42 protein-coding genes and 2 pseudogenes (1 of these 44 running past the window's edge) are annotated in these 57,671 nt (G+C 74.5%); 27 read left to right on the plus strand and 17 right to left on the minus strand.

Annotated features, from left to right (window positions below; translation table 11 throughout):
* Nucleotides 1–153 precede the first annotated feature (153 nt).
* The 7 genes and pseudogenes from ACFXHB_RS11345 to ACFXHB_RS11375 all read left to right on the plus strand — a co-directional run.
* Nucleotides 154–4,437 (plus strand): annotated as a pseudogene (locus ACFXHB_RS11345) (alpha/beta fold hydrolase); the annotation flags it as partial.
* Nucleotides 4,438–4,561: 124 nt separating this feature from the next.
* The gene (locus ACFXHB_RS11350; RefSeq protein WP_380573727.1) at nt 4,562–5,248 is read left to right on the plus strand and encodes a class I SAM-dependent methyltransferase; all 687 of its coding nucleotides are present in this window, start codon (nt 4,562–4,564) and stop codon (nt 5,246–5,248) included.
* A gap of 65 nt (nt 5,249–5,313) precedes the next feature.
* Nucleotides 5,314–5,826 carry an SRPBCC family protein gene (locus ACFXHB_RS11355; protein WP_380573728.1) on the plus strand — a complete coding sequence of 171 codons (513 nt, stop codon included), beginning with the start codon at nt 5,314–5,316 and terminating at the stop codon, nt 5,824–5,826.
* Between the two features lie 121 nt (nt 5,827–5,947).
* A complete protein-coding gene (asnB, locus tag ACFXHB_RS11360) occupies nt 5,948–7,789 on the plus strand; it encodes an asparagine synthase (glutamine-hydrolyzing) (protein ID WP_380573729.1) in 1,842 nt (613 codons plus the stop codon).
* A 10-nt stretch (nt 7,790–7,799) separates the two neighbouring features.
* The gene (gene ubiG, locus ACFXHB_RS11365) at nt 7,800–8,573 is read left to right on the plus strand and encodes a bifunctional 2-polyprenyl-6-hydroxyphenol methylase/3-demethylubiquinol 3-O-methyltransferase UbiG (RefSeq protein ID WP_380573730.1); all 774 of its coding nucleotides are present in this window, start codon (nt 7,800–7,802) and stop codon (nt 8,571–8,573) included.
* A gap of 2 nt (nt 8,574–8,575) precedes the next feature.
* Nucleotides 8,576–10,342, plus strand: a complete 1,767-nt coding sequence (locus ACFXHB_RS11370) for an FAD-dependent monooxygenase (RefSeq protein WP_380573731.1) — start codon at nt 8,576–8,578, stop codon at nt 10,340–10,342.
* Nucleotides 10,343–10,619: 277 nt separating this feature from the next.
* Nucleotides 10,620–11,417, plus strand: a complete 798-nt coding sequence (locus ACFXHB_RS11375) for a thioesterase II family protein (protein ID WP_380573732.1) — start codon at nt 10,620–10,622, stop codon at nt 11,415–11,417.
* Nucleotides 11,418–11,426: 9 nt separating this feature from the next.
* Here ACFXHB_RS11375 and ACFXHB_RS11380 read toward each other — a convergent pair whose 3' ends face one another.
* The 3 genes from ACFXHB_RS11380 to ACFXHB_RS11390 all read right to left on the minus strand — a co-directional run bounded on the left by ACFXHB_RS11380 (nt 11,427) and on the right by ACFXHB_RS11390 (nt 15,353).
* Entirely contained in the window at nt 11,427–12,485 is a 1,059-nt protein-coding gene (locus ACFXHB_RS11380; RefSeq protein ID WP_380573734.1) for an FAD-dependent monooxygenase, read from the minus strand.
* A 128-nt stretch (nt 12,486–12,613) separates the two neighbouring features.
* Nucleotides 12,614–13,711: a transposase gene (locus ACFXHB_RS11385; protein ID WP_380573736.1), complete on the minus strand. Its 1,098-nt coding sequence runs from the start codon at nt 13,709–13,711 to the stop codon at nt 12,614–12,616.
* A 406-nt stretch (nt 13,712–14,117) separates the two neighbouring features.
* Nucleotides 14,118–15,353: an MFS transporter gene (locus ACFXHB_RS11390; RefSeq protein ID WP_380573737.1), complete on the minus strand. Its 1,236-nt coding sequence runs from the start codon at nt 15,351–15,353 to the stop codon at nt 14,118–14,120.
* Nucleotides 15,354–15,521: 168 nt separating this feature from the next.
* Between ACFXHB_RS11390 and ACFXHB_RS11395 the strand changes: the two genes are divergently transcribed.
* The 7 genes from ACFXHB_RS11395 (at nt 15,522) to ACFXHB_RS11425 (ending at nt 22,440) form a co-directional block, all read left to right on the plus strand.
* Nucleotides 15,522–15,980: a MarR family transcriptional regulator gene (locus ACFXHB_RS11395; protein ID WP_380573739.1), complete on the plus strand. Its 459-nt coding sequence runs from the start codon at nt 15,522–15,524 to the stop codon at nt 15,978–15,980.
* A 302-nt stretch (nt 15,981–16,282) separates the two neighbouring features.
* Nucleotides 16,283–17,503: a sedoheptulose 7-phosphate cyclase gene (locus ACFXHB_RS11400; protein ID WP_380573741.1), complete on the plus strand. Its 1,221-nt coding sequence runs from the start codon at nt 16,283–16,285 to the stop codon at nt 17,501–17,503.
* Entirely contained in the window at nt 17,500–18,531 is a 1,032-nt protein-coding gene (locus ACFXHB_RS11405; protein ID WP_380573742.1) for an ROK family protein, read from the plus strand. The genes ACFXHB_RS11400 and ACFXHB_RS11405 overlap by 4 nt, the downstream gene beginning before the upstream one ends.
* The gene (locus ACFXHB_RS11410; protein WP_380573743.1) at nt 18,528–19,673 is read left to right on the plus strand and encodes an alcohol dehydrogenase catalytic domain-containing protein; all 1,146 of its coding nucleotides are present in this window, start codon (nt 18,528–18,530) and stop codon (nt 19,671–19,673) included. The genes ACFXHB_RS11405 and ACFXHB_RS11410 overlap by 4 nt, the downstream gene beginning before the upstream one ends.
* 92 nt (nt 19,674–19,765) lie before the next feature.
* Entirely contained in the window at nt 19,766–20,554 is a 789-nt protein-coding gene (locus tag ACFXHB_RS11415) for an SDR family NAD(P)-dependent oxidoreductase (protein ID WP_380573744.1), read from the plus strand.
* Nucleotides 20,551–21,354, plus strand: a complete 804-nt coding sequence (locus ACFXHB_RS11420; RefSeq protein ID WP_380573746.1) for a sugar phosphate isomerase/epimerase family protein — start codon at nt 20,551–20,553, stop codon at nt 21,352–21,354. The genes ACFXHB_RS11415 and ACFXHB_RS11420 overlap by 4 nt, the downstream gene beginning before the upstream one ends.
* Before the next feature lie 9 nt (nt 21,355–21,363).
* A complete protein-coding gene (locus ACFXHB_RS11425) occupies nt 21,364–22,440 on the plus strand; it encodes an alcohol dehydrogenase catalytic domain-containing protein (protein ID WP_380573747.1) in 1,077 nt (358 codons plus the stop codon).
* A gap of 123 nt (nt 22,441–22,563) precedes the next feature.
* On the opposite strand, the gene ACFXHB_RS11430 is transcribed toward ACFXHB_RS11425, so the two are convergent.
* Nucleotides 22,564–24,414, minus strand: coding sequence for a S8 family serine peptidase (locus ACFXHB_RS11430; protein WP_380573748.1), 1,851 nt, complete (start codon nt 24,412–24,414; stop codon nt 22,564–22,566).
* Nucleotides 24,415–24,690: 276 nt separating this feature from the next.
* Here ACFXHB_RS11430 and ACFXHB_RS11435 point away from each other — a divergent pair, with 276 nt between their 5' ends.
* A complete protein-coding gene (locus ACFXHB_RS11435; RefSeq protein ID WP_380573749.1) occupies nt 24,691–25,518 on the plus strand; it encodes a lipase family protein in 828 nt (275 codons plus the stop codon).
* 85 nt (nt 25,519–25,603) lie between these two features.
* Here ACFXHB_RS11435 and ACFXHB_RS11440 read toward each other — a convergent pair whose 3' ends face one another.
* Both ACFXHB_RS11440 and ACFXHB_RS11445 read right to left on the minus strand, forming a co-directional pair.
* Complete coding sequence (locus tag ACFXHB_RS11440; RefSeq protein ID WP_380573750.1) at nt 25,604–26,356, minus strand: thioesterase II family protein; 753 nt, start codon at nt 26,354–26,356, stop codon at nt 25,604–25,606.
* A gap of 139 nt (nt 26,357–26,495) precedes the next feature.
* Nucleotides 26,496–27,101, minus strand: a complete 606-nt coding sequence (locus ACFXHB_RS11445) for an AAA family ATPase (protein WP_380573751.1) — start codon at nt 27,099–27,101, stop codon at nt 26,496–26,498.
* A 447-nt stretch (nt 27,102–27,548) separates the two neighbouring features.
* On the opposite strand from ACFXHB_RS11445, the gene ACFXHB_RS11450 reads away from it, so the two are divergent.
* From ACFXHB_RS11450 to ACFXHB_RS11465, 4 genes are all read left to right on the plus strand, one after another.
* On the plus strand, nt 27,549–27,734 hold the full coding sequence (locus tag ACFXHB_RS11450) for a hypothetical protein (protein WP_380573752.1): 186 nt from the start codon (nt 27,549–27,551) through the stop codon (nt 27,732–27,734).
* A 96-nt stretch (nt 27,735–27,830) separates the two neighbouring features.
* Nucleotides 27,831–28,889 (plus strand): TIGR04222 domain-containing membrane protein, encoded by a 1,059-nt coding sequence (locus tag ACFXHB_RS11455; protein ID WP_380573753.1) that lies wholly within the window; start codon nt 27,831–27,833, stop codon nt 28,887–28,889.
* 230 nt (nt 28,890–29,119) lie between these two features.
* The gene (locus ACFXHB_RS11460) at nt 29,120–29,929 is read left to right on the plus strand and encodes an aldolase (protein WP_380573755.1); all 810 of its coding nucleotides are present in this window, start codon (nt 29,120–29,122) and stop codon (nt 29,927–29,929) included.
* A gap of 1 nt (nt 29,930) precedes the next feature.
* Nucleotides 29,931–30,818 (plus strand): dihydrodipicolinate synthase family protein, encoded by an 888-nt coding sequence (locus tag ACFXHB_RS11465; protein WP_380573756.1) that lies wholly within the window; start codon nt 29,931–29,933, stop codon nt 30,816–30,818.
* 7 nt (nt 30,819–30,825) lie between these two features.
* On the opposite strand, the gene ACFXHB_RS11470 is transcribed toward ACFXHB_RS11465, so the two are convergent.
* From ACFXHB_RS11470 to ACFXHB_RS11485, 4 genes are all read right to left on the minus strand, one after another.
* Entirely contained in the window at nt 30,826–31,401 is a 576-nt protein-coding gene (locus tag ACFXHB_RS11470) for a helix-turn-helix domain-containing protein (protein ID WP_380573757.1), read from the minus strand.
* A gap of 92 nt (nt 31,402–31,493) precedes the next feature.
* Nucleotides 31,494–32,483, minus strand: coding sequence for an ABC transporter ATP-binding protein (locus tag ACFXHB_RS11475; protein WP_380573758.1), 990 nt, complete (start codon nt 32,481–32,483; stop codon nt 31,494–31,496).
* 127 nt (nt 32,484–32,610) lie between these two features.
* A complete protein-coding gene (locus tag ACFXHB_RS11480; protein ID WP_380573759.1) occupies nt 32,611–35,487 on the minus strand; it encodes a hypothetical protein in 2,877 nt (958 codons plus the stop codon).
* Entirely contained in the window at nt 35,484–38,789 is a 3,306-nt protein-coding gene (locus ACFXHB_RS11485; RefSeq protein ID WP_380573760.1) for an FtsX-like permease family protein, read from the minus strand. Before ACFXHB_RS11485 ends, ACFXHB_RS11480 begins: the two co-directional genes overlap by 4 nt.
* Before the next feature lie 354 nt (nt 38,790–39,143).
* On the opposite strand from ACFXHB_RS11485, the gene ACFXHB_RS11490 reads away from it, so the two are divergent.
* A complete protein-coding gene (locus ACFXHB_RS11490; protein ID WP_380573761.1) occupies nt 39,144–39,854 on the plus strand; it encodes an ABC transporter ATP-binding protein in 711 nt (236 codons plus the stop codon).
* A 155-nt stretch (nt 39,855–40,009) separates the two neighbouring features.
* Here ACFXHB_RS11490 and ACFXHB_RS11495 read toward each other — a convergent pair whose 3' ends face one another.
* Nucleotides 40,010–40,285: a hypothetical protein gene (locus ACFXHB_RS11495; protein ID WP_380573762.1), complete on the minus strand. Its 276-nt coding sequence runs from the start codon at nt 40,283–40,285 to the stop codon at nt 40,010–40,012.
* 357 nt (nt 40,286–40,642) lie between these two features.
* Between ACFXHB_RS11495 and ACFXHB_RS11500 the strand changes: the two genes are divergently transcribed.
* Nucleotides 40,643–41,101 (plus strand): LysE family translocator, encoded by a 459-nt coding sequence (locus ACFXHB_RS11500; protein WP_380573764.1) that lies wholly within the window; start codon nt 40,643–40,645, stop codon nt 41,099–41,101.
* A 139-nt stretch (nt 41,102–41,240) separates the two neighbouring features.
* On the opposite strand, the pseudogene ACFXHB_RS11505 reads toward ACFXHB_RS11500, so the two are convergent.
* A pseudogene (locus tag ACFXHB_RS11505) lies at nt 41,241–41,495 on the minus strand (dienelactone hydrolase family protein); the annotation flags it as partial.
* Between the two features lie 308 nt (nt 41,496–41,803).
* Nucleotides 41,804–42,283, minus strand: coding sequence for a MarR family winged helix-turn-helix transcriptional regulator (locus tag ACFXHB_RS11510; protein WP_380573863.1), 480 nt, complete (start codon nt 42,281–42,283; stop codon nt 41,804–41,806).
* A gap of 112 nt (nt 42,284–42,395) precedes the next feature.
* Between ACFXHB_RS11510 and ACFXHB_RS11515 the strand changes: the two genes are divergently transcribed.
* Nucleotides 42,396–43,913: an MFS transporter gene (locus ACFXHB_RS11515; RefSeq protein ID WP_380573765.1), complete on the plus strand. Its 1,518-nt coding sequence runs from the start codon at nt 42,396–42,398 to the stop codon at nt 43,911–43,913.
* A gap of 218 nt (nt 43,914–44,131) precedes the next feature.
* Here the strand turns inward: ACFXHB_RS11515 and ACFXHB_RS11520 are convergent, their stop codons facing one another.
* Complete coding sequence (locus ACFXHB_RS11520) at nt 44,132–44,641, minus strand: GtrA family protein (RefSeq protein ID WP_380573766.1); 510 nt, start codon at nt 44,639–44,641, stop codon at nt 44,132–44,134.
* Nucleotides 44,642–45,659: 1,018 nt separating this feature from the next.
* On the opposite strand from ACFXHB_RS11520, the gene ACFXHB_RS11525 reads away from it, so the two are divergent.
* Both ACFXHB_RS11525 and ACFXHB_RS11530 read left to right on the plus strand, forming a co-directional pair.
* Nucleotides 45,660–49,541 carry a Pls/PosA family non-ribosomal peptide synthetase gene (locus ACFXHB_RS11525; protein ID WP_380573767.1) on the plus strand — a complete coding sequence of 1,294 codons (3,882 nt, stop codon included), beginning with the start codon at nt 45,660–45,662 and terminating at the stop codon, nt 49,539–49,541.
* Nucleotides 49,542–49,618: 77 nt separating this feature from the next.
* On the plus strand, nt 49,619–50,950 hold the full coding sequence (locus tag ACFXHB_RS11530) for a M1 family metallopeptidase (RefSeq protein ID WP_380573768.1): 1,332 nt from the start codon (nt 49,619–49,621) through the stop codon (nt 50,948–50,950).
* Between the two features lie 67 nt (nt 50,951–51,017).
* Here the strand turns inward: ACFXHB_RS11530 and ACFXHB_RS11535 are convergent, their stop codons facing one another.
* A complete protein-coding gene (locus ACFXHB_RS11535) occupies nt 51,018–51,854 on the minus strand; it encodes an NPP1 family protein (RefSeq protein WP_380573769.1) in 837 nt (278 codons plus the stop codon).
* A gap of 339 nt (nt 51,855–52,193) precedes the next feature.
* On the minus strand, nt 52,194–53,867 hold the full coding sequence (locus ACFXHB_RS11540; RefSeq protein ID WP_380573771.1) for a carbohydrate binding domain-containing protein: 1,674 nt from the start codon (nt 53,865–53,867) through the stop codon (nt 52,194–52,196).
* Between the two features lie 476 nt (nt 53,868–54,343).
* On the opposite strand from ACFXHB_RS11540, the gene ACFXHB_RS11545 reads away from it, so the two are divergent.
* A complete protein-coding gene (locus ACFXHB_RS11545) occupies nt 54,344–55,723 on the plus strand; it encodes a serine hydrolase domain-containing protein (protein WP_380573772.1) in 1,380 nt (459 codons plus the stop codon).
* A gap of 61 nt (nt 55,724–55,784) precedes the next feature.
* Here ACFXHB_RS11545 and ACFXHB_RS11550 read toward each other — a convergent pair whose 3' ends face one another.
* Entirely contained in the window at nt 55,785–56,282 is a 498-nt protein-coding gene (locus ACFXHB_RS11550) for a hypothetical protein (protein ID WP_380573773.1), read from the minus strand.
* 227 nt (nt 56,283–56,509) lie between these two features.
* Between ACFXHB_RS11550 and ACFXHB_RS11555 the strand changes: the two genes are divergently transcribed.
* Together ACFXHB_RS11555 and ACFXHB_RS11560 are read left to right on the plus strand one after the other, a co-directional pair.
* Entirely contained in the window at nt 56,510–57,487 is a 978-nt protein-coding gene (locus tag ACFXHB_RS11555; RefSeq protein WP_380573774.1) for a GNAT family N-acetyltransferase, read from the plus strand.
* Nucleotides 57,484–57,671, plus strand: the 5' end (the start) of a protein-coding gene (locus ACFXHB_RS11560; RefSeq protein WP_380573775.1) for a lysophospholipid acyltransferase family protein. The gene runs 637 nt beyond the window's last position; only the first 188 of its 825 coding nucleotides appear in the window; it begins with the start codon at nt 57,484–57,486; the stop codon falls past the right edge of the window. Before ACFXHB_RS11555 ends, ACFXHB_RS11560 begins: the two co-directional genes overlap by 4 nt.

Below are 57,671 nucleotides of genomic sequence, written 5' to 3' on the forward strand. Positions count from 1 at the left end.
GCCGCCCACCTCCACACCCACGGCCACCCCATCGACTGGACCCCCCTCCTCCACCCCGGCCACCACCCCGACCTCCCCACCTACCCCTTCCAGCGTCGCCGCTACTGGGTGGACACTGCGGGCACGAGCGCCCCGGTCGACGCACCGGAGGACGGCGCGGCGGCCTCGGCGGGGACGGAGCTGCGTCGACGGCTGGACGGGCTGTCCGGGCCCGACCGCGAGCAGCTGCTGCTCGACCTGGTGCGGTCCCACGCGACCGCCGTCCTGGGCCTCGGCGATCCGATCGCGTCCGGGCGCTCCTTCCACGAGCTGGGCTTCGTCTCGCTCACCGCCGTGGAACTGCGCAACCGGCTGAACGCCGCCACCGGCCTGCGGCTCGCGGCCGCCGTCGCCTTCGACCACCCGACCCCCGAGGCCCTGAGCGGCCACCTGCACGGTCGGCTGCTCGACACCGCCGTCGAACCCGCCGACGCGGTACCCGGGCCGGCGTCGGCCGTCGGCGACGACGAGCCGATCGCCGTCGTCGCCATGGCCTGCCGGTTCCCCGGCGAGGTCCGCAGCCCCGAACAGCTCTGGGAGCTGGTCGCGGACGGCCGGGACGCGATCACGCCGTTCCCCGTCAACCGGGGCTGGGACCTCGACAACCTCTACGACCCCGACCCGGACCGTCCCGGCCGCTCCTACACCCGCGAGGGCGGCTTCCTGCACGACGCGGACGGCTTCGACGCCGCGTTCTTCGGCATCGGCCCGCGCGAGGCACTCGCCATGGACCCGCAGCAGCGGCTGCTGCTGGAGACCTCCTGGGAGGCCTTCGAACGGGCCGGCATCACCGCGGACAGTCTGCGCGGCAGCCGCACCGGCGTGTTCGCCGGCAGCAGCGGCCAGGACTACCACCTGCTGGCGCAGGGCGCGGCGGAAGGCCTGGAGGGCTACCTGCTGACCGGCAACGCGGCCAGCGTCATCTCCGGCCGGCTCGCCTACACCTACGGCCTGGAGGGACCGGCCGTCACGGTGGACACCGCCTGCTCGTCCTCGCTGGTCGCCCTGCACCTGGCCTGCCAGTCGCTGCGGTCGGGCGAGAGCACGCTCGCCCTCGCGGGTGCCGTCACCGTGCTCTCCACCCCGCAGGCGTTCATCGGCTTCAGCCGGCAGCGGGGCCTGGCCCCGGACGGGCGCTGCAAGCCCTTCGCCGCCGCCGCCGACGGCACCGCCTGGGGCGAGGGGGCGGGGGTGCTGCTGCTGGAGCGGCTGTCCGACGCCCGCCGCAACGGCCACCCGGTGCTCGCCGTGGTCCGCGGCTCGGCCACCAACCAGGACGGCGCCAGCAACGGGCTGTCCGCGCCGAACGGACCGTCCCAGCAGCGGGTCATCCGGCAGGCGTTGGCCAACGCCCGGCTGACCGCGCACGAGGTGGACGCGGTCGAGGCACACGGGACGGGAACGCCGCTCGGGGACCCGATCGAGGCCGAGGCGCTGATCGCCACGTACGGGCGGGACCGGCCGGCCGAACAGCCGCTCAGGCTGGGCTCGGTGAAGTCGAACATCGGCCACACCGCGGCCGCCGCCGGAATGGCCGGCGTGATCAAGATGGTGATGGCGATGGAGCGCGGCGTCCTGCCGCCCACGCTCCACACCGACGCCCCCACCCCGCACGTGGACTGGGAGGCGGGAGGGATCGCCCTGCTCACCGAGTCGGTGGCCTGGCCGGAGCACGGCCGCCCCCGCCGCGTCGGCGTCTCCGCCTTCGGCATCAGCGGCACCAACGCCCACGTCGTGCTCGAACAGGCCCCGGCGGAGCCCGCGGCCGCCCACGACGACGCCGCCCCGCCGACGCCCGGGCCCTCGGCCCAGGCCCCGACGGCCGAGCAGCGGCCGCTCCTCCTCTGGCCGGTCTCGGCCCGCGGCGAGGCAGCGTTGCGCGGCCAGGCGGAGCGCCTGCGCGCCCACCTCGACGAGGCGCCCGGCCTCGATCCCGCCGCCGTCGGCCGCGCGCTGGCACTCACCCGGTCCGCCCTGCCGCGCCGCGCCGTCCTGCTCGGCCGCGACCTCGCCGAGCTGGCCGCCGGCCTGCCCGCGCTCGCGGCCGGAACGGCGGCGCCGGGGCTGGTCCGGGGCACGGCGGCGGCCGGCCGGGTCGGCTTCCTGTTCCCCGGCCAGGGCAGCCAGCTGCCCGGCATGGGCCGCGGCCTCCACGCGGCGCACCCCGTCTTCGCCCGAGCCCTGGACGAGCTGTGCGAGCTGCTGGACCACCAGCTCGCGGAGCCCGGGCGCCCCGCGCTGCGCGACGTCCTGTTCGCCCCCGAGGGCAGCCCCGCGGCCGCCCTGCTGGACGAGACGGTGTTCACCCAGGCCGGACTCTTCGCCGTCGGCCTGGCGACGTTCCGTCTGCTCGAATCCTGGGGCGTGACGCCCGACTACGTCGGTGGCCACTCGATCGGCGAACTGGCGGCGGCCTGCGCGGCCGGCGTGCTGACCCCGCAGGACGCCTGCCGGCTGGTCGCCGCTCGCGGCCGGCTGATGCAGGCCACCCCGGCCGGGGGCGCGATGGTGGCCGTCGAGGCGGCCGAGGACGAGGTGCTGCCGCTGCTGGTCGGCCGGGAGGAGCAGCTGGGCCTCGCCGCCGTCAACGGGCCCCGTGCCGTCGTGCTGTCCGGGCTGGCCGAGGCCGTCGACGAGGTCGCGGCCGTGCTCGCCGCACGCGGCCGCCGGACCAAGCGGCTGCGGGTCACCCGGGCGTTCCACTCGCCGCTGATGGACGGTGTGCTGGCGCGCTTCCACGCGGTGGCGGGTGAGCTGACGTACCGCGCGCCGCGGATCCGGCTGCTGTCCAACCTGACCGGCGAGCGCGCCACCGCCGAGCAGACCGGCACACCGGAGTACTGGGTGCGGCACATCCGGGAGACGGTGCGGTTCCACGACGGCGTGCGCCGGATGGCGGCGGACGGCGTGACCACCTTCCTCGAACTCGGCCCCGGCGGCGTGCTGTCCGCCCTGACCCGGGGGGCGTTGGCCGACCAGGTGCCCGCCCCGGCGGCGGTGCCGCTGCTGCGGCGCGGCCGGCCGGAGCCGGAGAGCGCGCTGACGGCGCTCGCCCACGCCCACGTCCGCGGGGTCCCGGTCGACTGGGAGGCCGTGCTCGGCCGCGCCGGGGCGGGCACCGTCGCCCTGCCCACCTACGCGTTCCAGCACCGGCGCTTCTGGCCCGACGCCGCCGCCCCGGCCGCCCCGGCGGAGCGGCCCGCCACCGCGCCGGAGGAGCCCGACGCCGCCCCGGCCACCGGCCGAGCGGTCGAGGAGGACGCCCCCGCCCGGCTGCGGGAGCGGCTCGCGGCCCTCGGTCCGGCCGAACGCGACTCCGTTCTGCGGGAGTTGGTCGCCGGCCAGGTCGCCGCCGCGCTCGGTCACACCTCTGCCGACGAGCTGGACACCGAGCTGAGCCTGCCGGAGCTGGGCTTCGACTCGCTGGCCGCCACTGAGCTGAGCACCGCGTTGCTGGCCGCCACCGGCCTCACCCTGCCCCCCACGGCGGTCTTCGAGCACCCGACGCTCGACGCGCTCACCGCCCGGCTGCGGGCCGAGCTGGACGCCGCGCCCACCTCACCGGACACCCCGGCGGACGGCCTGCTGGCCTCGCTGGCGCCGCGCGCCGCCGAACTCGGCCGGTTCGCCGAGTTCGGCGAACTCCTCACGGCCGTCTCCCGGTTCCGGGAGACCTTCGACACCCCGCCGGGCCCCGCCGCCCGCCCCGCTCCGGTCCGGCTCGCCCAGGGCCCGGCAGCCCCGCGGTTCTTCTGCTTCCCGTCCTTCGCGACCCGCTCCGGCGCCCACCAGTACGCCCGGCTGGCCGCCGCCGCGCGCGGCGGCCACGAGCTGTGGGCGCTGCCCGCCCCCGGTTTCGTCGCCGGGGAACCGCTGCCCGCCGACCTCGACGCGCTGGTACGCCTGCACGCCGAGGACGTCGAACGGCTGGCCGCCGGAGAGCCGTTCGCGCTCCTGGGCCACTCCGCCGGCGGCTGGATCGCGCACGCGGTGGCGGCTCACCTGGAGAAGCTCGGCACCTCCCCCGCGGCGCTCGTCCTGCTGGACAGCTACCGGCCCGGCAGCGCGACGCTCCCCCGCATCCAGGCGGAGATCGCCCGTCAGCTGGCGGACGGCCGCCTCGCACCGGAGCAGTTGCTGGACGACGCCTGCCTCACCGCGACGGGTGGCTACGCCCGGCTCTTCGCCGCCTGGGAGCCGGCGCCGCTGGCCACCCCGACGCTCCAGCTCCGCGCGGCCCGGCCCCTGCCCGGGTTCCCGGCCGACGGCTGGCAGGCCTCCTGGCCGGTGCCGCACACCGAGGCCGAGGTGCCGGGCGACCACTTCACCATGACCGGCGAGCACGGCCCCGCCACCATGCGGGCCGTCCTCGACCACCTCGCCGGGGCGTCCACCTGACCGTCCCGGCCGCACCGCACAACACCGCACCACCCAGCACCGCACGGCCCAGCACCACACCGAGCCGGACCGCACCGAGCCGGACCGCACCGCGTATCCGTTCCCGACCGAGGGTGAGCAGACCATGAGCAACGACCACGACCCGCAGCACGGCTCCGTGGACCAGGCCGTCCTGGACGGCCAGGCCGCCTACCACCGCCGTGCGCTGCACTTCTACGACCTGCTGGTGTTCCGGGGCAGCGCGCCGCTGTTCTGGCGCTGCTCGCCGAGGAACTTCCTGCAGATGTACAACAGCTGCGTCGGCGCGAAGCACCTGGAGATCGGCGTCGGCACCGGCTACCTGGTGTCGAACACCAGGTTCCCGGTCTCGAACCCGCACATCACGCTGGCCGACCTCAACCCCGCCACGCTCGACTTCACCGCGGAGCGGCTCGCGCACTTCCGGACCACCAAGGTGGTCGCCAACGCCCTGGAGCCGCTGCCGGTGGCCGCGGAGAGCCAGGACTCGGCCGCCCTCAGCTTCCTGCTGCACTGCGTCCCCGGCAGCCTGCGCGAGAAGGGCGTGGCCATCCGGCACGCGGCGGCGACGGTCAAGCCCGGCGGCACGGTGTTCGGCAGCACGATCCTCTCCCAGGGCGTCCCGGTCACCGGCGCCGGCCGCTGGCTGATGAACGACCTCAACAAGAAGGGCGTCTTCCACAACGACCAGGACGACCTGGAGGACCTGCGCGACCAGCTCAAGCAGAACTTCGACGACTTCGACCTGGTCGTCCGCGGCTGCGTCGGCCTCTTCCGGGCCCGCAAGGCCTGACGCCCACCCGCTCTCCCGCCCCACCCCCGCACCACCCAGAACCGTTCCGGAAAGGACCCGACGCCATGGCCACACGCTGGTATCCGATCGAGGAGGCCGACGACTCGCTGTTCGCCACGGCCCCGCTGTACCACGCCCGTTCCGTCGAGGTGCCGTTCTCCGCGGAGGAGACCTGGGCGGCCCTGACCGGCGACGGCGTGTCCAGCTGGACCAAGGGGATGCGCCGGCTCACCTGGACGTCGCCCCGGCCGTTCGGCGTCGGCACCACCCGGGAGATCGAGATGGAGAGCGACCTCGTCCTGCGCGAGCGCTTCTACCGCTGGGAGGAGGGCACCCGCAAGACCTTCACCGCGACCGAGGGGACCCGCCCGATCTTCCGCCACCTGGTGGAGGACTACGTGGTCGAGCCGACCGAGACCGGCGCCCGGTTCAGCTGGCGCTGGGCGGCCGAGCTGAACCGCCCGTGGTCGTTCCTGGCGGGCCCGCTGGACCGCTTCTTCTTCGCCCCCACCGGCCGCTCGCACATCGACGGCCTGCCCGCCTACATGGCCGGGCTGCACCGGTCCGCGGGCGACTGACCCCTCCGCCCCTTCCTCCGGCACCACCGAACCCGAGAAGCCCGGAACCCCCGAAAGCCCCGGAACCCCCGAGAAGCCCGGAACCCCCGGACCGCCGAACCCCGAACGAAAGAAGACCCGTATGTGCGGGATCGCCGGCTGGATCTCCTTCCAGCTCGACCTCGAACGTGAACTCCCCGCCCTGAGCGCGATGACCGACACCATGATCTGCCGCGGTCCGGACGCCGGCGGCACCTGGCTGTCCCGCCACGCCGCGCTGGGCCACCGCCGGCTCTCCATCATCGACCTCGCCGGCGGCGTGCAGCCGATGGTGGTCGAGACGCCGGACGGTCCGGTCGTGATGACGTACAGCGGCGAGGCGTACAACTTCACCGAGCTGCGGGACGAACTCCGCCGCCGGGGGCACGAGTTCCGCACCTCCAGCGACACCGAGGTGGTGCTCCGCGGCTACCTGGAGTGGGGGCAGGGAGTCGCCGACCGGCTCAACGGCATGTACGCGCTGGGCATTTGGGACGGCCGCGTGGAGAAGCTGGTGCTGCTGCGGGACCGCCTGGGCATCAAGCCGCTCTACTACTACCCCACCGCGGACGGCGTGCTGTTCGGGTCGGAGGCGAAGACCCTGCTCGCCCACCCGTCGGTGGACCCGGTGGTGGACGCCGACGGCCTGCGCGAGATGTTCGGCTTCGTCAAGGCCCCCGGCCGCGCGGTCTGGTCGGGCATGCACGAGGTGAAGCCCGGCACCATGGTCACCTTCGACCGCTCCGGGCTGCGCGAGCACGTGTACTGGCGCCTGGAGGCGGCCGAGCACCGCGACGACACCGAGACCACCGTCCGGCACGTCCGCGAGCTGCTGGAGGACAGCGTCGCCCGGCAGTTGGTGGCCGACGTGCCGCAGTGCGTGCTGCTCTCCGGCGGCCTCGACTCCAGCGCCCTGACGGCCCTGGCCGGCCGCCGGCTCGCCGCCGAGGGCGAGCGGGTGCGCACCTTCACCGTCGACTTCGACCAGTCGGACGCGTTCCGGCCGGACGACCTGCGCGGCTCGCAGGACGCCCCGTTCGCCCGTGAGGTGGTCGAGCACGTCGGCACGCTGCACCACGACATCCGGCTCGACCACCAGGCGCTGGCCGACCCGGCGGTGCGCCGGGCGACGGTGACCGCCCGGGACCTCCCGTTCGGCTTCGGCGAGGCGGACAACTCGCTGTACCTGCTGTTCAAGGCGATCCGCGAGCACTCGACGGTCGCGCTCTCCGGCGAGTCCTCCGACGAGATCTTCGGCGGCTACCCGTGGTTCCACCTGCCGCCCGTGCAGGAGGTCCCGATGTTCCCGTGGGTGACCGCCTCCGGCCTCGGCCCGCGCAAGCACCCCACCAAGCTGATCGACCCCGAGCTGCTGCTGAAGACGCTGGACGTCCCCGGCTACTGGGCGCAGCGCTGGACCGAGTCGGTGGCCGCGATACCGGTGGTACCGGGCGAGGACGCGCACGAGCGGCGGATGCGCGAGTTCTGCCACGTGCACCTGACCAGCCTGCTGGGCCTGCTGCTGGACCGCAAGGACCGGATGAGCATGGCGGTCGGCCTGGAGGTGCGGGTGCCGTTCTGCGACCACCGCCTGGTCGAGTACGTGTACAACACGCCCTGGGCGATGAAGACCTTCGACGGCCGGGAGAAGAGCCTGCTGCGCGCCGCGGTGCGGGACATCCTGCCGAGCTCGGTGGTGGAGCGGCGCAAGGCGCTCTACCCGCACACCCAGCAGCTCGCCTACGTCGGCGCGTTGCAGCGCCAGGTGGGCGAGCTGCTGTCCGGGGACCACGCGGCGGTGGAGCTCTTCGACCGCGCCGCACTCGCCGGGGCCGCCGGCGCACCGCCGGAGGCCGTCGACCGGGACGAGCGGGAGGCGTTCGAACGCGTCCTCGACCTGGCCGTCTGGCTCGACCTCTACCGCCCGACCGTCAAGACCTCCTGAGGAGCCCGCCATGCCCGTCGACAACGACGTCTACAACACCCATTCCTGGTGGGACGACGACCAGCCGTTCGCCACGCTGGAGGCGTTCACCCCCGCCCGGTTCGACTACTTCCACGACGTGCTGACCAACCGGCTGCGGCTGGACCTCAAGGGCCTGCGGGTGCTCGACGTGGGGTGCGGCGGCGGTCTGCTCGCCGAGCACTTCGCCAAGGCCGGCTGCACGGTGACCGGGATGGACCCGTCCGGCCCGTCGCTGGCGGCGGCCGGCGAGCACGCCCGCGCGTCCGGCCTGGAGATCGAGTACCAGCAGGGCTTCGCCGAGGAACTGCCCTTCCCGGACGCCACGTTCGACTTCGTCTACTGCTGCGACACCCTGGAGCACGTCACGTCGGTGGACCGGTCGGTCTCCGAGGCCGTCCGGGTGCTCAAGCCCGGCGGCCACTACCTGTACGACACGATCAACCGGACCTTCCGGTCCAAGCTCGCGATGATCAAGATGGCGCAGGACTGGAAGTCCGTCAGCTTCGCGCCCAAGGACCTGCACGACTGGGCCAGCTTCATCAAGCCGGCCGAGCTGCACGCCGTCTTCCGCAAGTACGGCCTGGCCAATCAGGACCTCGTCGGATTCGCCTCCACCCGGCCGCAGTTGGAGCTGTTCAAGGCGATGCGCCGACGTGCCCGGGGCGAGATCAGCTACGGCGAGCTGGGGCGGCAGTTCCAGCTCGGCGTTCACAAGGACACGTCGGTGATCTACGCCGGCTACGCACGGAAGGCGGCGAACTGACCATGGCGACCCCCACCCCCGACGTCCGGGTGCCGGTACTGATCGTCGGCGCCGGCCCGGCCGGCCTCACCGCCTCGCTGGCGCTCTCCCGCTACGGCGTACCGCACCTGCTGGTCGGCAAGTACCCGGGCACCGCGCACACCCCGCGCGCCCACCTGCTGAACCAGCGCACCGGCGAGATCCTGCGCGACCTCGGCGTCGAGCACGAGGTGCTGGCCGAGGCGACGCCGAGTCCGCTGCTGGCCAACCACGTCTTCATGTCGACCTTCGCCGGCCCCGAGGTGAGCCGGCTGGACGCGTACGGCAACGGCCCGGACCGGATCGGCGACTACCTCGCGGCCAGCCCGAGCACGATGTGCAACCTCGCGCAGCACCGGCTGGAGCCGCTGCTGGTCGAGCAGGTCCGGCAGGCCGGGGTCGGCGAACTCCGGTTCGGCCAGGAGTTCCTGAGCCTGGAGCAGGACGAGGACGGGGTCACCGCGGTGATCGCCGACCGGCAGTCCGGCCTGGAGTACAGCGTCCGGGCCGACTACGTGATCGGCGCCGACGGCGCCAAGAGCCGGGTGATGGAGCAGGCCGGGCTCACCGTGGAGGGCGCCACCGGGCTGGCCAAGGTGGCCTCGGTCTGGTTCGAGGCGGACCTCACGGCCTACTGCGCCGACCGCCCCGCGATCCTCTACATGGGCGCCGTCCCCGGCAACCCGCCGGAGGACGGCCGGGTGTTCGTCAGCATCCGCCCCTGGACCGAGTGGGTCTACCTGCGCTTCCTCGACCACGGCGTCGAGTTCGACCGGGACGACCACGAGGAGATCCTCGCGCACATCCGCGAGAGCATCGGCGACCCGTCCGTCGAGGTCCGGATCAAGAACGTCTCGCCGTGGGAGGTCAACGCGGTCGTCGCCCCCCGTTACGGGAACGGCCGGGTGTTCTGCGTCGGCGACGCGGTGCACCAGATGCCGCCGACCAACGGGCTCGGGCTCAACTCGGCGGTCGCGGACTCCTTCAACCTCGCCTGGAAGCTGAAGCTCGTCCTCGACGGCACGGCCTCCGCCGCCCTGCTGGACACCTACCAGACCGAGCGGCTGCCGGTCGGCGGGCAGATCGTCGACCGCGCGGTGCGCAGCATGCTCGACTTCCTCGGCATCCCGGCGGCGCTGGGCTTCGCCGCGGGGCAGAGCCCGGCCGAGCAGTGGGAGCTGCTGCGCGGCCTCGCCGACGACACCGAGGAGGCGGCCGCCCGGCGCGCCGCGCTGGCCGCCGCCACCGACCGGATCAACTACCAGGTCAACGCGCACGGCGTCGAGATCGGCTACCGCTACCGCGACGGCGCCCGGGTGGACGACGGCACCGCCGAGCCGGTCGACGACCGGGACCCGGAGCTGTACTACCGGGCCACCACCTGGCCGGGCGCGCGTCTGCCGCACGCCTGGCTGGAGGACGGCGGGCGCCGCCGCTCCACCCTGGACGTGGTCGGCCGGGGCCGCTTCGTGCTGCTCACCGGTCGTGGCGGGGACGGCTGGCACGACGCGGCCCGCGAGGCCGCCCGGCTCACCGGGGTGCCCGTCACGGTCCGCACGATCGGCGCCGCCGAGGGCCTGCGCGACCCGTACGGGGCGTGGGAGCGGCAGCGCGAGGTCGACGCGGACGGTGGCGTCCTGGTCCGCCCGGACGGGCATGTCGCCTGGCGCGCCCGGACGGCCTCCTCGGCCGGCGACCTGCCCAAGGTGCTGGCGACCCTGCTCCAGTCGCCCGCCGCACCGACGGCCTGACCTCCGCCGGGCGGCCCCCCCCCCCGCGGGGCCCCCCCGCCCCCCGGCGGCACCCCCCCCCCCCTCACCCCACCCCCAACCACCCCGGCCACCCCCCAGGGCCCGGCCGGCGCCGCCGGCGCGCTCCCGCCCCCGGGTGGTGGCCCCCCCCCCCCAGCCGCCCCCCCCCCCCCCCCCCCCCCCCCCCCGGCCCCCCCCCCCCCCGCCGGCCCCCCCCCGGCCCCCGGTCGTCACCCGACCGACCGTCACCCGACCACTCACCACCGAGGACACCCCCATGGCCGTGACCGACCCCGGCACCGGCGACGCCCGCTGGATGCGCCGCTTCCACCCGGCGCCGGCCGACGCCCCCAGGCTGGTCCTGCTCCCGCACGCCGGCGGATCCGCCAGCTTCTTCCGCCCGCTCGCGACCGCGCTGGCCGAGCGCTTCGACGTGCTGACCGCCCAGTACCCGGGGCGCCAGGACCGCCGCGCCGAGCCGCCGATCGAGGACCTCACCGAGTACGCCGACCGGATCCACCGGGCGCTGCCCTCCGACGGACGCCCGCTCGCCCTCTACGGCCACAGCATGGGCGCGCTGCTCGCCTTCGAGGTGGCCCGCCGGCTGGAGGCGGCCGGCCGGGCACCGCTCGCCGTGGTCGTCTCGGGCCGCCGGGCCCCGTCCGTGCACCGGGAGGACACCGTCCACCTGCGGGACGACTCCGGGCTGATCGCCGAGCTGCGCGAGCTGAGCGCCACCCACAGCAGCCTGCTCGCCGACGAGGAGGTCGTCCGGATGATCCTCCCGGCGCTGCGCGGCGACTACACCGCCGTGGAGCGCTGGACCTGCCCGGCCGACTCCGTGCTGACCGCCCCGCTGCTGGCGCTGACCGGCGACGCCGACCGCTGGACCGGTGTCGACGACACGGCGGCCTGGGCCGCGCACACCACCGGCGCCTTCCGGTGGGAGGTGCTCGACGGCGGCCACTTCTTCGTCGTCGACCACTGGCAGCGGCTGTCCGGCCTTGTCTCCGGCTTCGTCCTCGACGCCCTCGGTGCGGTCGAGGCCCCTGCCGCCCTGGGGACGCCGGCCTGACGCCGCGCGCTAGCGGCATCCGGCCCCGCACCCCACCTGGACGCCGGGAGCCCGCTCACCGTGCCGGGTGCCGTAGTCGGCGAGCCACCGCCGTACGTCCCCGCCCGCGGCGTCCCACGAGCGGCCGAGGCCGACGGCGTCGTCCAGGGCTTGGTGCACGCCCGACACCTCCAGCGGGCGCGCCGGTTCCGCGGCCTCCCCCACCAGCGCGACCCGGCCGGACACCCGGGCCGCCGCGGCCCGCCGGGTGGGGACCGTCCAGGCGCGCCAGTGCCGGCCCATCGTGAGGACGTTGCGGGCGGCGTAGCCGATGTCCGGGAAGGCCCCGAGCACGTGTTCCAGGTCCACCCGGGCGCCGGCGAGGTCCCCGCCGGCGTGCCGGTGGCGGGTGGCGGAGAGGCTCAGGTACCGGGCGTCGGGCAACGGGTAGTGCGAGACGTGCCAGTGCGCGGCCACCCAGCAGGTGGCCGCGCCGTCCTGCCAGCGGCCGGGCACCAGCTCCATCGGGACGACGGTGCGGTAGACCGCGACCCGCTCCGCCGGTTCGCCGCCGTCGCGGGACGCGTCCTCGCCGGAGAGGTCCTCGCGGGCGGCGGAGCGGGCGCCGTCCGTGAGGACCAGGGCGTCCCCCGTGACGCTGCGCCCGTCGGCGAGCGCCACCACCACCGACTCGCCGTGCTCGGTGTAGCCGATCACCCGGCTGTCCGCCCGCAGTTGGACGGCGTCCAGCTCCCAGCAGGCTTCGAGCAGCGGCTCGTACACGTCCAGCCGGTGGGCCGTCGCGTGGACCGCGCGGACCGCGCCGGGCAGCGGCACCGAGGTGACCGGCTCCCCGGTCGACCCGTTCATGACCCGGAGCTCGTCGATCGCCAGCGACCGGTCGCGCACGGCCTCGCCGACTCCGAGCCGGTCCAGGAGCCGGAAGGCGGGCGGCGCCAGCCGGACGCCCGCCCCGCTCTCGGTGAAGACCGGCCGTTGTTCCAGGACGAGGACGTGATGCCCCCTCGATCCCAGCGCGACCGCCGTGGCCAGACCGCTGATGCCACCGCCGGCAACCAGAATTCGCATAAGTCCGATGATGGCTCGCGCGGGGTGGCACGGGCGATCCGGTCACGGTGCCTTTGTCAGGACCTCCCGGACAGCTGACACATGGCGAAGAAGAATGTTTGAACCGCGCAGCATCCGATTCGTACCGTTCACAGCTGATGGCCCATCCGCTCCATGGAGACCATGCAGTGGGTCCACGGACGCACCCGGGCCCTCGCGGCGGCGAGCACCTGGGCCACGTGCGCGGCCGCCGCCAGCGTCATGTGCCGGTGCCAGCCGTCGGCCCCGCGCCCCTCGTAGTCGTCGAGCGCCCCCACGTGCGACGCGGACCCGGCCTGGTCCCGCTCGACGCGCCGGGTGAACTGGGCGAGCCGCAGCAGTACGCCCAGCGGTGTCGCCGTCAGATTGGTCAGCCAGCACCGGACCGGCTGCTCCTGCCCGCCGTCCCACTGCCCCACCAGCAGCAGCGGGTGACCGCCCCACTCGACCAGCACGCCACCGACCAGGCTGCGGCGCAGCGCACCCGTCGCCGGGTCCGTCCACTCCGCGGGCCGGCGGACCATCCGGTTGAGCCGCAGCACCCGGGCCGCGGGCGACGGGCGGGAGCCGCGCCCCGGCCCGAGGTCCAGCACCGGCAGGCTGCCGGGCACGGCGGCCAGCAGCGGGGCACCCTCCCGCGCGTACCGGTCGAACACCGGCCGCAGGTCCGCCCCCGGGAGGTCCAGGACGACCGGGCGGGGCCCGATCGTGCTCCGGTCGCACACCCGGCTCGCCGCCACCACGCAGTCGGCGGCCTCGTCGCCGGCCCGCAGCAGGTGCCACCGCACGGGCACGGTGACGTCACTGGCCACCCCCCACACGCCGACGGCCTGCCGGCCCCTCCTGGGGACCGGACGGGCGTGCACCACCCAGCCGGTGAACCGCAGTTCGTCGTCGGCGTGGCGTTGCAGGGCCCGGCTGACCGGCTCCCAGTCCCAGGTCGAGGAGGCGATGAAGTGGTGCAGGCTCTGCGCCAGTTCGGGGCCGCCGACCTGCGCGGCGATGTTCCGGATCGACTTGCGGCCCTCCGCCGCGATCAACCCGCGCAGGTACAGGGCGCCCTTGGCCCGCTGGTCACTGCGGGGCAACGCGGCGAAGAGCACCTCGGACAGCTCGTCCAGGACGGTGCTGCTCCGCGGGCCGGTCCGCACGGGCGGTCGCGGCCCGACCGGCCTCCCGGTCGGCAGGGCGTGCGGGACGGGGCGCATGGGAAATCCCCCCACTGATGGCGTCGTTGTGACGGATCCGGCGTGAAGCGCGCGCCGTCGGCCGTCCCGTGCGCGCCCGAGGAGTCGGCCGGGCGGCGGACCGTCGTCGGTGCGGCGCCGCCCGGCCGGCTCCTCGGGCACCTGAGGGTCGTGTCCGTACCAGCGGTGAACGGTCGCGCGGGCCGGCCTATTCCGTTGTTCCGACGCCGTCGGCGGGTGGTCGCTCCGGCCCTCCGGCGGACGGTCACCGCGGCCCTCGGGCGGGACCGGTGACGAGGAGCCGGCCGCGGGGGCCGCCCGGGACCCACCGGCGCTTCGCGGGCCGGGCCGGGCCCGTGCTCGCCCCACCCGCCCCCCGGCGGCCGGAGCGGCCGCGCGGGCCGGGCCCGGCCGGCCGTCGGCGCGACTACGCCGTCTTCTGGGCGAGCGCGGCTTCGGCGGCGTCGGCGGCGCCGGGCGCGGGGAGCGGCGCCGGGGACCGGCGGCGGCCGCGGGCCCACATCGCCAGTGAGAGGAGCAGGGCGATCGCGGTGGCGAGGGCGGCGGTCAGGGTCACCGCCCGGCTGTCGTAGCCGAGGTCGATGGTCGCGCCGCCGAGCCAAGCGCCGAGCCCGTTGCCCAGGTTGAACGCCGACACGTTGGCCGACAGCGCGAGGGCCGGCGCGGCGGCGGCCACCGCGAGGATCCGCGCCTGGAGCGCCGGGATGATGGAGAACCCGGCGGCGCCGAACAGGAAGAGCGCGACGACGGCGGGGATCTGGTGGGGCGCGGCGACCCAGAAGAGCAGCAGTGCGGCCAGCAGCGCGGTCTGGGCGCGCAGCACACCGCGCATCACGTCGGCGTCCGCGGCGCGGCCGCCGAGGATGTTGCCCAGGACCGAGCCGATGCCGAAGACGATCAGCAGGATGCCGACCATGGCGGGCGCGAAGTGGCCGATGTCGCGGAGCAGCGGCGCCAGGTAGGTCGAGGTGGTGAAGACCGCGCCCTGGGCCAGCACGGTGATCAGCATGGAGAGTTGGAGGCTTCCCTGGCGGAACACCTTCATCTGGTCGCGCAGCGAGGTGCTCCCCTCGGCCGACGAGCCGCTCTCCGTGGACAGGGTGCCCGGGACGAACACGGAGATGAGCAGGAGGCAGAGCACCGCGAAGACCGTCACGTACACGAAGGTGGACCGCCAGCCGAAGTGCTGCCCGATGAAGGTGCCGATCGGGGAGCCGAGCACATTGGCGAAGTTGAAGCCCAGCGCGATCTTGGCCATCGCGGTCGCCTGCTTGTCCGGCGGGGACATCAGGGCGGCGACGTGCCAGGCCACGGCGGCGAAGGTGCCGTGGCTGAGCGACGTGAAGACGCGCGCTCCCATCAGCATCGGGTAGCTGGGGGCCAGCGCGGCGACGATGTTGCCGGCGATGAAGACGCCCATCAGGCCGAGCAGCAGGGTCTTGCGGGACCACTTGGTGGTCAGCAGGGTGATGATCGGACCGCCGATGGTCACCCCGAGCGCGTAGCCGGTGACCAGCAGACCGGCCGTCGGGATGGACACGTCCAGGCTGGCCGACATCTCGGGCAGGATCCCCGCGATGACGACCTCGGCCGTGCCCACGCAGAAGACCCCGAGCATCAGGGCCAGGAGGGGGAGTGGCATGGCGACCCAAGCCTTTCGTAGGAAGCCAGTGGAATCAAGATGCATGCGATTGCATGTAGATAATGGACGAAGGCACCGAAGCGGTCAACTGCGCAAGGAGTTACGCTGAGCAATGGTTACGGACGTGCACGTGGAACGTTTCGAAGGACTCAGTGAGGGGCCGCGTCGATGGAGACTTGGGGACCGGGGAGCGAGCGGGACGAGATCGCCGTCTGGCGACGGCTCACCCGCCTGACGGAGCAGGTCAACGCGACCGCGGGCCGGCGGTTGACCCGCGGCCACGGGGTCTCCATGAACGAACTCCTGCTGCTGCTCTCCCTGACGGAGCGGCGGGACGGCACGCTGCGGATGTCCGACCTCGTGAAGGCCCTGGGCGCCAATCAGCCGGCCGTCAGCCGCATGGTCGCCCGCCTGGAGGACGCCGAGTGGGTCACCCGGCGCAGCGCCGCCGACGACAAGCGCGGGGTGGACGTCCAGGTCACCGAGGCCGGCCGGCAGGTGGCCGACGCGGCGCAGCGGACCCTGCGCAAGGCCCTGACCGAGGCGCTCGACACGGCCGCGCTGGACGACTCGACCGCCTCGCTGGTGGCCCGGCTGCGGTACGCGCCCGCGGTCCCGATGGACTGAACGCCCCGCCCGCCCCACCCGGCGGCCCCGCCCGAAGGTCTCCCACCGGCGGACGGGGCCGCCGCGCCGTTCCCCGGTTCCCCGGCGGCCCCGTCGGCACGCCCCGATTTCACGGCCTCGGAACACCCAAGAAATATGAATCTGTATACATCTAATGTGAGCCCTGTCACGTTGCGATGCATGCGCACGGCGCACTAGCGTTCGACCCTGACGGGCGGACCGGCGGACTCTCCACCGCGCCCCTGCGATGCCCTTCCGCGCCGCGCGTTCCCCAGCTCGATGGCCCTCACGGAGGTCTTGTCATGTCTGGTACCGCAATGCCCCGCCCCGTCGGCCTGAACCCGGTGGCCGACCTGCCCAAACCACCCGGACTGCACTGGCACGTCCGGGCCGAGCAGCCCGTCTCCTACAGCGTCAGCATGGTGCGCGGGCTGCTGGATCCCGACAACCCCGCCCTCGCCCGCGCCTGCGGCGGCCAGGGACGTCCGCTCCGCTGCCTCCTGGCGATCGACCCCGTCGTCGACCGCCTCTACCACGACCGGTTCCAGGAGTACTTCGACCGCTGGCGGATCGACGCGACCTGGCAGGTCGTCCAGGGCGACGAGGACGCGAAGTCCCTGGAACAGGCCGTCCACGTCACCGAGGCGATGTCCCGGATGGGCATCCTGCGCCGCGCCGAGAAGGTGGTCGCCGTCGGCGGCGGAGTGGTCCTGGACATCGTCGGCTTCGCCGCGAGCATGTACCGCCGCGGCGTGCCCTACGTCCGCGTGCCGACCACGCTGGTCGGCCAGATCGACGCCGGGATCGGCGTGAAGACCGGGATCAACCACGGCCACCACAAGAACCGCCTCGGCGCCTACTTCGCACCGGACGTCGCCCTGATCGACCCGGCGTTCCTGCGCACCGTCGAGCCCCGCCACGTGGCCAACGGCATCGCCGAGATCGTCAAGATGGCGCTGGTCAAGGACGCCGTCCTGTTCGACCTCCTGGAGGCGACGGTCGGCTCCATCACCCCCGACACCCTGGCCGGCTGCGGCTCGGCGGTGAGCGAGCTGCTGTCCCGCGCGATCTCCGGCATGCTCGACGAGCTGGAGCCCAACCTCTGGGAGCAGGTGCTGGAGCGGTCCGTCGACTACGGCCACACCTTCAGCCCGTCGCTGGAGCTGCGCGCCGACCCGCCGCTGCTGCACGGCGAGGCCGTCGCCGTCGACATGGCGATCTGCCTGGCCCTCGCCCACCTGCGCGGCCACCTCGCGAGGAGCGACACGGACCGGGCGTTGAGACTCCTCCAGGGCTTCCGGCTCCCCGTCTCGCACCCGATCTTCACCCAGGAGCTCCTGGAGGAGGCGCTCGCCGACGCCGTCAAGCACCGCGACGGGTTCCAGCGCGTCCCCCTCACCCGGGGCATCGGCTCCGTCGTCTTCGCCGACGACCTGACCCCGGAAGAACTCGGCCGGGCCCTGGAGTTCGTCGGCGCCTGGACGAGGGCCGCGACCGGCGAGCTCGTCGGCGCGGCGGTATGAGCACCGCCATCACCGTGTTCGACGTCGGCGGAACGCACATCCGGCAGGCACGGTGGCTGCGCCCGGGCGAGCTGAGCGCCCGCACCTCGCGCCCCTCCCCCAGCTTCAGGCGCTTCCCCGGCGCCACCGTCGCCGAACTCCAGGACATGATGGTCCGGGACCTGTGCGACGCCGTGCCCCGGACGCCGGACGCCGTCGTCGGCCTCTCCTTCGGAGCCGCGCTCGACCACCGCTCCGGCATCGTCTACGCCTCGGCGCCGCTCTGGGGCGGCCACAGCGAGCCGTACGACCTGCGGGCGGCGCTGGCCGCCCGGCGCTCCGACGTCCGGTGGCACATCGTCAACGACGTCACGGCCGCGCTCCTGCACGCCGCCTCGGCCGCCGACCGCGACGCACACCGCAAGGTGCTGCTGGCCACCGTCAGCTCGGGCATCGCCTGCCGGGTCATCGACCAGCGCCGGCGCCGGATCCCGGTGGACGGCTGCGGGTTGCAGGGCGAGATCGGCCACCTGCCGGCCACCGCCGAACTGGCCGGGCGTCCGGTCACCCTGGACTGCGACTGCGGGAGCACCGGACACCTGGCCGCGTACGCCTCCGGCCCCGGCATCGCCCGGATGGCGCGGGCCCTCGCCCGGCGGGAACCGGCCCGCTGGGCGGCCTCCCGACTCGCCCGGCTGACGGCCGGCGGCACCGGCTTCGAACCGGCGCTGCGCGCGGCACTGGACGACGGTGACGAGCCGGCCGCCGAACTGCTGGACGCGGTGACGGCCCCCGTCGCCGCCGTCCTGCGCACCGCCCTGTGCCTCGACCCCGAGCTGGACGAAGTGGTCCTGACCGGCGGTGTGGTCCACGGCCTGGGCCCCCACTACCGGCGCGCCCTGATGGGGCACCTCACCCGGCAGGGGCTGTACCTGACCAGCGAGCGCGCCCCCGACTGGGTCGACCGGCGGATCACCGTCACCGGCCCCGGGGAGGCCGACAGCCTGGCCGGGGCGGGGATCGCGGCCTGCGCCGGGGTGCCGGCATGAGCCCGGCCGGCCCCGCTTTGGAGCACCGGGCGCTGGTCCGCGAGTCGGGCCGGGTACGGCTGCGGCCGCGCCCCACCCGGGCCCCCGGACCGGGCGAGCTGCTGGTCGCCACCCAGGTGGCGGGGCTGTGCGGGACGGACATCCAGATGCTGCGCGGGTTGCGCGACGACCCGGCACCGGTGATCGGCCACGAGGGCATCGCCCGGGTGGTCGCCGCCGGTGCGGACACCCCGGACGCCCTGCGCCCGGGCACCCCGGTCGTGGTCAACCCGACCCACCGGTCGGACCCGTCCTTCCTGCTCGGACACACCGTCGACGGCCTGCTGCAGGAGCGCACCCTGATCCCCGCGACCGCCGTGCGGGGCGGCCTCGTGGTGCCGCTGGAGCGGCCGCCCGACGCGGTGCTCGGCACGCTGATCGAGCCGCTGGCCGCCGTCCGGTACGCCTTCGCCCTGCTGGCCACGGCCCGCCCGCGCACCCTGGTGGTCTACGGCGACGGCACCATCGGGCAGCTCGCGGTGCGCGCCGCCCGCCGCTGGCTGGTGGGCGTGCGCCGGGTCCTGCTGGTGCACCACACTCCCGCCGGGCTGGACTGGAGCGCCCGGCGGACCGGGCCCGGGGTCGAGTCGCTGCTGCACGGGGAGCCGGGTGGGCTGCCCCCGCTCGGCCCGGAGCCGACCGCGGCACTGCTCGCGACACCGCGCGACGCCACCGTGAGCGCGCTGGAGTCCGCCCTGCGCCTCGACAGCGGCCGGCTGACCGTCGACCTGTTCGGCGGCCTGCCTCCCGGCGCGGCCGGCACGCCGCTGCCGGGCGTCGACCTGGCCGCCGTCCGGGCCGCCAACTGCGCCGGGTTCCCGGTGCCGCCCGCCTTCACCGAGGTGGTCACCACCACCGGCCGACCCGTCCGGCTGACCGGTCACCGCGGCGTGGGCAACGACCATCTCGCCGAGGCGGCGGCCGAGTTGTCCCGGGACCCGGCCTCCTACCGCGACCTGGTGACCCATGTGGTGGGCCTGTCGGAGGCCGCCCGGATCATGAACGACCTGTCGGCGAGCCGGGCGCGGACCGTCGCCGGTCGCCGGCTCATCAAACTCGCGGTGCGGTTCGCCCCGCCGCCGTCGCCCCTGGAGGCCCCGTGACCGGCCCAGTGACAGACCCCGCGCAAGGCCCCGCGCACGGCCTCGCGACGGGACCGGCGACAGACCCCGCGACAGACCCCGCGACGGGACCGGTGACCGCGCTCGACCGGACCCGCCGGCGCGCGCTCGTGGTCGGCGGGTCCACCGGGATCGGCCGCGGCGTCGCGGACGCCTGGGCCGCGGCGGGGCTCGACGTCACGGTGCTCAGCCGGTCGGCCCCCGCCGGGACCGGCGCCGAGCGGCTCCGCTGGGCGGCCACCGACCTCACGGACGCCGACCGGGTCGCCGAGAACCTGGCGCTCGCCGCCGCCGGACCCCTGCACGCCGTCTGCTACTCGGCGGTCCACTACGGCGACCGCCGGGCCCCGTTCCGGGACTGCGCCGAGGCGGAGTGGCGCCGCCAGATCGACGTCAACCTGCACGGCCTCTGGCTGACACTCGCCCGGACGCTCCCGGCCCTGCGCCGCCCCGACGCCCCGGGGGTGTTCCTGGGGGTCTCGTCCGAGGTCGTCTACAACGCGGGGCCCGGGCGGTCCGGATACGCCGCCTCGAAGGCGGCCGCCTCGGCCCTGCTCGACTCCGTCGCGCAGGAGGAGACCACCGAACCGCCCGGCACCCAGGCCCTGCGGATCGTCCAGGCCCTGCCGGCCGGCATGGTCGACACCCCCGGGATCCGGCGCCGGCGCCCCGAGGGGTTCGACTACAGCGCCTACATGACGCCGGGGAGCTTCGCCCCGCTCGCCCGGGAACTGGCGGCCACCGCCGGGGCCGGACTGCACGGTGCCCATCTGGTGGTCGACGGCGCGGGCGCCTGGTACCCGGTGAGCGAGCGGTTCCCGGTCTCCCAGAGCCGCCGGATCCCGTCAGGGACGGGGTCATGACCGCCTCCCCTGTCGTCGGACTGGCCGGCTGGCGGCTGCCGGGTGACCACGTCACCGCGGTCGCGCTGGCCCACCGGATGGGCGCCGAGGGCCTCCAACTCGACCTCGGCGGCCCCAACCGGGGCCCCTGGCTCGACACGGCGGGGACCGTGGACCGGATCCGGGACGCCGGCGCCCGCCACGGGGTGCGGCTGCTCGCGGTCGCCGGCAACACCCTCAACGACATCGGCCTCCACGCGCCGGTGGGCAGCCGGGACGCGCTGCGCGTGCGCCGGGTCCTGATCCGGGTGCTCGACACGGCCCTGGCCCTGGGCGCGCCGCTGGCGTTCGTCCCGAGCTTCCGCCGCAGCGCCGTCCACGGACCTCGGGACCTGGAGCGGACGGCGGTCGTGCTGGCCTGGGCCGCCCACGAGGCGCAGGCCCGCGGCCTGCTGCTGGCCAACGAGAACGGCCTGGACCCGCGGCACGCGCGCGCCCTGGCCGAGCGGGTCGCCGCGCCCGCCTTCCGGCTGCTGCTGGACACCTACAACCCGCGGGTGGCCGGCATCGACGTGCTGGCCCTGATCGAGGCGACCCATGAGTGGATCGCGCCCCAGATCCACCTCAAGGACGGCACGGACGGCGTCGTGGCCCGCGAGCTCCTCGGCGCCGGGGACGGCCGGGTCCGGGCGGCGGTGGCCGCGCTGGCGGCCCGGGCGGGCCCGCCCGAGGCGCTCGTCCTGGAGAACGACTACCGCGACGGCGACCTGCGGCGCCTCGCGCTCGACCTCGCACGCGCACGGGCCCTGACATCCAGTTGAGGAGTCGCCTTGCCGAACCTTCCGGCCACCTACGTCACGACCACCCTGCGGGACGGCGTCGTCAGCCTCGGCGCGCGCCCCTTCCCTCGGGACGCCCTCGGCGCCGGCACCGTCGTGATCAAGCCCGACCACCTGGGAATCTGCCGCGCCGACGTCAAGGAGATCCTCGGCTCACGCGACGTCATGGCGGACCGGGGCCCGCTGTTCGGCCACGAACTCGTCGGCGCCGTCGCCTTCGCCGGGGCCGGTACCGGCTTCCGGGAGGGCGAGCCGGTCACCCTCAACCCCAACATCACCTCCGCCCGCACGACCGGCTTCGCCGAGTACGTCCTGGTGCACGGCACCGAGGAGCAGCTGGACCAGGCCGTGGTGCGGGTACCGGAGCCGAGCCGGCCGGACGGCGTCTGGATGCCCGAGCCGTTCGCCTGCGTCGTGCACGCGCTCCGCAAGCTGCTCCACCACACGGGCCTGCCGTCCCTGCGGGGCAAGCGGGCGGGCATCATCGGCGCCGGCTGCGCGGGGCTGATGTTCGCCATGTACGCGCGCCACCTCGGCGCGCCGGTCACGGTGTTCAACCGCGGCGAGCCCCGCCGCGCCTTCGCCCGGCAGCAGGGCATCCTCGCCGACGGCGAGGTGCTCCCCCTGACGGACGCGGCGGCGCCGGCCCACCGGGACGGCTTCGACATCGTGATCGTGGCGACCACCGTCGCCACGCCGGAACTGCTGGCGACCGCGGCCGGTCTGGCGGCCGACGGCGCGGTCCTGTTCGTCTACGGCGGCACCCGCCGCGGCGACAGCTTCCCGGCCGGCCGGGCGGACGTCGACGCCCTGCGGCGGCGGGAGCGCCTCGCGTCCGTGACGTACCGGGAGAAGCGGATCGACCTGGCGGGCGCCTACGGGTGCCTCCGGGAGGACTACGAGGAGGGCTTCCGGCTGCACGCGCGCCACCCGCGCGACTTCCCGCTCGAACGGCTGGCGTCACGACGGATCAGCCTCGACGAGTTCCCGCGCCGGGTGATGGACATGGCGACCGGGGCGGCGGACTTCCCCGGCAAGGTCCTGATCACGGTCGCCCCCGGGGAGTGACCCCGGCGGCCGGCCCGCACCCCGCGGCCGTGCTCCGCCGCCCACCGCGCGGCCGTGCTCCGCCACCCGGTGGGCGGCGGAGCACGGGCTCGACGGGGCACGGCCCGTCGGTGCGGGGCGGGATCAGAAGGTGAGGTTCCAGGCGTCGATCGTGCCGGTGTCGCCGGAGGCGCCGTCCTTGACCCGGAGCTTCCAGGTGCCGTTGGCCGCGCTCGCGGAGGCGTTCACGGTGTACGTCTTGGCGACGTTGTCCGCGCTGTCGTTGTTCGCGAAGTCCTCCAGCAGGTAGACCGTGCCGTCGGGGGCGACCAGCGAGATCACCAGGTCACCGCGGTAGGTGTGCTTGATGTCCACGCCGACCTTCAGGGTGGCGGGGGCGTTGCCGGTGACACCGGTGACGGCGATCGGGCTGTCCACGGTGGCGTTGTCGGCGATCGCCGCGTCCGTCAGGTTCTCGAAGTACTTCCCGGTGGGCGGCGTGGTGGTGCCGCCGACCGCCTTCAGCGCGTCGACCTGGCCCTCGCCGAAGAAGGCGTTGTTGGCGGTGGTGCCGGTGCAGCGGCTGTCCGAGGGGCAGGCCACGTCGTTGGCCTGGCCCGCGAGGCGGGCCCGGAGACCGGCCGGGGTGAGCGTCGGGTCGGCGCTCACGAGCAGCGCGGCCACCCCGGTGACGTGCGGGGACGCCATCGACGTCCCGCTCTTGGTGCCGTACTTGCCGCCGGGCAGGGTCGAGTAGACGCCGTTGGCGCCGTCGCCGCCGGGCGCCGCGACGTCGATGACGCCCTTGCCGAAGTTGGAGTAGGAGGCCTTGACGCTGCCGCTGCCCATCGCGGCCACGGTCACCACGCCCGGGAGTTCGGTGGGGATGTCGAGGCAGGCGTTGGTGATCGTCCGGGTGACCGGGGTCGAATCGTTGGGGCTCTCGCTGTCGGTCGTCTTGTTGGCGAGGTCGTAGTTCGAGTTGCCGGCCGCGGCGACCTGGAGCGAACCCTTGCCCTCGGCGTACTCCTGGGCGCGCCGGACGCCCTCGATGATGGCCGCCTGGTCGACGTTGTCCGGGCAGTTGAACTGCCACGGGTCGGTGTAGTAGCTGTTGTTGGTCACCTTGAAGCCGTGGTCACCGGCCCAGACGAAGCCGCACACGGTGTTCTCGGCGTAGAAGAGGGTGCTGGTCGGTTCGGCTATTCGGACCGAGGCGATCTTCACGCCGGGGGCGACCCCGATGACGCCCTTGCCGTTCTTGGCCGCCGCTATGGTGCCCGCCACGTGGGTGCCGTGGGTGTCGACGTCCCGCCAGGCGCCGGTGCGGGTGTCGGCCTTCCCGTAGGCGCAGGAGGCCGAGTCGGCGGCGTCGAAGTTCGGCGCGAGGTCCTGGTGCTGGTCGTCCACACCGGTGTCGAGGACGCCGACCTTGACGGTGGGCGAGCCGGTGCTGACGGCCCACGCCTGGTCGGCCTTGATCTGGGTCATGTCCCAGCGGTTCGACTCGGTGAGGGTGGTGGCCGACTGGGCGGGGTTGGCGGGCAGCGCGGGGTTGTACGCGTCGGCCGGTACGTCCGAGGTGCGGGTCGCGCCGACCTGCTGGATCCCGGCGACCCCGCGCAGCGCGGCCGCGAACCCGGCCGAGGTGGAGTGGGCGACGATCACGCCGATCGCGTCGTAGCCGGCGAAGACCGTGCCACCGTTGGCGGTGACGGCGCTCTTGGCGGCGGCGATGTCGGCGGGCGCGCTGATCACCAGGTAGGCGCGGGTCCCGGCCGCCCAACCGGCGGCCGCCTGCGGGGCGGTGGCCGCAGCGGGCGCCGCGACGACGGTCGGCACGCCGGCGGTGGCCGGCGCCTCGGCGGCGGCGGGGGCGACGGCCGTGAGAGGGGCGGCGGTGGCCGTCACGGCGGGGGCGGCCAGCGCCAGCGCCGAGAGGACGGCGAACGCGGCGGCCGGGCGACCGAGCCGCCGGGATATCAGGGGTGACACGTGGGTCCTCCGATCCGCCCGTGCGTGAGGGGTTCGCACGGAGTTTGAACGAAACATGCCAGATCAGTGAGCACTTGGGGAAGGCTTTACGCGTGACTACTTGTCACAACCGTGTCAACTTTTGATGTCGCCCCGTCACGCCCGCACCCCGGACCGGCCCCGGGCCCGCGCATCCGACGTCCGTGCAGGTGAACGCCGGTGCCGTCGGCACCGGTTCGTTCGTGCACGGGGCTAGGTTGGCGGGCGGCCACTGGCCCGAACCTCCGGAGGACACCGATGCCCATCCCCGCCCTGGACCACTCGACGACCCGCTACTCCCTCCCGCACGCCTACTGGATGGCCCGCGCCGCCGGGCTGGCCGCACTCGACCCGCCCGGCATCGAGGCGCAGGCCCGTGCCTGGGGCTTCGACGAAGTCCGGCACTTCGAGTCGACGCACCGGATGCCTTTCCCGATCGAGGACACCCAGGCCTACGTGATGGCGAGCGATCGCATGATCGTCACCGGCTTCCGGGGCACCGAGGTCCGGAAGATCTACGACTGGCTCACCGACGTCTCCACCCCGCCCGTCCCCGGGCCCGCGCACCAGGGCTTCATCCACTACGGCTTCCACCAGGCGCTGCAGTCCGTCTACCCCGACATCCGGGACACCCTCGGGGAACTGCGGACCGACGGCCAGAGCGTCTGGTTCACCGGTCACAGCCTCGGCGGCGCCCTCGCGATGCTCGCCGGCGCCCGCTGGTACTTCGAGGAGCCGCACCTGCTGCCCGACGGCGTCTACACCTTCGGCCAGCCCCGCACTTGCGAACGGCTGCTCGCCGGCGCCCACAACGCGGCCTTCAAGAACCGCTGCTACCGCTTCGTCAACAACAACGACATCGTCCCCCTGCTCCCGCCCGAGCCGGTCTTCACCCACGTCGAGGCGCTGCGCCACTTCGACGCGGACGGGCGGCTCCACGAGGCCATGCCGCTGGTCGCCGGCCTGAAGGACCGGGCCGCGGGCGTGCGCACCGACCTGTTCGCGCCGGAGACCGACGGGATCAGGGACCACCACCTGCCGAACTACCTCGCCGCGTTCGAGCGGAACCTCGCCGGAACCGGCTGACCGGCGCGCGGGGCCCGACCGGTCGGGTCGGCCCGGTCCGGAGGCGGTGGGCGCCGGCGCCCACCGCCTCCCGCCGGTCGGCGACTCACCCGCGGAGGTGCGCCGCCACCACCTCCAGCACCGCGTCCCGCTGTTCGGCCAGGTAGAAGTGGCCGCCCGGGAAGACCTTCAGGGCGAAGGCGCCGCTGGTGTGCCGGGCCCAGTCACCGGCCTGCTCCAGGGTGGCGCGCGCGTCCGCGTCCCCGGTCAGCGCGGTGATCGGCTGCGGGACGACGGCGTCCGGCTCGGACCGGTACGTCTCGATCGCGGTGTAGTCGCTGCGCAGCGCCGGCAGGATGACGGCCCGCAGCTCCGGGTCGGCCAGGAGCCGTTCGTCGGTACCGCCGAGCTCGGACACCTCGGCCAGCAGTCCGTCGTCGGAGAGCCGGTGCACGGCCGAGTCCCGGGGCCAGGAGGCCGAGCGGCTGCCGGAGACGAACAGGTGGTCCGGCCCGGCCACGCCGTCGCGGTCGAAGCGACGGGCCACCTCGAAGCAGACGGCCGCGCCCATACTGTGCCCGAAGAAGGTCAACGGCCGGTCGGCCCAGGGCAGCAGCGCCTCGTACACCCGGTCCGCGAGGACGTCGACCGAGTCGATCCCCGGCTCGCCGAACCTGTCCTGCCGGCCGGGGTACTGCACGGCCAGCACATCGGCGTACGGCGCCAGGGCGGTGGCGTAGTCGAGGAAGTAGCTCGCCGACCCACCGGCGTGCGGAAAGCAGACGACCCGGGCGGGTGCCGTGTCGACGGGGCGGAAACGGCGGAACCACGGGCTCTCGACGGTGGTACTGCGGGCCATCCGGGACACTCCCTGAGAACGGATCAGCTGCTGCTCTTCCGCCCCAGTCTCCCCTGCCTCCCCACCGGGCACCACGCCCCACCCGGTCCCGCACGCCACCCGGTCCCGCGCACCGCCACGGTCGCCCCCGCCCGGTCCCCTAGGAGCCGAAGCGGACGGCGGCGGCGCGCTCCCGGGAGACCCGGTCGAGCAGCAGGACGGAGGCGGCCTCCGGGGTGGGCGTCGGGACCTCGCCCCGGGCGTGCCGGGTGAACGCCGTGAGCAGCCGGTCGAGGCCCGTGCGGTGGCGGGCGAAGGCCCGGCGCGGGGCCCAGCGGCCGCGCTCCCGCTGACCGGCGAGGGCGGTGGCGGCGCCGACGTCCAGCAGGACGAGATGCAGTTCGCGCCCCTGGCGGGCGGCCGCGCCGGACAGCCAGCGGCGCATCCAGGCCCGGCTGCCGCAGTCGTGCACCAGCAGCGGACCGCCCCGGCGGACGGAGGCGCGCAGCAGGCGGAAGTGCTCCACCCGGGCCCACGGCCGGTAGACCGCGTACGGCAGGGCGGCCGGCATCACCGCCGCGCAGGCCTCGTGGACGGCCCGGGGGTCGACGGTGGCGGCCGCCCTGGTCCGGGCCCAGCGGCGCAGCAGGGTGCTCTTGCCGCTGCCGGGGAGTCCGGAGACCACCACGACGGCGTCCGGCGGGTAGTGGACGGTGAAGGCCGCGCCGGCCGCCCCCCTGAGGTCGACCAGGCCTCGCGGTTCCATCCCGGTCCGTGTCCCCTGCCGTACCGCGGTGCGCCCGCCCGGCGTGGTCGGCCTGTCCATCCTGCTCACTCATCCCCGTCGGTGCTCGACCTGGAACGATAACAACACCGACCGTCTGCCGGAGCGCGCGGTCCCCGTCTGTTCCACGCCTGACGCACTCCCCGGACGCATTGATGATGTGATGGACGGTCAGACCGGTGGGGCGCCGGCCGGCCGTCCATTCGCCGGCCCGCCTGTCCGGCCGGTCGTCCGGAAGAGGCGCACAGGCGTACCAGGGGCGCAGATCGGCGAGGTACCGCGCGCTGCCGATGCTTCGACCGCCCGCGCACGCAACCACACCGACGGCGGGTGCACCACGGAACCGCCCGTGGACACTCGACCCTACGGGGCGTCCTGCCGATATCCCCGGCACAACTCCCGTCGCACCGCCCTCCGGAGGCACCTGCCGTGACCTGGCTCCGCGTCCTGACCGCGCTCGGCATCCTCGCCGTGGCGGCCAGTGCCCTGCTCGTCTTCGCCCTCTGCACCGCCGCCGCCCGGGGCGACCGCGGCAGCCGGCGGGACCCGCAACGGGACCTGCGCGAGGACGCCGAGCGCAGCGGGCTGATCCGGCCCCCGGGCGGCGACGGCTGAGCAGGCCGGAAATCCCCAAAGCCCTTGCGGGGAAGGGCTGGTGACGAGACCCTCGGCTCACGGGCGCGCGGGGCGCCGCGGCAGGGGGGCCGACGGGTGTGGCATGACGTGTACTTCTGGAGCGCGGCCGGGCTGACGGCGGCGGCCTGGCTCATCGGCCTCGGGGGCGCGCTGGCGAGGGAACACGCCGTCAACCGGGCGGACATCCTGCGCCGGGACCTGTCGCTGCTCGACGTGGCCTTCCTGGCCGGTGGTCCGGGCCGGGTGGTGGACACCGTCCTGGTCACGATGGAGGGCCAGGGGCGGCTCGTGGTCTCCCGGGCGGGCAAGGTCACCCTGACGGACACCGGAACCGGCGCGACCGCCGACGGGACGGCGGCGGCCGACCCGGTCGAGCAGGCGCTGATCGAGGCCGTCGGCCCGCTGCGCAGCGTGGAGCTGACCACCCTGCGGGCCGAGGTCGCGCGCAGCGCCGCCGTCCAGGGGATCGGCGACCGGCTGGAGAAGGACCGGCTGCTGGTCAGCCGCTCGGTGCGGCGCCGCTACGCCCGGGCCCGGCAGGTGGTGCTGGCCGCGCCACTGGCCCCCGCCCTGGTGCTCGGCGTCGCCGGTGCGGTCGCCCTGGTCGACGACTCCGCGCACCGGCCGACCTGGTGGGTGCTGCTGATCGTGATCGCGGCCGCCGCGACCATGGCGCTGCTCGTCCGGCTGGTCGGCCCCGGGCGGGAGCAGGTGCCGGTCTGGGTGCGCCGGGAGCTCCACCGGATCCGCACGACGACCCTCCACTCGGTACCGAAGCAGCGTCCGCACATCGCCGCGACGGTGGTGTCCGCGGCGGGGCTCACGGTCCTCGGCGCGGTGGCGGTCAACGGCGCGCCGTCGGTGGCGGATCCGGCACTCCAGACCGCCCTGATCACCGCCTCGGCGTGGGAGGAGGCCGTGCGCGCCCAGGCCGCGTCCGGCACCGGCTGGCAGCCCGGGGACGGCGGCGTGGGCGCCGGCGGCTGGGGCGGGGACGGCGGCGCGGGCCACGGGTGCGGGGCGTCCGGCTGCGGCGGCTCGGGGTGCGGCGGGTCCTCCGGCTGCGGGGGCGGCTCGGGCTGCGGGGGCGGGGGAGGGTGCGGGGGCTGCGGGGGCTGCGGCGGGGGCCTCTGACCCCGGGGCGGCCCGGCCGGGCGGACGGGCTGGACGAGAACGGCACGGCGGACCGCAGTGCGCGAGGCACCCGGCCGTCCGACCGGCGGGCGGTGTCGACGCCAGGACACGACGTGTCCTATGGTGAACAACGTGTCCACCCGCGGTTCCCCGGCGGGTGACACGGCGCCGGTGCCTGCCCGACGGCCGCGCCGCGCCCGAGCGTTCCCGACCGAAGGAGAAGCACGGCCATGGCAGAGACCCTCACCGCCGCCAAGGCGGACCTGGTGGACCTCGCCCACCGGAGAATGCTGACCGCCATCCCCGACAACGACTGGACGATCCGGCAGAAGCTCGCGCTCACCTGCCGGATCCTGTTCGACGCCGGCCACGACTCCGGACTGGCCGGCCAGATCACCGCCCGCGCCGAACAGCCCGGCACCTACTACACCCAGCGGCTGGGCCTGGGCTTCGACGAGATCACCGAGTCCAACCTGCTGCTGGTGGACGAGGACCTCAACGTGCTGGAGGGCGAGGGGATGGCCAACCCGGCCAACCGCTTCCACAGTTGGGTCTACCGGGCCCGCCCGGACGTCACCTGCGTCATCCACACCCACCCGCTGCACATCTCCGCGCTGTCGATGCTGGAGAAGCCGCTGGTCGTCTCGCACATGGACCTCTGCCCGCTCTACGACGACTGCGCGTTCCTGGAGACCTGGCCCGGCATCCCGGTCGGCAACGAGGAGGGCGAGATCATCACCGCCGCGCTCGGCGACAAGCGCGCACTGCTCCTGGCCCATCACGGGCAACTGGTGGCCACCGGCACCGTCGAGGAGTCCTGCGTCCTCGCCGTGCTGTTCGAGCGGGCCGCCGAACTCCAGCTGCTGGCCTCGGCCGCCGGCCGGATCCAGGAGATCCCCGACCTCCTGGCCCGTGAGGCGCACGACTGGATCTCCACCCCCAAGCGCGGCCAGGCCTCCTTCGGCTACTACGCCCGCCGTGCCCTGCGGGCCGGCCACGGCGACGCGCTCGACACCTTCGCCCCGGAAGGCGGTGCCTGACATGGCCGGTACGCCCCTGGAAGGGATCATCGCCTACCCGGTGACCCCGTTCTCCCCCACCGACGGCGGTCTCGACACCGCCCGCCTGACCACCCTGATCGACCGCCTGGTCGAGGCCGGCTGCCACGCCGTGGCACCGCTCGGCTCGACCGGGGAGAGCGCCTACCTGGACGACCAGGAGTGGTTCACCGCCGCCGAGACCTCGGTGGGCGCGGTGGCCGGGCGGGTGCCGACCGTGGTCGGCATCGCCGACCTCACCACCCGCAACGCCGTCCGCCGGGCCCGGTTCGCCGAACAGGTGGGCGCCGACGCGGTGATGGTCCTGCCGCTGTCGTACTGGAAGCTGGACGAGCGCGAGATCACCCGCCACTTCACCGAGGTCGCGGGCGCGGTCTCGATCCCCGTGATGATCTACAACAACCCCGCCACCAGCGGTGTCGACCTCTCCCCCGAGCTGATGGTCGAGCTGGTCGAGCGGGTCGAGAACATCACCATGGTGAAGGAGAGCAGCGGCGATGTGCAGCGGATGCACCGCCTCACCCAACTCACCGGTGGCGAACTGCCGTTCTTCAACGGCAGCAACCCGCTGGCACTGGAGGCGTTCGCCGCCGGCGCGGCCGGCTGGTGCACCGCCGCGCCGAACCTGATACCCGAGGCGGTGCTGGAGCTGCACCGGGCGGTGCGGGTCGGCGACCTGGACGCCGCCCGCCAGGCCTTCTACCGCCAGCTGCCCGTCCTGCAGTTCATCCTCCGGGGCGGACTGCCCACCACGATCAAGGCCGGACTGGCGCTGCGCGGCCTGGACGTCGGACAGCCGCGCCGGCCGCTGCTGCCGCTGGACGACGAGCGCACCCGCCGGCTGGCCGAGCTGCTCGCGACCCTGGACTGACCCGCCGTCAGGGCAGGCTGGGCACCCGGTCCGACGGGCCGGCCGGGTCGTCGTGGATCACCACGAGGATCGCGGCCGGCTCCGGACCGGTGCTCCGGCAGCGGTGCGGCAGCGCCGAGTTGAAGTACACGCTGTCCCCCGGCGCGAGTTCGACCGTCCGCTCGGGGAACTCCAGCTCGACCGTCCCGGCATGGACGAAGAAGAACTCCTCACCCGCGTGGGACTTGAAGGGCGAGTCGGCCGGCTCGACCGGCGGGTACATCATGAACGGCACCATCCGCTTGCCGCTGAGGCCGGTCGCGATGCCCTCGTAGTGCGGGCCGCCGCGGCCGGCGCCGTCGGCCATCGGCGTCCGTTCGCCGGCCCGGACCACCGTGACCAGCTCGGGCTCCACGTCCTCCGAGAACAGCCGGCCGACATCGACGTTCAACGCGTGCGCCAGCTTGAGGGCGGTCGAGATCGAGGGATCACTGAGCCCCCGCTCCACCTTGGAGAGGTAGCTCTTGGTCACGCCGACCTGCGCCGCCAGCGCCTCCAGGCTCAGCCGGTTCTGCTTCCTCAGCACTCTCACGCGGCTGCTCATGCGGCACCTCTCACCCCGGAACGTCCGGTTCAGTATCCCATCGCTGCCCGGCCCCGGTGCCGTGGGGCCGGGCAGCGGTTCGGCTCCGTCGGTCAGTGACCGTCGATGTCGTCGGGGCGGACGGCGATGTGGTCGGCGCCCAGGTCGACGGCGACCCGGTGCTCCATCCCCAGGGCCTCCAGGAACTTCACCGGCAGCTGCACCCGCCCGGTCCGGTCGAGCATCACGTACTCGCGCTCGTTCACCGACTCCTCGCCGTGCTCGTCCGTCACCGTCCGGCGCAGCACCTCGCTGCTGGTGCGGCCGTCGCGGATGGCGACGGTACGGCGGACCTCGGCGGCGACCATGGGGTCGTGGGTGACGATCACGACGGTCGCGCCCAGCTCCCGGTTGACGGTCCGGAAGGCCTCGAAGATCCCGGCGGCGGTCTCGGAGTCGAGTTCACCGGTCGGCTCGTCGGCGAGCAGCACGGGCGGGTTGTTGGCCATGCCCACCGCGATGGCCACCCGCTGCTGCTGGCCGCCGGAGAGCTCCGCGGGCCGCCGGTGGGCGAGGTCTCCCAGGTCCATCGCCTCCAGGAGCTCGGCCACCCGGGCCGCCTGCCGCTTGGCCCGCGCCCCACCACCGGAGCGGCCGCGCAGCTGCATCGGCAGGGCGATGTTCTCGGCGGCGGTCAGGAAGGGGAGGAGGTTGCGGGCGGTCTGCTGCCAGATGAAGCCCACCACCTCACGGCGGTAGCGCAGCCGCTCCCGGGTCGACATCTCCAGCAGGTCGCAGCCGGCGACGGTGGCCGTCCCGGCGGTCGGCACGTCCAGCCCGGCCAGGATCGTCAGCAGCGTCGACTTGCCGCTGCCCGACGCGCCCACCAGAGCGACCAGGTCACCCTGGCGGATCGTCAGCTCCAGCCCCTGCAGGGCCTGTACCTCCACGCCCTCGGCGCTGAAGATCCGCACCAACCGCTCGCAGACGATCGCCGCGTCCCCGGCGGCCACCCGCGGCGCCGCGGCCGCCAGCGCCCGCTGCCGCAACTCGTCGAGCGTCGGGACCTCGACGACCGCCCCGCCCTCGGACACACTGCTCACCACTGATCTCCTGTCGCCGCCGCGCCTGGGCGCGCTCCTGGTCGCGATTGCCACGGGTCGGTTCCCTCGCCGACCGTCCGGCCGGCTGCCTCGTCGTCGGCCGGTGGCCGGTCCGGGCGGGCGTCGGTCATCGCTGGTCCCCCGCCCGCAGTTCGGTACTGATCTGGCGTCGGCCGGAGATCAGTGCCTCGGCCAGCACTCCGGCCGTGACCAGCGCCGCCAGGCCGAGGACCTGGAACAGCACCGGCGGCAGCGCCGGCTCCAGCCCGGCCGGCACGGGGGCGCCGACCAGCGCCGACAGGTCGATCGCCGGCCCCAGCAGGGCGACCGCGGCCAGCGCCACCACTCCCCCGCCGACGGCCGCGACCAGGGTCTGCGGCAGGGTCTCGACCACGATCAACGCCAGCCCCTGCCGGGGCCGCAGCCCCATCGTGCGCAGGCGCGCCAGCATCGCCGCCCGCTCCGGAGCCGCCCGGAGCAACGTCAACAGGACGGCGAGGAGGGCGAACCCGGCGGCGCCGATCACCGCGGCCCAGAACAGCCGCCCGGCCGAGTGCTGCAGCGGATCGTTGGCCAGCTCGGCGGCCCGGGCCGCGCTGGTGCGGAACAGGTACCCGGCCGGTGGCGCGTCGGCCTCGGCCGGCGCCTGGGCCGCCGGCGCGGTCCCGGACGGCGCGGGCGCCACGGTCGACGGCGCCGCGCCGCCACCGCTCCGCACCGGGGCCGGCTCGCGCAGCAGCCCCTTCAGCTGCCGCTCGTCGATGTCACCGGTGGCGAACCAGAGGTTGGCGCCCTTGAGGCCGGGCAGCCGCGCGGTCGACGGGCCGGCCGGCAGCACGACGAAGCGTCGGGTGGAGTTCTCCAGCGCCGGGGTGCCGTCGACGGTACCGGCCGACTTCGCGAGCAGCTCCCACCCGTTGGGCATCCGCAGGCGGTAGCTCCCGCCACCGATCTTCTTCGCGACCTCGGTGCTGAACAGCGCCGGCACGGGCGTGTCGATCCCGCCGTCGTCACCCGCGAGGACGGCCGGGTCGAACGCGCCGCGCCCCACCGTCCGGGACAGCTCGGCGTACGCCCGCGGGTCCACCACCAGCGCGCTGACCCGGGTGGGGCCGCTGTCCGCGCCGAGCAGGAACACCTCGCTCTCCCACCAGACGGGGGTGGCCGTCCTCACCCCGGGCAGCGCGCCGGCCGCCGCGATGAAGCCGGGCGGCAGCACGGCACCGGTCGGTGCCCCGACGACCGCGTCCCCACCGACCGCGCTCAGCGCGGCCTGCGCCCGTCCCCGGTCGACGGCGTCCAGCACGGTGGCGCCGAAGCCCGCCGTCGTCACCGCAAGCATCAACGCCAGCAGCGGCAGCACCGACGGACGCGGCCGCCCGCCCGCCCCGCGCGCGGCCCGGGCCAGTCCCAGGAACCCCACGACTCCCGCGCCCCGGCCGACCACCCGCGCCAAGCCGCCCACCAGCACCGGCTGCAGTCGTGCCAGCGCCAGACCACCCGTCAACGCCAACAGCAGCGGCGCCGCCACCAGCATCGGATCCAGCCCGCCCCCCGGCGGCACCACCCCGCGGCGCCGGACCTCCAGCACCGCCGCCACCGTCACCGCCACGACCACGAGCTCACCGACCAGCCGGCGCCGCGCACCCGGAGCACGCGGCACCGACCACAACAGCGCCGCCCGGACCGGAAAGCCCAGCAGGGCCAGCAACGACACCGCCAGCGCCACCACCGCGGACCCCCACCACCGCGGCGTCGGCAACAGCCACCACATCAGGGCGGTCGCCACCACCGCGGCCGGCAGCACGGTCACCGCGCCCTCGCCGAGCAGCCGCCGCACCACCCCGCCGCGCGACCCGCCGCGCGCCTGCAGCAACCGCAGCTCGCCGACCCGCCGGTCCCCCGCCAGACCCGCCGCCAGACAGAGCACCACCACCGCCACCCCGGCCAACCCCGCCGGACCGACCGCCGCCAACGGCGCCGCCGCGTCCCGCCGCGCCACCGCCTGCCCGAACAACTCCGGCAGCTCCGAGGTGACCCGCAGGTCCTCGCGGCCGGTCAGCGTGGTGAGGCGGGTCCCGGTGGAGCCCGCGACGTAGGAGGAGATCTCCTCCCTGGTCCGGTCCAACTGGTCGGCGCGCAGGGCGCCGGTGTCGACGGGCAGTCGCCAGAAGTCCGTCGCGCCCCCTCCCCACGGGGCGATCAGGTCCGTCGTGCCGGCGGCGACCACACCGCCGGTGCGCCACGCGAGCTTCTTGGCGGTTTCCAGACAGGCCCGCTCGGGGCAGGGCAGGTCGGCCCAGTACGGGTCCGCGGGGTCGTTGGCGCTGAAGAGGCCGACCACCTCGGCCCGCACCGGGTCGCCGGTGGTCGAGGAGCCGGCGTCGACGATGTCGCCGAGGTGGATGTTGACGGTGTCGGCGGCGCTCCTGCTGATCGCGATCGGCACCGGTCCGCTGCCGCCGTCCGCGCCGGGCCACCGGCCGGCCACCAGTGCGGCACGGTCGGTGAGGCCCTGCACGTAGAGCAGGTCGAGCAGGGGCGGGGCGTCGTCGTCGAGATGGGCGTACCCGGGGTTCAGCATCGGACGCGCCTTGTTGCCACGCGTGCCGTACACCGGGCCACCGGCCGCCAGCCGGAAGGTCTCGTTCGGGTAGGAGGCGAGCTTCGCCGCCACCTTGTCGAGGTCGGCGGAGTCGTACTGATGGCGCCCGGTGGCCTGCAGACTGGTCCAGGACGGGCCGCGGTCGTGCAGGAACTCGCGCAGCGCGGCGTCCGTCCCCCGGTCGACGGCGCGGGGGAAGGCGGCGGCCAGGAGGACGGTGACGAAGGCCAGCGCCGCCATCAGCACGGCGGCCAGCGGTGCCGTCCGCAGCCTGGTCCGCACCCAGGGCGCGGGGCGCAACGCGCCGGTGGTGCCCGCGGGGCCCGTGGTTCCCGCCGGGCCCGTGGAGCTGGGCGTGCCGGTGGGCCTGGGCGTGCCGGTGCCGGCCGGGGTGGTCACATCTCCTCCACATGCCGCAGCCGGGCGGCCACGTTTCGACGGCGGCGCCCGCTGAGGGAGGCCGACAACAGGGCGACGACGGTGATCGCGGCCGCGAGCAGCAGGGCCGGGCCGAGCGGCAGGTCGACCAGCACCTCGGGCACCGGCCGGCGGGCGGCCGGGGTGAGCACCACCAGCGGCACCACCAGGTGGACGGTCAGGGCGCCGAGAGCCAGCCCGACGACGCTGCCCAGCGCGACCAGCACGCCCTGTTCGGCGGCGACCGTCCGGCGCAGCCACCGCCGCGGAGTACCGAGCGCGAGCAGCACGGTGAACTCCCCCGCGCGTTCGCGGGCCGAGGCGGCCGACGCTGCGGCGAAGCCGATCGCCGCCAGCACGGCGCTGACCACGGCGATCGCGGCCAGCGCGTTCTGCGGCGCGGAGCCGATCGGGTCCGCGAGCAGGTCCGCCGCCACCTCGTCGCGCAGCAGCAGTCGCTGTCCGCCCGGTTCGGCCCGCAGCTTGGCCGCGGCCTGGGCGGGCACGGTGTCCCCCGGGCCCGCGGCGGGCAGCCACCATTCGGAGGCGGCCGGCAGCTGCCGGCCGGCGGCCGCGAGCAGCCGGCCGGTGGTGGCGAGGTCGATCGCGAGCGCGGTGTCCCCGACCACGGGCAGCGACTCGACGGCGCCGGCGATCCTGACCGGCAGGGTGGTGCCGGCGAACGCCACCTGGACGGTGTCACCGACCGCCGCGCCGACGGCGCTCAGATAGCCGCGGGTGGCGACCCCGGCGACCCGGTCCGGGGCCGTGGTACCGGCCGGAGCCAGGACGGCCTGGAGGCTGTCGACGCCGCCGCGCCCCTTCTGGTAGTGGATCTTGAGCAACCGCTGCTCGCCGGCGCCGGCGGCCACGACGGTGGACGCGGACGTGTCCTTGCCCTGGACGGTGACCGTGCTCCAGGCCAGACCGGCCGGCGCGGCGACCGGACCGGCCGGTCCGGTCGCGGTGTCGGAGACGCCGATCCCGTGGACGGTCAGGTCGCCGGTGAGCACGGTCGTGCGGTCCGAACCGAACACGACGACCAGGCCGGCCAGTGTGAGCGGCGCGGCGGCCGAGCCGACCGGTGCGTCGGTGAGCGCCGCGAGATCGGCGGTGGCCACGGCGTCGCCCTGGTCGGGGACGCCCGCCAACGGAGCGCGGAACGTACTCCCGAACCGGTCGCGCAGCACCAGCCAGACGTCCGGGTGCGTGTCGAACTCCCCGGCCGGCGCGATGGTGAGTCGGACGTCGACGCGCCGGGGGTTGCCGGGCAGCGGCAGCCCGGCCTGGAGACCGGTCGGCGCGGGCTCGGCCAACGGCGCGAACACCTCCCGCGCGCTCTGCCCGCCCAGCAGGTCCGCCCGCACCGGCACCCGGTCCGCGAACCCGGCGGCGTCCAGCGCCAGGACCTGACCCGTCGCGCCGCCCGGCAGCGAATTCTCCTGCCGCACCACCGGAACCACGCGCTCGCCACCCGGCAGCGCCCCGTACCGGCCGCCCTGACCCATGGACGCCGTCGCCGACCCGAAGATCCGCAGGCCGCCCGCCGACACGAAGTCCGCCTGATCACGCTGCGAACCCGACCAGCTGGCGTGCTGACCCAACGCCAGCACCCCCGTCGACACCGCGAGCACCAGCAACAGCACCGGCCCCGCGGCGCGCCCGGGCCGACGCGCCAGCTGCCAACCCGCCAGGGCCGGCACCAGACCCCGGCCCCGCGCCGCCGACCTGCCGCCGAGCCGGGCGGCGAACGGCAGCAGCCGCAGCACCAGCAGCGTCCCCGCGCACAGCAGCAGGGTCGGAGCCGCCACCAGCACCGGGTCCAGGCCCAGCTTGCCCTCGGCATCGGCCGACAGCCCACCGCTGTAGCGCGACAGCTGGAAGTAGGCCAGCACCGCCAGCGCCACCACCGCGAGGTCGGCGCCCGAGCGGACCGCTCCCGCCACCAGCGCCTGGCGCCGGCCGGCCCGGCGCAGCACCGCCCCGCCGGCGCCGCGGAACACCGCCGGAGCCGCCGTCAGCAGTACACAGGCCAGCGCGCACAGACCCGCGACCGGCCACCACGTCCAGCTCAGCCCGGTGTCCAGCGGCACCCGGGACAACGATCCGAAGCGCGCCAGCACCCGCAGCAGCAAGGGGACCAGCAAGGGCGCCAGCACCGCCGCCGGCAGCGCCAGCAGCAACGACTCCGCCGCCGTGAACGCCCCCAGCCGCACGCCCGAGGCGCCGCGCGCCGCGAGCAGGGCGTTCTCACCCACCTGCCGGGCCGCCATCAGATGCACCACCAGCAACAGGACCGCGGCGGCGAGCACCACCAGTTGCAGCGCGCCGATCAGCAGGGTGGACCGGGCGACCAGCGCGCTGGATTCCAACTCCTGCAGAAATACCGGAAGGTCGGTCGATATCTGGAGGCCGGCCGTCCTGCCCAGCTCTTCGGCGAGACCGGCGGCCCGGTCCCGGACGGCAGCGGCCCCGGAGGCCCGGACGGCGGAGAAGTCCGCGCCGAGCAGCCAGCTCCGGCCGTTCTGCGGAACGCCCGCGACGGTGAAGGCACTGTCGTCGACCAGTAGCGGCCCGTAGGTGGCGAACCCACCGACCAGGATCTCGCGACCACCCACCGGGTCCAACCGCCAGTACGGGTCCGCGAGATCCGTGGCCCGGTAGACGCCCGTGACGCGGACGGTGAGCGCCGCGCCGCTCAGGCGGTCGTCCAGCCGGACCTCGGCCGGCAGCGCCCCGGCCGTCAGGCCCAGCCGCACCAGCGCCGCCTGCGGGACGGCCACCTGCACCGGCCCCGCACCGGCCGCTGCCGCCGCCGGCCACGACCCGGCCACCAGGGTGACCCGGTCGTGGGAGAGCGTGGCGAGCAGGGTGAGATCGGTCTGCTTCCCCGCCTGCGCGCCGGCGGTGGCGGGCGTGGGCGCGGTGGCAGGGGCGGTGGCGGACGCGGTGGCGGGGGTCGCCGCGGCGGCCGGGAGGCCGTAGGAACGGCTGCGGGCCAGACTCTCGGCGTGCACGGGCAGGCCGCCGAAGAGCCGGTCGGCGTAGCCGGCCACCGCCGCGTCGTCCGCGGCCCGCTTGTCCTGGCCGTGCTCGGCCTTCACCAGGACGGTACTCCGGGCCTGGCCCGACACCTGGAGCGACTGTCGAAGCCCAGCCTCCCCCACGCTGCGGTTGAACGCCACCAGTGCGGTGAGCACCGCCGTGGTGATCAACACCGTGAGTAGGACGGCGGTGGCCAACGGCAGTCGCCCGCGCAGACGGCGCACGACAAAGCCGAGCATCCTCTTCCTCCCCCGCTGCATACCGGCCGCGTCCGGCACCTCCGTCCGGGCACTCGCTGCCACGGGATGGATGCCTGTCACACACCGCTACGGTGATCACCGGCGCTTGATCACCGGATAGCGGACGATGTTGTCAGATTCACTCTTCAAACGGAAGGGACTTGCGCGAATCATGTAACTAGTGAGCAAATTCTCCGCGTTGGCAGCACATCGAATCGGCACCCACTGCACGCCAACAACGTCGCGGCCGCGCCGCGCGGTTCAATGGCCGATCAATATGCCATGGACACCTCATTTGTTTGGCCCGTCATGAGTACCGCACTTCAGTCGAGGAACACCCAGGGGGGACGCCCAATGACGCAGCAAACGGCCGCCACCGTCACCACCGGTATGGTCACCGTCACCGACCTCACGCACAGCTTCGGCACCGGCGACCGCACCGTGCACGCACTGCGGGGCGTATCCTTCACCGCCCGGCGCGGTGAACTCACCGCTCTCAAAGGCCGCTCCGGCTCCGGCAAGACCACCCTGCTCAACCTCGTCGGCGGCCTCGACACCCCCACCGGCGGCACCATCACTCTCGACGGCACCGACCTCGACCAGCTCGACGAGAACGGCCGGCTCGCCCTGCGCCGCGACCGCATCGGCTTCGTCTTCCAGTCCTTCGGCCTGATCCCCGTCCTCACCGCCGCCGAGAACGTCGGCATCCCCATGCGCCTGCGCAACACCCCCGCCCAGGAACGCGAGGAGCGCGCCCGCACCCTCCTCGCCCTCGTCGGCCTCAGCGAGCACGCCCACCAGCGGCCCGCCGAACTCTCCGGCGGACAGCAGCAGCGCGTCGCCATCGCCCGCGCCCTCGCCAACGAACCCGACCTCATCATCGCCGACGAGCCCACCGGCCAACTCGACTCCGAAACCGGTCGCTCCATCATGGAGCTCCTGCGCGCCGTCGTCCGCAGCCAGGGCGTCACCGCCCTGGTCGCCACCCACGACCCCACCCTGATGGAACTCGCCGACCGCGTGATCGAACTCCGCGACGGCCACATCCACACTCCCGAGGTCTGACCCCCTCGGCCCGTCCGGGCACCGGCGCCGCCCGTCGGGGCAGGGAACGGTTGCCCGTCCGGCCCCACCCGCACCGGCCCGGACCGGCCGCGCCCGGAGCCGAACGGGCAACCCCAGGGCCGAACGGGCAGCCCGGGGCCGACGGGGCGCCGCGCTCAGAGCGCCCTGAGCGCGGCCTCGCACTCGCGGCAGCGCCGGGTGCGCTGGGACGGCGGGTACCAGGGCGCCCCCGGCCCGGACGGCCGGTAGCCCTCCCGTTCGAGATCTCCCGTCCCGATCCCGCAGAAGGTGACCGGCCCCGGATCCTCCGGCACCTCCGTATCGGCCGGCGCCGCGTGCACCCAGCGGATCCGCGCGCCCACGTCGACCTCCTCCGCGTCCAGCACCTCCGTGGACGGCTCCAGCTCGACCAGCACGATCACTCCGCTCATACCTCGACCCTGCCCCCGGCCCGCACGAGCCGCATCCCGGCCGCCGGGGGGCGGGGCGGCCACGCCTCGTCGCGGACCCCCTTGGCCCACCGAAGCCGGACTCCGCTCGCCGCACCCGTCCGCACGAGGCCGACACCTCCGCCCGACCGGTTCCGCGAATGGTCGAGCCCGGGAATCGCCCTGCGCTCCGCCCAGCGAGGCTTACCGTGCGCCCGAGAACCCTCCGCCGGTCCCACCCACGACGGAAAGCCTCAGGAACCGCGACAAACGCACGCCCCGGCCCGCGCACGTCGCCTCCCATTTCGATCTGTTCGCATACGCCGCCGCGGTCCACCTGGTGACGTCGTACGGCAACGGGTGTGTCGACCGGAAGCAGTCACGGCAGTTCTGTCAGCGGCAGTTCTGACGGTGCCGGCTCGGTGCTCGGCCAGGAAGGCCGTCCGACCGGGCGGGCGATCCGCCTTCACGAACCAGGAGTTGGCGCAGGACGGGACCGGCAAGCTGTTTCTGATGGGCTTCCTCACCTGCCTGCTCAATCCCAAGGTGGCCATCCTCCACATCTCCCTGCTGCCGCGGTTCGTCGACCCGACGCTCGGCCATGTCGGCCTGCAGGGGGTGCTGTTGGGGCTGACCCAGATCGCGATGGGGGTCGCGGGCAACGCGTTCTTCATCGTGACGGCGGGCTCGGTCGCCGGGTTCTTCGGGCGACACCCGCTCTGGCAGCGCGTGCACCGCTATGTGATGGGCACCGCGCTGGCGGGCTTCGCCGTCAGGATCGCCACCGAGCGGACGGGCGCGGCGGTCGCCCTGCGCTGACGGGCCGGCACGGGGCGGGCCGGCACGGGGCGGGCCGGCACGGGGCGGGCCGGCACGGGACCCGAGGGGTGGATCCGGGATCACTCCGTGACGGGCAGGCACTCGGCGAGCAGCCCGACGATGTCGCGCCAGGCCCGCTCAGCGGGATCGCGCGCGCCAACATCTCCGCGGGGTCGGTGAACCAGCGCCCGCCGTTGATGACGAAGGCCAGCGCCACATAACCGAGTTCGGCCAGGGCGTCGGCCCGCCGGCGCCGGAAGTCGTTCAGGCCCGGCCCTTCGGGCCCGAGCAGGACGGCGGGACGGCGGTCGGCACCCGCCGGAAGCGCGCGGTGCCCGATCATCGTGAGACCGTCGGCCCGATACTCGACCGTGCGGGTGGTAACCATCGACATGGGACCGGACTCTAGTGTCCTGCGCGCCTGATCTGGCCGGTTGTCGGCCGGCGACAGAACGGCGCGGCCCCCGCCACACCGTCGGCCCGCTTCCACCCCGGACCTCGGGCCTCGTCGTGGACCAGCTCACCCGCCGGGCCCGCCGAGCCCGTTGCGGCACCATCGTCCGATGCGCACAGGCGGATGTCCTCGACCCGCTGTCCAGTGTGCGGTCCGGGCCGGCGCGGTGTTCACCGCTCCGTTGCCGCTCATCGCCGGCGGACCGGCAGTGGCCGACACGTCGAGCGGCCTCCTCGGACGCCGGGGATTCAGGGTGCCACCGGGCTCGGCTCCGCGAGGTGGGCGTCCATGGCGGCGTTCAGATCGGTCATGAACCGCTCGAACCGCTCCAGGAGCTGTGGCGGGTAAGGGGCCATCGCGGCGTCGAGGCGCTCGGCGAGCGGGCCGAAGAACTCGTCCGCCCGTTCCTGGATGTGCGGACCGCTACGCAGGGTGACGACGCGCCGGTCGGAGTGCTCGCGGGTGCGGGTGATGTGCCCGGCCGCTTCGAGGCGGTTCAGGAGGGCGGTGGTGGCGCCCGTGGACAGGGAGATGCGCTCGCTCAGCCGGGCCGGTGACAGCGGCGTCCCGCGTTCCTCGGCGGCGGCGATCTCCAGGACAGCGGTCGCGTCGGTGGAGTGCAGGCCCAGCCATGCCGCGAAGCGCCGGCCCAACTCGGCGTAGTGGCCGCCGTAGATCCGCAGCCCCTCCATCAGCCGCTCGCGCCGCGCCGCGACGCCGTCGCCCATCGCTTCCTCCACCGGGACCGCCACCTCGTCTCGCCTGCCGGGCGTCCAGGTGGGCGGCCCGCTTTGACAACCTACCCTCACCAATTTACCTTCATGGTGGAATTACTTCACCATGGAGGTATCTGGCGTGAGTGACCTGTCCCCCATCCCCGACAGGGCGACCGGGCCCTACCGGTGGCGATGGCTGATCCTGGTGGTGATGATCGTCGCGGAGATCATGGATCTCCTGGACGCCTCGATCGTCAACGTCGCCGGACCGGACCTGGAGAGATCCCTCGGCGCCGGTCCCGTCGGACTGCAATGGGTGATCGGCGGCTACGCCCTCACCCTGGGCGCCGGGCTCGTGCTAGGCGGCCGGCTCGGCGACCGCCACGGCCGGCGCCGGATGTTCCTGATCGGACTCGCGGCGTTCACCGCGGCCTCGCTGCTGTGCGCGACCGCGCCGAACATCGAGGCGCTGATCGCCTTCCGCCTGCTGCAGGGCACCGCCGGAGCGATGCTGCTGCCCCAGGGCCTGGGCCTGCTGCGGGAGAACTTCTCCGGCCCCGAGCTCACCAAGGTCTTCGCGATCTTCGGACCCGTCCTCGGCCTGGGCGGCATCATCGGCCCGGTCCTGGGCGGCTTCCTCATCGAGGGCGACTTCTTCGACCTGGGCTGGCGGTCGGTGTTCCTGATCAACCTGCCCATCGGCGTCGCGGCACTGATCGTCGCCGCGACGTTCGTGCCCAGGAAGGCGGGCGACCGCACGGTCCGGGTCGACCTGACCGGCGCGGCCCTGGTCGTGATCTCCTGCGCCCTGCTGGTACTGCCCCTCAACCAGGGCCAGGAGAACGGCTGGCGCCCGTGGACGTGGCTGTCCATGGCCGCGTCGGCGGTCGGGTTCGCCCTCTTCGCCCTCCAGCAGCGCCGCACGGCCGCCGCGGGCCGCGAGCCGCTGGTGACCCCGGGCCTGCTGCGCAAGCCCGCCTTCACCGTCGGGCTCGGCGGCATCGCCCTGTTCTTCGGCGGGCTCATCGGTACCCAGCTCGTGCTGACCCTGTTCCTCCAGATCGGCCGGCACTTCACCGCCGGCGAGGCGGGCCTGGGCAACCTGCCCCTCGCGGTGGGAACCGCGATCGGCGGCGCGGTCAGCGGCGCGTTCCTCGCGGACAGGATCGGCCGCAAGGTGCTCCAGATCGGACCGCTGGTCCAGCTGGCCGGCGCGGCCGTGCTGTGGTTCGAGCTCGACGACCTCGACGCCGCCTCGTTCTCGATCTGGGACATCGCTCCCGGCGTGGCGGTGGCGGGCATCGGCGCCGGCATGGTGATCGCGGCCCTGTTCAGCTTCATCCTGGCCGCGGTCGACGACGACGAGATCGGATCCGCCTCCGGTGTCCTGTCGGCGGTCCAGGCAGTCGGCGGCTCCATCGGCGTCGCGGTCTTCGGCTCGGTGTTCTTCGCCCGGGCCGAGACCGGTGACTTCACCGGCGGCTTCCACCGTGCGCTGATCGTCCAGGCGTGCCTGCTGGTGGCCTTCTTCGCGATCACCTTCCTGCTGCCCGAGAAGGGGCGCCCCGAAGGGGAGCAGCACGGCATCTCCCCCGAGACGACCGCCGGCGACTCCGGCAGCAGGCAGAACGTCGCCGCGTGAAACACGGCTGGGGAGAGCGCCCACCGAAGCGGTCTCCCCGGACCGATGTCGGACCACCGGGCAACCCCGCCCGACCGCACGCCACGGGGAAACGCCCGGACGAAGGCGACGGGTGGACGTGGGGCCGGCCTTGAGCGCTAGGTCATCAGGCCTCAGGGCCCGTGCCTGCGGCGCTCTCGCCCTGGTGGCGGAGGGCCGCACCACCAGGGGCGGGATCGTCAGGCGGCGCGGCACAGCTCGGCGGGATCGGTCCGGGCCGAGCCGTGCGTCACGGCCACGGGCCGCGCGGTGGGAGCGGTCCGCGAGCGGTCGCGGGCGAAGACGACCAGGCGCAGCACCAGGAACCGCGCCGTGCCGGCGAGCGCGGAGGCCGACAGGTAGACGACCTGGTCGAGCAGCATTCCGGGCGATGCCACCGTCTGTCGCAGGAGGACCATCGCCGCACAGGTCATCGCGTAGCCGGCCGCCGCGCAGGCGGCCGACTGCACGTGCTGACGCCGGGACGCCCGCCCGCCCGCGCCGAACGTGAAGCGGGCGTGCATCTCGGTGGCCAGCAGCGTGGCGAGCACGGTGACCACGGCATTGGCCAGCACCCACGGAATCCGGTACGCGAGGGCGGCCACCGCGAGACTGGAAGCCAGACCCACGCCGCCGCCACTGAGCACGAAGCGCGCGAACGCGGCGATCGCGCCAGGTGCCTTCCGCTGCCGGCTCTCTGCCGTCGCCATGATCCGCCCCCTTGTGATGACCGACCCCGCGAAACGCCCGCCCCGGGGCCCCCACGATTCGCCAACTCTGTTTCCAATGACAGAAACGCTACGTTGCCTTCGCGCCATGCGCAACAAGAAAGTGGCGCCACATCACCATCTGCACAGCCCATAGCCCTGTCATCGTTGCAATAGAGATGGATGCAACGCAATAGCGGCCACATTGGTCGTTGCAACAGACCGTCGTGAACGCCACGCCGGGGCCACCGCGACCGCGAGGGCGAACCCTTCGGCGGACCGGCGGTGGAGCGCGACCCGGGCCGCGGCGCACACACTGCCGCCCATCGCCGCGCCACCAGGGCCGCGTCGACACACCGTCCGCGCGAGCACGGGAAGCGGCGCCGTCGTCGGTCACCACGGCGGTGACCGCCGCACCCGTCGACCCACCCCGCGCCACGCCGACCACCGGGCGCCACCGCGCATCACCCCGGGCGCGAGCCCGACGCCGACCGGGCCCGTCGCCGTACACTCGCTGGAGAAGGCCTCGCGGGAGCGACCCGCCGGACGCGGGAGCGGCCCGCCCGACACCGACGGCCCACCGCCGTCGGCCGCCCGCCCCACCACAGGCCCGCCGGGCCCCGCGGGGCGGACCGGCGACGCCCACGGGGGCGCCCCGGGAGCACGGCCGGGAGTCGACCGGAAGCGGCGGAGCCCGCCCGCCACCCGAAGGGAGCACAATCCGGTGTGGCGTGGCTCACTTCCCCATAATTCATCTGACGATCAGTCAAGTCGAGTGACATGTCGTCACATCCACCCCAGGGCAGATCAGTTGTTGACTGACGATCCGTCAGATTCGGCCATTCCAAGGCAAGTTGATTGAAGTGTCGGGCAGTACGCCGTTCATCACCCCGGGCTACCATCGGTCAGGTTGTCCGCTCCGGCCCCGGAGTGGGGTCACCCGCTCACCCGAGTGCTCCCACCGCCCCAAGGGCCGGACACGGTCGGGACCAGGGGCGAGGACGAGGAGCGCACGGCTGCCATGACAGCTGAACCGAGCCAGACAGAGCAGAGCGAGCGGTCACCGCGGGCCCTCTTCCCCGGACGCCCGGCCCCGGCCCCGCGCACCCTGGTCGACATCCTGGACGCCGCTGTCCGCGCCCACCCGAACGAACCCGCCCTGGACGACGGCCACACCGTCCTCGGCTACCGGGCGCTCGCCGCCGAGGTCGAACAGCTGCGCCGCCGACTGGCCGGCGCCGGGATCGGCGCGGGCGACCGGGTCGGTGTCCGCGTCCCCTCCGGCACCAACGACCTCTACATCGCGATCCTCGCCGTGCTGGCCGCGGGCGCCGCGTACGTCCCCGTGGACGCCGAGGACCCCGACGAGCGCGCGCAGCTCGTCTTCGAGGAGGCCGCCGTCGCCGGGGTGCTCGGGGCCGGGCGTGCCCTGACCCTCACCGGCGACCAGCGGCCCGCCGTAGCCGCGGACACCCGGCCGACCCCCGGGGACGACGCCTGGATCATCTTCACCTCCGGCTCCACCGGCCGGCCGAAGGGCGTCGCCGTCACCCATCGCAACGCCGCCGCGTTCGTCGACGCCGAGGCCGCGCTGTTCCTCCAGGAGGAGCCGATCGGCCCCGGCGACCGCGTGATGGCCGGCCTCTCCGTCGCCTTCGACGCCTCCTGCGAGGAGATGTGGCTGGCCTGGCGCTACGGCGCCTGCCTGGTGCCCGTCCCCCGCTCCCAGGTGCGCAGCGGCGCCGACCTCGGCCCCTGGCTCGCCGACCAGGAGATCACCGTCGTCTCCACCGTCCCGACGCTGGCCGCGCTCTGGCCCGCCGAGGCGCTGAACGAGGTCCGGCTGCTGATCTTCGGCGGCGAGGCCTGCCCGCCCGAGCTGGTGCAACGCCTGGTCACCGAGGGCCGCGAGGTCTGGAACACCTACGGTCCGACCGAGGCGACCGTGGTGGCCTGCGCCGCACTGCTCACCGGCGACGGCCCGGTCCGGATCGGCCTGCCGCTGGACGGCTGGGACCTCGCCGTGGTCGACGAGGCCGGCGAGCCGGTCGCCGCGGGCGGCACCGGCCAGCTGGTGATCGGCGGCGTCGGTCTGGCCCGCTACCTGGACCCGGTCAAGGACGCCGAGAAGTACGCGCCGCTGCCCTCGCTCGGCTGGGAGCGCGCCTACCGCAGCGGCGACCTCGTCCAGGCCGACCCCGCGGGTCTGCTCTTCCTCGGCCGCGGCGACGAGCAGATCAAGCTCGGCGGCCGCCGGATCGAACTCGGCGAGGTCGACGCCGCGCTGCAGGGCCTGCCGGGCGTCGCCGGCGCGGCCGCCGCCGTCCGCACCGCGCGCGGCGGCAACCAGCTGCTGGTCGGCTACCTGGTCACCAAGGACGGCTGGGACAAGGAGCTGGCCGTCGAGCGGCTGCGCGCCGAGCTGCCCGCCGCCCTGGTGCCGCTGCTCGCCCCCGTGGACTCCCTGCCCACCCGCACGTCCGGCAAGGTCGACCGGAACGCGCTGCCGTGGCCGCTGCCCGACCTGGAGGCCGCCGGCCCCACCGAACAGCTCTACGGCACCGAGGCCTGGCTGGCCGAGCAGTGGTCCGAGATCCTCGGTGTGCCGATCAGCGGTCCGCGTGAGGACTTCTTCGCCATCGGCGGCGGCAGCCTGGCCGCCGCGCGGCTCACCACCCTGCTGCGCACCCGCTACCCGAGCGCCGCCGTGCTGGACATCTACCAGCAGCCGACCCTGCGCAAGCTCGCCCGCCACCTGGAGCGGACGGCGGCGGACAGCGGCGAGAGCCGCACCGTCGCGCCGGTCCCGACCAGGGCCAAGCTGCTCCAGCTGCTCCTGCTGGTCCCGCTCTTCACCGTGATCGGGCTGCGCTGGACGGTCGCCCTGCTGGCGCTCGGCAATGTGCTCACCTGGTTCGGGGACTACCCCTGGGCGCCGACCGCCTCCTGGTGGGCGATCGGCGCCGGCGCGCTGGCGCTGTTCTCCCCGGCGGGCCGGCTCGCGGTCGCGGCCGGCGGCGCCCGACTGCTGCTGCGCGGTCTGCGCCCCGGCAGCTACCCGCGCGGCGGCAGCACCCACCTGCGGCTCTGGACCGCCGAACGGCTGGCCGAGGTCACTGGCGCGACCTCGCTCTCCGGCGCCTGGCTGACCCGCTACGCGCGGGCGCTCGGCGCCAAGGTCGGCCCGGAGGTCGACCTGCACTCGCTGCCGCCGGTCACCGGCATGCTCAAGCTCGGCCGGGGCTGCGCCGTGGAGGCCGAGGTCGACCTCTGCGGCTACTGGCTGGACGGCGACCGGCTGGAGATCGGCCAGGTCAAGGTCGGTTCGGGGGCCGTGGTCGGCACCCGCTCGACGCTGCTGCCCGGCGCCCGGGTCGGCAAGCGGGCGCACGTGGTGGCCGGCTCCAGCGTCACCGGACAGGTGCCGACCGGCCAGCGCTGGGGCGGCGCGCCCGCCGTCAAGCTGGGCCGGGCCGAGCGGACCTGGCCCAAGGACCGTCCGGTCCGCCAGGCCCGCTGGGCGGCGCTGTTCGGCGCCAGCGGCACGGCGCTGAGCCTGCTGCCGGTGCTCCCCGCGCTCGCCGGGCTCGCCGTGCTCTCCCGCTTCGTCCTCCCCGGCCAGGACCTCGGCGCCGCGCTCGGCGGCGCCCTGCTCGGCCTCCTCCCGACCACCCTGGCGTACGGCCTCGTGTACGCGGCGCAGCTGGTGGCGGCCGTGCGGCTGCTGAGCATCGGGTTGGCCCCGGGGGTGCACCCGCTGCACGGCCGGGTCGGCTGGCAGGCCTGGACGGTCACCCAGCTGATGGACCAGGCCCGCGAGATCCTGTTCCCGCTGTACGCGGGCCTCGTCACGCCGCTGTGGCTGCGGGCCCTGGGGATGAAGGTCGGCCGCGGCGCCGAGGTGTCCACCGTGCTGGCGCTGCCGAGCCTGACCACGGTCGGGGACGGCGCCTTCCTGGCGGACGACACCCTGATCGCCCCGTACGAGCTGGGCGGCGGCTGGCTGCGGCTCGGTGAGGCGAAGGTCGGTGAGCGGGCGTTCCTCGGCAACTCGGGGATGACCGCTCCCGGCCGGGCGGTCCCGGCGCGCGGGCTGGTGGGCGTGCTGTCGGCGACGCCGAAGAAGGCCAAGAAGGGCAGCTCCTACCTGGGGATGCCCCCGATGCGACTGCCCCGCTCGGCCGACCAGGCCGACCAGAGCCTCACCTACGAGCCGCCGGCCCGGCTGCTCTGGGCCCGCGGGCTGGTCGAAGTGGCCCGGTTGCTGCCGGTCCTGGCCTCCGGCGCGCTCGGTGCGTTGACCCTCGCGGCGCTCTCCTGGCTGGCGACGGGCTGGTCACCGGTGGCGGCGGCGCTGCTGTCCGGGCTGGTGCTGCTCACCGCCGGCGGGCTGGCCTGCGCGGTGGCGGTGGCGGCGAAGTGGCTGCTGGTCGGGCGGTTCCGGGCGGTGGAGCACCCGCTCTGGAGCGGCTTCGTGTGGCGCAACGAGCTGGCGGACACCTTCGTCGAGGTGCTGGCCGTGCCGTGGCTGGTGGGCGCGGTCCCGGGCACGCCGGTCCTGAACGTCTGGCTGCGGGCGCTCGGCGCGCACGTCGGGCGGGGCGTCTGGTGCGAGAGCTACTGGCTGCCGGAGGCCGACCTGGTGACCCTCGGGGACGGGGTCACCGTCAACCGGGGCTGCGTGGTGCAGACCCACCTCTTCCACGACCGGATCATGCGGATGGATACTGTCATCCTCCGCGAGGGCGCCACCCTGGGCCCGGGCGGCATCGTGCTGCCCGGCAGTACGGTGGGCGCGCGCAGCACACTGGGCCCGGCCTCGCTGGTGATGCGTGCCGAGTCCGTCCCCGCCGACACGCGGTGGCTGGGCAACCCGATCGAGGTGTGGCAGGCCACCTCGTGACCGCCGTGTCCGCACCGCCCGCCACCTCCACGTCCCCCAGCTCGCAGGGAGCGCACGACCCGGTGAAACCCCGCCCGGTGAACCACCAGCACGCCTCGGCGGCCCCCACCGCCGCCCCGGACCCGTACTTCCCCAACAACGGGGACCCCCGCTACAAGGTCCACCGCTACGAGCTGGCCCTGGACTACCGCCCGGGGCCGAACCGGCTGGGCGGTACGGCCCGGCTCAGCGCCGTCGCCCGGACGGCGCTGTCCGAGTTCGCGCTCGACCTCGCCGAGTTCCGGATCGGCCGGGTCCTGGTGGACGGCAAGCCCGCCCGCTACACCCACCGGGCCGGCAAGCTGCGGGTGCGTCCGGTCAAGGCCCTCACGGCCGGCGCCGCGTTCACGGTCGAGGTGCACTACACGGGGAACCCGCGCCCGGTGCGCAGCCCGTGGGGCGGCCTCGGCTGGGAGGAGCTGACCGACGGCGCGCTGGTCGCCAGCCAGCCCGTCGGCGCACCGTCCTGGTTCCCCTGCAATGACCGGCCCGCCGACAAGGCGACGTACCAGATAGCGGTCACCACGCCCTCGGTGTACACCGTCGTGGTCGGCGGCCGGCTGATCACCCGCACCACCCGCGCGTCCAGCACCACCTGGATCTACGAGCAGAGCGCACCGACCTCGACCTACCTGGTGACCGTCTCGATCGGCCAGTACCGGCCGGTGGTGCTCGCCGAGCGCCCCGCCGTCCGGCAGACCGGCTACGTGCCCGAGCGGCTGGGCACCGAGTTCGCCGCGGACTTCGGGCGGCAGCCGGAGATGACGGCGTACTTCGAGGAGGCCTTCGGCCCCTATCCGTTCGGCGAGTACGCGGTGGTCGTCGCCGACGAGGAGCTGGACGTCCCGGTGGAGGCACAGGGCGTCGCCACGTTCGGCACCAACCACCTCGGCGGGGGCTGGGAGCGCCAGCGGCTGATCGCCCACGAGCTGGCCCACCAGTGGTTCGGCAACAGTGTGTCGATCGCCGACTGGAGCCACATCTGGCTCAACGAGGGCTTCGCCAAGTACGCGGAGTGGCTCTGGTCGGAGCGGGCCGGCGGGCCGGCCGCCGCGGTGCACGCCGCGGCGGCGCACAGCCTGTTGGCCGGTCTGCCCCAGGACCTGCGGCTGGGCGACCCGGGGCGGAAGCTGATGTTCGACGACCGGCTCTACCAGCGCGGCGGCCTCACCGTCCACGCCCTGCGGCTCACCCTCGGCGACGCCTCCTTCTTCCCGATGCTCCGGGACTGGGCCACCATCCACCGGCACGGCGTGGTCGGCACCGCCGACCTCCGCGCCCACGCGGCCCGCTACTGCGACCACGCGTTGAACGCCCTGTTCACGGCCTGGCTCGACCGCCCGGAACTCCCGCCGCTGCCCCGGGGCTGACCGGCGGGACGGCGGGTGGGACGGCCCCGGGCCCGGGCACCAGGGGTGCCCGGGCCACGAGGGGGTTTCACGCCCAGGGGTTGAAGGGGATGCCGCCGGGCTTGGAGGCGTTCAGGAGGTTCCGGAAACGGTCGTCCTTGTCGGTGGTCTTGATGGTCGCCGAGCCGAAGTCGGCGTTGTTGAGCCGGTCCCGCAGCCAGGTGCTGGGCCAGCCGTTCCAGTCGACGATGGGGGGCTGGCGCCAGTTGTGGTAGTGGTTCTCCGGCGGCTCGTCGTTGCTGTTGGCCAGGCGGAACAGGTGGGTGAGGCCCGGCAGGCCGTCCTTGTGGTAGACGACCTTGGGGTGGCTGCCGTCGAACCGCACGGACGAGCGGGGGTAGGTGGCCTGGCTGCTGTGCTGGGTGACGCTCAGGTACTCGACCTGGTTGGACGACTGCTTGACCCAGGAGATGACGTGCTCCCAGTCGTGGCGGTGACCGCCGGAACCGTGCACCGTCTGGTCCTTCTCGAAGTAGCTGGCGTACACGATGGCGCACCAGCCGTTGTTGCACTTGGAGCGGGCGTAGGTCTGTGAGCGGTCCAGGTCGGACTGGTCGTGGCAGTTCCCGTTGATGGCGCCGGAGGTGTTCAGCCCGGGGTTGAGCGTGCCGTCCGGGGCGATCGCGGAGACCGCGTAGCAGCCGTCCGTGTCGTAGTCGTAGGCGGGCGAGAAGGAGGCCTCGTAACCACCGGCCCGCTGCGGCAGGTTGGGCAGCAAGTCGGCCTGGGCGGCCGGGCCGGGGACGGCGAGCAGGAGGGCGGCCGCGCCGAGGAGCGTCCCGATCCGGCCGTGGACGCGCGAGGCGCGCCCGCTCGTGGACACCCGGGCCGCGGGGGCCGGGCCGGGCAGCGAGGAGGTCTTCATGGGTCCCCATTCGTCGGAGTCGGTGCGGGCCGCCCGGCGGCGGGGCGGCCCGCACCGAGCATGGCCGAGGACGGTGCCGGGGCGGATCCGTCCGATGACTGACGGGTTCGTCGCCCGTCGGCCCCCTTCCCCTGCCGATCGGGCCTGACACCCGGTCATATGACTTAGGGGCGTTTCCCGCGGGCCGGTCGGGGCCCGCCGCCGATCGGAGCCGGCCGGCCCGGCCCGGTCGACGCCGAGTGCGCGCGGGCAGGCGGCCGGAACGGACACCGGCCGGCCCGGACGCTCCCCGGGGGGGGAGACGCCCGGACCGGCCGGAGCGGTGCCGCGGAGGACGGGTCAGCCGGTGAAACCGGCCGTGATGGAGGTGAACTGCCAGTCGTTCTGGGCGATGCCGGAGCAGGTCTCCTGCAGGCCGCCGCCGGCGCAACCGCGGTCGCGGTTGACGGACCAGAAGGCGAGCCGGGCGATGTGGTGGCTGTTGGCCCAGTCGCGGATCGCGGTCCAGTTCTGGACGGTGGTGACCTCGTTGGTGTCGCTGAGGCCGTTCATCCCGGAGATGCCGACGTGCGCGTAGGCGGTGGCGTCGTCCCAACCGAAGGTGGACTTGAGCTTGGCCTTCAGGCCCTCGGCCGCGCTCACGGTGGCGGCGTACATGTCGGTGGAGGCGTTGCCGAAGTCGAACGGCATGATGGTGAACACGTCGATGTCCGCGCCGAGCGCCTTCGCCTGCTCGATCAGCCGGTTGCCGTAGTAGGTCGGGCCGGTGGTGTCGGTGCCGAAGGTCAGGATGGTGCGCAGGCCGGGGTTGTTCTGCTTGACGATCTTCAGCGCGCCGAGGACGCGGTCCTGGACCGCGGTGTTCTCGAACTCGTCGGTGTTCTCGATGTCGACGTCGATCGCCTTCAGCCCATAGGCGTCGATCACCTTCTGGTACGCGGCGGCGAGGTCAGCGGTGGTCGCGCAGTTGGGGCCGAGCTTGTTGCCGCTCCAGCCGCCGATGGACGGGACGACGTCGCCGCCGGCCGCGCGGACGGCGTTGATCGTCGCCTGGTCGACCCCGTTCAGCAGCGGCCGCTGGCTGTCCCAGGTGGGGTTGCAGCCGTTCTGGGCGAGGATGAAGGCCAGGGTGAACCACTTGACGCCGGTGGCGTTCATGACGGTCGCCGCGGCGGGCGGGTTGCCCCAGCCGTTGTAGAGGTAGGGCGCGGCCTGCTTGAACCCGGTCGGGGTGCCGCCGCCGCCCGGGTCGGTGGTGACGGCGAGGGCGGCGGAGGCGCCGGAGGTGTTGCCGGCCGCGTCGCGGGCCTTCACGGTGAAGCTGTACGCGGTGGCGGCGGTCAGTCCGTTGACCGTGGTGGCGGTGCCGGTGGCGGTGGCGACCTTGGTGGCGCCCTGGTAGACGTCGTAGCCGGTCACGCCGACGTTGTCGGTGGCGGCGTCCCAGGCGAGGCCGACGCTGGTGGCGGACTTGCCGGTGCTGCGCAGGTTGCCGGGGGTGGTGGGCGCCTGGGTGTCGGCGGGGGTACCGCCGCCCGGACCGTCCAGGCTCAGGTCGTCGGCGTAGTAGGTGCCCTGCCCGTACCAGCCGTTGAGGTAGACCTCCGCGCTGGTCTGGGTGGCGCCGGTGGTGAAGGAGACGCTCAGCTTGGTGTAGTCGGCGGCCGAGGTCCAGGCCGAGCCGCCGCCGGTGACACCGAGGTAGACGTAGCTGCCGCGCACCCAGCCGGAGAGCGAGTACGTGGTGTTGGGCTGGACGGCGACCGTCTGCGCGCACTTGGCGTTGTCGCTCGCGGTGGCGGCACCGGCCAGCGCCTTGGCGCCGCCGTGCACGGGGGTGGAGACCACCGAGCCGAGTCCGCCGGAGCAGGACCAGCCGGACAGGGTGCCGGTCTCGAACCCGGGGTTGCCGAGTTGGTTCGCCGCGTGGGCGACGGTGGGTGCGGTGAACGCGGCGGCGGCCGCGAGCAGGGCGGCCGCGCCGACGGCGGGCAGTCGGGTGCGCTTGAGCACCGGTGACCTCCAGTGGGGGTGTGGGGGTGGAGGTGCGGGGAGGAGCCCAAAATGGACTGGACCAATTCGTGCTGTCAAGTACCGTCCGGCGAGCGGACGGTGACCTGGCGGAGACCGGGCGGTCCGAGGTCGTCGGGGACGTCCCGTCACCGCACCGGCCCCGGAACCGGACCGGGGGCGTCACGCGGATCGTCGCACGGACCGGACGGGACGGGGCCGGCGAACCGCGGGCCGGGGGGGATCCGACTCCGCGGGGCCGGCGGGAGCGGGACGGCGGGCACCCCCGGACGGCCCGGGAGACGGCGGCGGACCACCCGGGAGGGCCCCTGGGGAGGGCCCGGGAATGCAGGTGAAATGCCATAGGTGTCCGAAGTAGGTTGAAGGGGCCGTCCGGTGACGGTCGACCTCCCCGCGGTCGATCCCCCCGTGGTCGGCCCGCCTGTCCCGCCACTCCAGCAGACGATTCAGAGGATCAGATGACCGACCAGTACGACGAGCTCCTCCCCGCGACCCGCCGCGCCCTGCTGCACCGGGTCGCGGTCGCGCAAGCCGAGGGCCGCACGCCCTCCCTGGTCGCCGCGGTGGTGCGGGAAGGCCGGCTGGTCTGGAGCGGCGCCCGCAGCATGATCGACGATCATGCGCCCGACACCGACGTGCAGTACCGGATCGGCTCGCTGACCAAGACCTTCGTCGCCGTCCTGGTGCTCCGCCTGCGCGACGAGGGCCTGCTCGACCTGGCCGACCCGCTGAAGCGGCACCTGGCCGGGACCGCGGCCGACGAGGCCACCATCGCCCAACTGCTGTCCCACTCGGCCGGCCTCGCCGCCGAGACCCCGGCACCCTGGTGGGAACGGACCGACGGTTCGCTGCGCCCGGAACTCGGCGACGTCCTGGAGCGCGAACACCCGCTGAAGCACCCGGCCGGGCGGCTCCACCACTACTCCAACCCGGGCTACGCCCTGCTCGGCGCGCTGGTCGAGCGCCTGCGTGGCGAGCCGTGGGACGAGGTGCTGCGCCGCGAGATCCTCGCGCCGCTCGGGATGGACCGCACCACCCCGCTCCCCCGGCAGCCGCACGCCGGCGGCTTCGCCGTCCATCCCTGGGCCGATGTCATGCTGCCCGAACCACTGACCGACACCGGGGTGATGGGACCGGCCGGGCAACTCTGGTCGACCGCCGCCGACCTGGCCCGCTGGGCCGCCTTCCTGGCCGGCGGCGACCCGAAGGTGCTGGCCGCCGACAGCCTCGCCGAGATGCGCCGGCCGGCCGTCGGCCCGGAGGGCGAGAACTGGTCCGGCGGGTACGGGCTCGGGCTGCAGCTGCTGCGTCACGAGGGCCGCGTGCTCCACGGCCACACCGGCTCGGTGCCGGGCTTCACCGCCGGGCTCTGGGTCAGCGAGACGGACGGCCTGGCGGCGATCGCCCTCGCCAACGCGACCGGTGGCGGCAACACCCCGCGGGTCGCGGCGGAGCTGATCGCCCTCACCGCCCACCACGAGCCCCGGCTGCCCGAGCCCTGGCGTCCGTTGCCCTCCCTCGACAAGGAGTTGCTCGCACTCACCGGCCCCTGGTACTGGGGCGCCGCCGGGCACACGCTGCGCCTGAAGGCCGACCGTGCCCTGGAGCTCGCACCGCTCACCGGCGGCACCCGCAGCTCGCGGTTCCGCGCCGAGCCGGACGGCACCTGGACGGGGCTGGACAACTACTACGCGGGCGAGACCCTGCGGGTGGTGCGGTCCGCCGACGGGTCGGTCAGCCACCTGGACCTCGGCTCCTTCGTCCTCACCCGCGAGCCCTACGGTCCGGCCGAAGCCGTCCCGGGCGGAGTCGACCCGGCCGGCTGGCAGACCTTCTGAGGCGTCAGGACACGCCGTTCTCCCCGGCGGTGCGGCGGGCCACCGACGCCGTGCGGCGGGCCTACGGCAGGGTGCGGCGGGCCTCCGGCGCTTCGGCGGCGGCCCGCGTCCCGGCCGCGGCCGGCCCCTCGGCCGGGTCCGGGCCCGGGCCCGGCCGGCGGGCGAGGCGCAGCAGATGGGCCGTGCGCAGCACGTGCGAGGCGAGCAGCAGACCGACGGCCGTGCTCGGGGCCAGGGCCGCGTCCGTCGCGTCCTCGTCCCAGTCGAGGAGAGCACCGACCGCCAGGAACGGGACCACCCCCACCACCGGGGCGACCAGCAGCGCGAACACGAGGGTGCTCCGCCGACGGCACTCCTCCCAGCACCGGTCCGAGGTGATCTGGAGCGCGCCGGCCATCGCCACCACCAGCATCCACCAGGGCGAGGTGGGCAGTCCGACGAGCCTCGCCAGCAGGTGGACGAGGAGCAGGACGACCGTGAGCCGCACCTGCACCCGCAGGACGTCCCGCAGCTCCGCGGTGATCGGCCGCCGCCGTGCCGCCCCCGCTTTCCACCCCATGGAGCGGAGCATACGGTGGCGCCCGCACACCGGACAGGTGTCCGGCAGACGGTGAGTGGCCCCATTCAACAGGTGCACATCTGCGCTCCGCCGAACCGCAACGTGGACGCCAGCCGACACGGAGAAACATACGGATACCGGTTCGCACGCCCCACGACCGAGCGGTGCGGGCCGGTGCCACGGCGTTCCGTGGCTGCCGTCGTCCGTGCCGCCCTGGAGGGTCCGCCATGACCACCGTCCCCACGTACGCTCCGCCCGCAGTCACCCCCGGCCACACCTCGGTACTCCCCGCCCCGCTGCCCGTCCAGCTTCCCGTCCAGCTCCCCTCGCAGCCGAACGCCGGCCGCCCCGCCGGCGTTCGCCCCGCTCCCGTTCCCGCCGCCCCGGCACCGACCGCCCCGGCACCGGTCCTCCTCGGCGGGGCCCCCGCGTACACCGTCGCGCTCGCCCGCGACGAGGACGACGTGCGGGCCGCCCAGTTGCTGCGCCACCAGGTCTTCGCCGCCGAGCTCGGCGCCCTGCTGCACAGCCCGGTGGCGGGACTGGACGTCGACCCGTTCGACGCGTTCTGCGACCACCTGCTGGTGCGCGAGGGCGAGGACGGCCCGGTGGTGGGGACGTACCGGCTGCTGCGCCCGGAGGCCGCGCGGCGGGCCGGACGGCTCTACTCCGACGGCGAGTTCGACCTGCGCAACCTGACCCCGCTCCGCGACGGCCTGGTGGAGCTGGGCCGCTCCTGCATCCACCCGGACCACCGGGGCAACGGGGCCGTCATCAACCTGATGTGGGGCGGCATCGCCCGCTACCTCGCGGACACCGGCAACAGCTGGGTCGGCGGCTGCTGCTCGATCCCGCTGGACGACGGCGGTGCCACGGCGGCGCGGGTCTGGGACACCGTCAGCGCCAAGTACCTCGCACCCGAGGAGTACCGGGTCACCCCGCACCGGCCGTGGGACCCGGCCGGGCTGCCGCGGGCCGAGCGGGCCGCCCTTCCGGCGCTGCTCCGCGGGTACCTGCGGCTGGGCGCCTGGGTCTGCGGCGCGCCCGCCCACGACCCGGACTTCGCCACCGCCGACCTGTACGTGCTGCTGTCACTGGAGCGCACCGACCCGCGCTACCTGCGGCACTTCCTCTCCGGGACGACCGCCGGTACTCCGGCCACCGCGCACGGCGGCGCGGAACCCGCTCCCGGACCGCTCTCATGAGTGCCTGGCTGCCGACGGCCCCCTGCACGCCGGAGTCCTGTCTGACCGAGCCCGGCCCGATGGTGGCAGTCCCCCGACGAGTCCTGCGCCTGGCCGCCTTCCTGGCCGTGCTGGTGGTCGGCCTCGCGCTCACCCCGTCGGTGCGGGCCCTGCCCGGGGGGCCGCGCGACGGACTGGTCCGGTT

It is taken from the genome of Kitasatospora sp. NPDC059327 (assembly GCF_042752535.1).
Taxonomy (GTDB): domain Bacteria; phylum Actinomycetota; class Actinomycetes; order Streptomycetales; family Streptomycetaceae; genus Kitasatospora.

Excerpts from the sequence above, each read along its gene's own strand:
- ACFXHB_RS11350 (WP_380573727.1), top strand. The coding sequence starts at position 4,562 with ATGAGCAACGACCACGACCCGCAGCACGGCTCCGTGGACCAGGCCGTC.
- ACFXHB_RS11355 (WP_380573728.1), top strand. The coding sequence starts at position 5,314 with ATGGCCACACGCTGGTATCCGATCGAGGAGGCCGACGACTCGCTGTTC.
- asnB (WP_380573729.1), top strand. The coding sequence starts at position 5,948 with ATGTGCGGGATCGCCGGCTGGATCTCCTTCCAGCTCGACCTCGAACGT.
- ubiG (WP_380573730.1), top strand. The coding sequence starts at position 7,800 with ATGCCCGTCGACAACGACGTCTACAACACCCATTCCTGGTGGGACGAC.
- ACFXHB_RS11370 (WP_380573731.1), top strand. The coding sequence starts at position 8,576 with ATGGCGACCCCCACCCCCGACGTCCGGGTGCCGGTACTGATCGTCGGC.
- ACFXHB_RS11375 (WP_380573732.1), top strand. The coding sequence starts at position 10,620 with ATGGCCGTGACCGACCCCGGCACCGGCGACGCCCGCTGGATGCGCCGC.
- ACFXHB_RS11380 (WP_380573734.1), bottom strand. The coding sequence starts at position 12,485 with ATGCGAATTCTGGTTGCCGGCGGTGGCATCAGCGGTCTGGCCACGGCG.
- ACFXHB_RS11385 (WP_380573736.1), bottom strand. The coding sequence starts at position 13,711 with ATGCGCCCCGTCCCGCACGCCCTGCCGACCGGGAGGCCGGTCGGGCCG.
- ACFXHB_RS11390 (WP_380573737.1), bottom strand. The coding sequence starts at position 15,353 with ATGCCACTCCCCCTCCTGGCCCTGATGCTCGGGGTCTTCTGCGTGGGC.
- ACFXHB_RS11395 (WP_380573739.1), top strand. The coding sequence starts at position 15,522 with ATGGAGACTTGGGGACCGGGGAGCGAGCGGGACGAGATCGCCGTCTGG.
- ACFXHB_RS11400 (WP_380573741.1), top strand. The coding sequence starts at position 16,283 with ATGTCTGGTACCGCAATGCCCCGCCCCGTCGGCCTGAACCCGGTGGCC.
- ACFXHB_RS11405 (WP_380573742.1), top strand. The coding sequence starts at position 17,500 with ATGAGCACCGCCATCACCGTGTTCGACGTCGGCGGAACGCACATCCGG.
- ACFXHB_RS11410 (WP_380573743.1), top strand. The coding sequence starts at position 18,528 with ATGAGCCCGGCCGGCCCCGCTTTGGAGCACCGGGCGCTGGTCCGCGAG.
- ACFXHB_RS11420 (WP_380573746.1), top strand. The coding sequence starts at position 20,551 with ATGACCGCCTCCCCTGTCGTCGGACTGGCCGGCTGGCGGCTGCCGGGT.
- ACFXHB_RS11435 (WP_380573749.1), top strand. The coding sequence starts at position 24,691 with ATGCCCATCCCCGCCCTGGACCACTCGACGACCCGCTACTCCCTCCCG.
- ACFXHB_RS11440 (WP_380573750.1), bottom strand. The coding sequence starts at position 26,356 with ATGGCCCGCAGTACCACCGTCGAGAGCCCGTGGTTCCGCCGTTTCCGC.
- ACFXHB_RS11445 (WP_380573751.1), bottom strand. The coding sequence starts at position 27,101 with ATGGAACCGCGAGGCCTGGTCGACCTCAGGGGGGCGGCCGGCGCGGCC.
- ACFXHB_RS11460 (WP_380573755.1), top strand. The coding sequence starts at position 29,120 with ATGGCAGAGACCCTCACCGCCGCCAAGGCGGACCTGGTGGACCTCGCC.
- ACFXHB_RS11465 (WP_380573756.1), top strand. The coding sequence starts at position 29,931 with ATGGCCGGTACGCCCCTGGAAGGGATCATCGCCTACCCGGTGACCCCG.
- ACFXHB_RS11470 (WP_380573757.1), bottom strand. The coding sequence starts at position 31,401 with ATGAGCAGCCGCGTGAGAGTGCTGAGGAAGCAGAACCGGCTGAGCCTG.
- ACFXHB_RS11485 (WP_380573760.1), bottom strand. The coding sequence starts at position 38,789 with ATGCTCGGCTTTGTCGTGCGCCGTCTGCGCGGGCGACTGCCGTTGGCC.
- ACFXHB_RS11490 (WP_380573761.1), top strand. The coding sequence starts at position 39,144 with ATGACGCAGCAAACGGCCGCCACCGTCACCACCGGTATGGTCACCGTC.
- ACFXHB_RS11495 (WP_380573762.1), bottom strand. The coding sequence starts at position 40,285 with ATGAGCGGAGTGATCGTGCTGGTCGAGCTGGAGCCGTCCACGGAGGTG.
- ACFXHB_RS11510 (WP_380573863.1), bottom strand. The coding sequence starts at position 42,283 with ATGGGCGACGGCGTCGCGGCGCGGCGCGAGCGGCTGATGGAGGGGCTG.
- ACFXHB_RS11515 (WP_380573765.1), top strand. The coding sequence starts at position 42,396 with ATGGAGGTATCTGGCGTGAGTGACCTGTCCCCCATCCCCGACAGGGCG.
- ACFXHB_RS11520 (WP_380573766.1), bottom strand. The coding sequence starts at position 44,641 with ATGGCGACGGCAGAGAGCCGGCAGCGGAAGGCACCTGGCGCGATCGCC.
- ACFXHB_RS11525 (WP_380573767.1), top strand. The coding sequence starts at position 45,660 with ATGACAGCTGAACCGAGCCAGACAGAGCAGAGCGAGCGGTCACCGCGG.
- ACFXHB_RS11535 (WP_380573769.1), bottom strand. The coding sequence starts at position 51,854 with ATGAAGACCTCCTCGCTGCCCGGCCCGGCCCCCGCGGCCCGGGTGTCC.
- ACFXHB_RS11545 (WP_380573772.1), top strand. The coding sequence starts at position 54,344 with ATGACCGACCAGTACGACGAGCTCCTCCCCGCGACCCGCCGCGCCCTG.
- ACFXHB_RS11550 (WP_380573773.1), bottom strand. The coding sequence starts at position 56,282 with ATGGGGTGGAAAGCGGGGGCGGCACGGCGGCGGCCGATCACCGCGGAG.
- ACFXHB_RS11555 (WP_380573774.1), top strand. The coding sequence starts at position 56,510 with ATGACCACCGTCCCCACGTACGCTCCGCCCGCAGTCACCCCCGGCCAC.